The organism is Corynebacterium sp. 5QC2CO (assembly GCF_024580435.1).
GTDB lineage: Bacteria > Actinomycetota > Actinomycetes > Mycobacteriales > Mycobacteriaceae > Corynebacterium > Corynebacterium jeikeium_D.
In genome coordinates this window covers 1-56,476 of sequence record NZ_JANIKI010000003.1, presented here as the reverse complement: position 1 = coordinate 56,476, position 56,476 = coordinate 1, and the positions used below count along the sequence as shown (strand labels likewise).

58 protein-coding genes and 1 tRNA gene (1 of these 59 cut by a window edge) are annotated in these 56,476 nt (G+C 58.5%); 29 read left to right on the top strand and 30 right to left on the bottom strand.

What is annotated here, in order from left to right:
* The 4 genes from glpR to NQ014_RS03850 form a co-directional block, all read right to left on the bottom strand.
* Positions 1-1,146 carry the 5' portion of a gephyrin-like molybdotransferase receptor GlpR gene (glpR, locus tag NQ014_RS03865; protein ID WP_257073824.1) on the bottom strand. 126 nt of this gene lie to the left of the window's left edge, so the window shows 1,146 of its 1,272 coding nt (coding positions 1-1,146); the start codon lies at positions 1,144-1,146; its stop codon lies beyond the left edge, outside the window.
* A gap of 173 nt (positions 1,147-1,319) precedes the next feature.
* The gene (locus NQ014_RS03860) at positions 1,320-1,952 is read right to left on the bottom strand and encodes a GNAT family N-acetyltransferase (protein WP_257073823.1); all 633 of its coding nucleotides are present in this window, start codon (positions 1,950-1,952) and stop codon (positions 1,320-1,322) included.
* Between the two features lie 30 nt (positions 1,953-1,982).
* Positions 1,983-3,254, bottom strand: coding sequence for a gephyrin-like molybdotransferase Glp (glp, locus tag NQ014_RS03855; RefSeq protein ID WP_005511382.1), 1,272 nt, complete (start codon positions 3,252-3,254; stop codon positions 1,983-1,985).
* Between the two features lie 115 nt (positions 3,255-3,369).
* On the bottom strand, positions 3,370-4,344 hold the full coding sequence (locus NQ014_RS03850) for a UTP--glucose-1-phosphate uridylyltransferase (protein ID WP_257073822.1): 975 nt from the start codon (positions 4,342-4,344) through the stop codon (positions 3,370-3,372).
* Between the two features lie 132 nt (positions 4,345-4,476).
* Between NQ014_RS03850 and NQ014_RS03845 the strand changes: the two genes are divergently transcribed.
* The 3 genes from NQ014_RS03845 to mscL all read left to right on the top strand — a co-directional run bounded on the left by NQ014_RS03845 (position 4,477) and on the right by mscL (position 6,470).
* On the top strand, positions 4,477-5,151 hold the full coding sequence (locus NQ014_RS03845) for a 5-formyltetrahydrofolate cyclo-ligase (RefSeq protein WP_257073821.1): 675 nt from the start codon (positions 4,477-4,479) through the stop codon (positions 5,149-5,151).
* 189 nt (positions 5,152-5,340) lie between these two features.
* Entirely contained in the window at positions 5,341-5,802 is a 462-nt protein-coding gene (locus tag NQ014_RS03840; protein ID WP_257073820.1) for an SAF domain-containing protein, read from the top strand.
* Positions 5,803-6,053: 251 nt separating this feature from the next.
* Positions 6,054-6,470, top strand: a complete 417-nt coding sequence (gene mscL, locus NQ014_RS03835; protein WP_048733605.1) for a large-conductance mechanosensitive channel protein MscL — start codon at positions 6,054-6,056, stop codon at positions 6,468-6,470.
* Positions 6,471-6,529: 59 nt separating this feature from the next.
* On the opposite strand, the gene NQ014_RS03830 is transcribed toward mscL, so the two are convergent.
* The 7 genes from NQ014_RS03830 to NQ014_RS03800 all read right to left on the bottom strand — a co-directional run bounded on the left by NQ014_RS03830 (position 6,530) and on the right by NQ014_RS03800 (position 11,822).
* Positions 6,530-6,748: a hypothetical protein gene (locus NQ014_RS03830; RefSeq protein WP_257073819.1), complete on the bottom strand. Its 219-nt coding sequence runs from the start codon at positions 6,746-6,748 to the stop codon at positions 6,530-6,532.
* Positions 6,749-6,750: 2 nt separating this feature from the next.
* A complete protein-coding gene (locus tag NQ014_RS03825; RefSeq protein WP_005511427.1) occupies positions 6,751-7,320 on the bottom strand; it encodes a molybdenum cofactor biosynthesis protein B in 570 nt (189 codons plus the stop codon).
* Positions 7,321-7,392: 72 nt separating this feature from the next.
* On the bottom strand, positions 7,393-8,712 hold the full coding sequence (locus tag NQ014_RS03820; RefSeq protein ID WP_257073818.1) for a S1C family serine protease: 1,320 nt from the start codon (positions 8,710-8,712) through the stop codon (positions 7,393-7,395).
* Positions 8,713-8,870: 158 nt separating this feature from the next.
* Positions 8,871-10,427: a cell wall metabolism sensor histidine kinase WalK gene (locus tag NQ014_RS03815; RefSeq protein ID WP_257073981.1), complete on the bottom strand. Its 1,557-nt coding sequence runs from the start codon at positions 10,425-10,427 to the stop codon at positions 8,871-8,873.
* Positions 10,427-11,119: a response regulator transcription factor gene (locus NQ014_RS03810; protein ID WP_005511429.1), complete on the bottom strand. Its 693-nt coding sequence runs from the start codon at positions 11,117-11,119 to the stop codon at positions 10,427-10,429. Before NQ014_RS03810 ends, NQ014_RS03815 begins: the two co-directional genes overlap by 1 nt.
* 241 nt (positions 11,120-11,360) lie before the next feature.
* Complete coding sequence (rpmF, locus tag NQ014_RS03805) at positions 11,361-11,534, bottom strand: 50S ribosomal protein L32 (RefSeq protein ID WP_005511439.1); 174 nt, start codon at positions 11,532-11,534, stop codon at positions 11,361-11,363.
* Positions 11,535-11,555: 21 nt separating this feature from the next.
* Complete coding sequence (locus tag NQ014_RS03800; protein WP_005511390.1) at positions 11,556-11,822, bottom strand: type B 50S ribosomal protein L31; 267 nt, start codon at positions 11,820-11,822, stop codon at positions 11,556-11,558.
* Between the two features lie 456 nt (positions 11,823-12,278).
* Here NQ014_RS03800 and rpmB point away from each other — a divergent pair, with 456 nt between their 5' ends.
* The 7 genes from rpmB to NQ014_RS03765 all read left to right on the top strand — a co-directional run bounded on the left by rpmB (position 12,279) and on the right by NQ014_RS03765 (position 16,796).
* Complete coding sequence (gene rpmB, locus NQ014_RS03795) at positions 12,279-12,515, top strand: 50S ribosomal protein L28 (RefSeq protein ID WP_016423274.1); 237 nt, start codon at positions 12,279-12,281, stop codon at positions 12,513-12,515.
* A 3-nt stretch (positions 12,516-12,518) separates the two neighbouring features.
* The gene (gene rpmG, locus NQ014_RS03790) at positions 12,519-12,683 is read left to right on the top strand and encodes a 50S ribosomal protein L33 (RefSeq protein ID WP_005511413.1); all 165 of its coding nucleotides are present in this window, start codon (positions 12,519-12,521) and stop codon (positions 12,681-12,683) included.
* Between the two features lie 3 nt (positions 12,684-12,686).
* On the top strand, positions 12,687-12,992 hold the full coding sequence (gene rpsN, locus NQ014_RS03785; RefSeq protein ID WP_005511414.1) for a 30S ribosomal protein S14: 306 nt from the start codon (positions 12,687-12,689) through the stop codon (positions 12,990-12,992).
* 14 nt (positions 12,993-13,006) lie between these two features.
* Positions 13,007-13,258 (top strand): 30S ribosomal protein S18, encoded by a 252-nt coding sequence (gene rpsR / locus NQ014_RS03780; RefSeq protein ID WP_005511410.1) that lies wholly within the window; start codon positions 13,007-13,009, stop codon positions 13,256-13,258.
* A 165-nt stretch (positions 13,259-13,423) separates the two neighbouring features.
* Complete coding sequence (locus NQ014_RS03775; RefSeq protein WP_257073814.1) at positions 13,424-14,359, top strand: AEC family transporter; 936 nt, start codon at positions 13,424-13,426, stop codon at positions 14,357-14,359.
* A gap of 47 nt (positions 14,360-14,406) precedes the next feature.
* The gene (locus NQ014_RS03770) at positions 14,407-15,132 is read left to right on the top strand and encodes a TIGR03089 family protein (RefSeq protein ID WP_257073813.1); all 726 of its coding nucleotides are present in this window, start codon (positions 14,407-14,409) and stop codon (positions 15,130-15,132) included.
* A 53-nt stretch (positions 15,133-15,185) separates the two neighbouring features.
* Entirely contained in the window at positions 15,186-16,796 is a 1,611-nt protein-coding gene (locus NQ014_RS03765) for an FMN-binding glutamate synthase family protein (RefSeq protein WP_257073812.1), read from the top strand.
* 20 nt (positions 16,797-16,816) lie between these two features.
* Here the strand turns inward: NQ014_RS03765 and purE are convergent, their stop codons facing one another.
* From purE to NQ014_RS03745, 4 genes are all read right to left on the bottom strand, one after another.
* Positions 16,817-17,293 (bottom strand): 5-(carboxyamino)imidazole ribonucleotide mutase, encoded by a 477-nt coding sequence (gene purE, locus NQ014_RS03760; protein WP_257073979.1) that lies wholly within the window; start codon positions 17,291-17,293, stop codon positions 16,817-16,819.
* 114 nt (positions 17,294-17,407) lie between these two features.
* Positions 17,408-18,658 carry a 5-(carboxyamino)imidazole ribonucleotide synthase gene (locus tag NQ014_RS03755; protein ID WP_257073977.1) on the bottom strand — a complete coding sequence of 417 codons (1,251 nt, stop codon included), beginning with the start codon at positions 18,656-18,658 and terminating at the stop codon, positions 17,408-17,410.
* A 69-nt stretch (positions 18,659-18,727) separates the two neighbouring features.
* Positions 18,728-19,189, bottom strand: coding sequence for a PH domain-containing protein (locus tag NQ014_RS03750; RefSeq protein WP_257073811.1), 462 nt, complete (start codon positions 19,187-19,189; stop codon positions 18,728-18,730).
* Positions 19,190-19,195: 6 nt separating this feature from the next.
* The gene (locus NQ014_RS03745) at positions 19,196-20,053 is read right to left on the bottom strand and encodes a biotin--[acetyl-CoA-carboxylase] ligase (protein WP_257073810.1); all 858 of its coding nucleotides are present in this window, start codon (positions 20,051-20,053) and stop codon (positions 19,196-19,198) included.
* A 126-nt stretch (positions 20,054-20,179) separates the two neighbouring features.
* On the opposite strand from NQ014_RS03745, the gene NQ014_RS03740 reads away from it, so the two are divergent.
* The 6 genes from NQ014_RS03740 (at position 20,180) to NQ014_RS03715 (ending at position 26,667) form a co-directional block, all read left to right on the top strand.
* Positions 20,180-21,820, top strand: coding sequence for an acyl-CoA carboxylase subunit beta (locus NQ014_RS03740; RefSeq protein ID WP_257073809.1), 1,641 nt, complete (start codon positions 20,180-20,182; stop codon positions 21,818-21,820).
* A 105-nt stretch (positions 21,821-21,925) separates the two neighbouring features.
* Entirely contained in the window at positions 21,926-23,554 is a 1,629-nt protein-coding gene (locus NQ014_RS03735) for an acyl-CoA carboxylase subunit beta (protein ID WP_257073808.1), read from the top strand.
* Positions 23,551-23,811 carry an acyl-CoA carboxylase epsilon subunit gene (locus tag NQ014_RS03730; protein WP_257073807.1) on the top strand — a complete coding sequence of 87 codons (261 nt, stop codon included), beginning with the start codon at positions 23,551-23,553 and terminating at the stop codon, positions 23,809-23,811. The genes NQ014_RS03735 and NQ014_RS03730 overlap by 4 nt, the downstream gene beginning before the upstream one ends.
* 123 nt (positions 23,812-23,934) lie before the next feature.
* On the top strand, positions 23,935-24,840 hold the full coding sequence (locus NQ014_RS03725) for an ABC transporter substrate-binding protein (protein ID WP_257073806.1): 906 nt from the start codon (positions 23,935-23,937) through the stop codon (positions 24,838-24,840).
* A 67-nt stretch (positions 24,841-24,907) separates the two neighbouring features.
* Positions 24,908-25,909 (top strand): iron ABC transporter permease, encoded by a 1,002-nt coding sequence (locus tag NQ014_RS03720; RefSeq protein WP_257073805.1) that lies wholly within the window; start codon positions 24,908-24,910, stop codon positions 25,907-25,909.
* Complete coding sequence (locus NQ014_RS03715; protein WP_257073804.1) at positions 25,906-26,667, top strand: ABC transporter ATP-binding protein; 762 nt, start codon at positions 25,906-25,908, stop codon at positions 26,665-26,667. The genes NQ014_RS03720 and NQ014_RS03715 overlap by 4 nt, the downstream gene beginning before the upstream one ends.
* Positions 26,668-26,709: 42 nt before the next feature.
* Here NQ014_RS03715 and NQ014_RS03710 read toward each other — a convergent pair whose 3' ends face one another.
* Positions 26,710-27,252: a hypothetical protein gene (locus NQ014_RS03710; RefSeq protein ID WP_257073802.1), complete on the bottom strand. Its 543-nt coding sequence runs from the start codon at positions 27,250-27,252 to the stop codon at positions 26,710-26,712.
* 2 nt (positions 27,253-27,254) lie between these two features.
* Positions 27,255-27,467: a helix-turn-helix transcriptional regulator gene (locus NQ014_RS03705; RefSeq protein ID WP_038626363.1), complete on the bottom strand. Its 213-nt coding sequence runs from the start codon at positions 27,465-27,467 to the stop codon at positions 27,255-27,257.
* A gap of 157 nt (positions 27,468-27,624) precedes the next feature.
* Here NQ014_RS03705 and NQ014_RS03700 point away from each other — a divergent pair, with 157 nt between their 5' ends.
* Positions 27,625-28,227, top strand: coding sequence for a nucleoside triphosphate pyrophosphatase (locus NQ014_RS03700; RefSeq protein ID WP_038626365.1), 603 nt, complete (start codon positions 27,625-27,627; stop codon positions 28,225-28,227).
* A 66-nt stretch (positions 28,228-28,293) separates the two neighbouring features.
* On the opposite strand, the gene NQ014_RS03695 is transcribed toward NQ014_RS03700, so the two are convergent.
* Positions 28,294-29,352, bottom strand: coding sequence for a Cj0069 family protein (locus tag NQ014_RS03695; RefSeq protein WP_049189713.1), 1,059 nt, complete (start codon positions 29,350-29,352; stop codon positions 28,294-28,296).
* Positions 29,353-29,717: 365 nt separating this feature from the next.
* Here NQ014_RS03695 and NQ014_RS03690 point away from each other — a divergent pair, with 365 nt between their 5' ends.
* The 3 genes from NQ014_RS03690 (at position 29,718) to NQ014_RS03680 (ending at position 33,328) form a co-directional block, all read left to right on the top strand.
* Positions 29,718-30,602, top strand: coding sequence for a sulfurtransferase (locus NQ014_RS03690; protein WP_049189714.1), 885 nt, complete (start codon positions 29,718-29,720; stop codon positions 30,600-30,602).
* A gap of 420 nt (positions 30,603-31,022) precedes the next feature.
* The gene (locus tag NQ014_RS03685) at positions 31,023-32,810 is read left to right on the top strand and encodes an acetyl/propionyl/methylcrotonyl-CoA carboxylase subunit alpha (protein ID WP_101688056.1); all 1,788 of its coding nucleotides are present in this window, start codon (positions 31,023-31,025) and stop codon (positions 32,808-32,810) included.
* Between the two features lie 116 nt (positions 32,811-32,926).
* Positions 32,927-33,328 (top strand): hypothetical protein, encoded by a 402-nt coding sequence (locus tag NQ014_RS03680; RefSeq protein WP_257073801.1) that lies wholly within the window; start codon positions 32,927-32,929, stop codon positions 33,326-33,328.
* A 30-nt stretch (positions 33,329-33,358) separates the two neighbouring features.
* Here NQ014_RS03680 and cobF read toward each other — a convergent pair whose 3' ends face one another.
* Positions 33,359-34,207 (bottom strand): precorrin-6A synthase (deacetylating), encoded by an 849-nt coding sequence (cobF, locus tag NQ014_RS03675; protein ID WP_257073800.1) that lies wholly within the window; start codon positions 34,205-34,207, stop codon positions 33,359-33,361.
* Complete coding sequence (locus NQ014_RS03670) at positions 34,158-34,439, bottom strand: hypothetical protein (RefSeq protein WP_069359670.1); 282 nt, start codon at positions 34,437-34,439, stop codon at positions 34,158-34,160. The genes cobF and NQ014_RS03670 overlap by 50 nt, the downstream gene beginning before the upstream one ends.
* A gap of 275 nt (positions 34,440-34,714) precedes the next feature.
* On the opposite strand from NQ014_RS03670, the gene NQ014_RS03665 reads away from it, so the two are divergent.
* A tRNA-Arg gene (locus tag NQ014_RS03665) sits at positions 34,715-34,787 on the top strand.
* 29 nt (positions 34,788-34,816) lie between these two features.
* Here the strand turns inward: NQ014_RS03665 and NQ014_RS03660 are convergent.
* The gene (locus tag NQ014_RS03660) at positions 34,817-36,034 is read right to left on the bottom strand and encodes an IS481 family transposase (RefSeq protein ID WP_257073799.1); all 1,218 of its coding nucleotides are present in this window, start codon (positions 36,032-36,034) and stop codon (positions 34,817-34,819) included.
* A 381-nt stretch (positions 36,035-36,415) separates the two neighbouring features.
* Here NQ014_RS03660 and NQ014_RS03655 point away from each other — a divergent pair, with 381 nt between their 5' ends.
* From NQ014_RS03655 to NQ014_RS03645, 3 genes are all read left to right on the top strand, one after another.
* Positions 36,416-37,273, top strand: a complete 858-nt coding sequence (locus tag NQ014_RS03655; RefSeq protein ID WP_257073798.1) for a siderophore-interacting protein — start codon at positions 36,416-36,418, stop codon at positions 37,271-37,273.
* A 658-nt stretch (positions 37,274-37,931) separates the two neighbouring features.
* Positions 37,932-39,020: an alkene reductase gene (locus NQ014_RS03650; RefSeq protein WP_257073797.1), complete on the top strand. Its 1,089-nt coding sequence runs from the start codon at positions 37,932-37,934 to the stop codon at positions 39,018-39,020.
* A 258-nt stretch (positions 39,021-39,278) separates the two neighbouring features.
* Positions 39,279-39,920, top strand: a complete 642-nt coding sequence (locus NQ014_RS03645; RefSeq protein ID WP_257073796.1) for a hypothetical protein — start codon at positions 39,279-39,281, stop codon at positions 39,918-39,920.
* A 200-nt stretch (positions 39,921-40,120) separates the two neighbouring features.
* Here the strand turns inward: NQ014_RS03645 and gcvT are convergent, their stop codons facing one another.
* The 6 genes from gcvT to NQ014_RS03615 all read right to left on the bottom strand — a co-directional run bounded on the left by gcvT (position 40,121) and on the right by NQ014_RS03615 (position 48,007).
* On the bottom strand, positions 40,121-41,293 hold the full coding sequence (gene gcvT, locus NQ014_RS03640; protein WP_257073795.1) for a glycine cleavage system aminomethyltransferase GcvT: 1,173 nt from the start codon (positions 41,291-41,293) through the stop codon (positions 40,121-40,123).
* 279 nt (positions 41,294-41,572) lie between these two features.
* Positions 41,573-43,225 (bottom strand): cation acetate symporter, encoded by a 1,653-nt coding sequence (locus NQ014_RS03635; RefSeq protein ID WP_038626384.1) that lies wholly within the window; start codon positions 43,223-43,225, stop codon positions 41,573-41,575.
* 2 nt (positions 43,226-43,227) lie between these two features.
* Positions 43,228-43,605, bottom strand: a complete 378-nt coding sequence (locus NQ014_RS03630; RefSeq protein WP_070437585.1) for a DUF485 domain-containing protein — start codon at positions 43,603-43,605, stop codon at positions 43,228-43,230.
* A gap of 226 nt (positions 43,606-43,831) precedes the next feature.
* The gene (locus tag NQ014_RS03625) at positions 43,832-46,285 is read right to left on the bottom strand and encodes an HAD-IC family P-type ATPase (RefSeq protein WP_257073794.1); all 2,454 of its coding nucleotides are present in this window, start codon (positions 46,283-46,285) and stop codon (positions 43,832-43,834) included.
* A 41-nt stretch (positions 46,286-46,326) separates the two neighbouring features.
* Positions 46,327-47,079, bottom strand: a complete 753-nt coding sequence (locus tag NQ014_RS03620) for an enoyl-CoA hydratase (RefSeq protein WP_257073793.1) — start codon at positions 47,077-47,079, stop codon at positions 46,327-46,329.
* Between the two features lie 61 nt (positions 47,080-47,140).
* The gene (locus tag NQ014_RS03615; RefSeq protein ID WP_257073792.1) at positions 47,141-48,007 is read right to left on the bottom strand and encodes an aldo/keto reductase; all 867 of its coding nucleotides are present in this window, start codon (positions 48,005-48,007) and stop codon (positions 47,141-47,143) included.
* A 133-nt stretch (positions 48,008-48,140) separates the two neighbouring features.
* Between NQ014_RS03615 and NQ014_RS03610 the strand changes: the two genes are divergently transcribed.
* The 4 genes from NQ014_RS03610 (at position 48,141) to NQ014_RS03595 (ending at position 51,207) form a co-directional block, all read left to right on the top strand.
* On the top strand, positions 48,141-48,404 hold the full coding sequence (locus tag NQ014_RS03610; RefSeq protein WP_042388879.1) for a helix-turn-helix transcriptional regulator: 264 nt from the start codon (positions 48,141-48,143) through the stop codon (positions 48,402-48,404).
* Between the two features lie 2 nt (positions 48,405-48,406).
* Entirely contained in the window at positions 48,407-48,976 is a 570-nt protein-coding gene (locus NQ014_RS03605; protein ID WP_257073791.1) for a hypothetical protein, read from the top strand.
* A gap of 63 nt (positions 48,977-49,039) precedes the next feature.
* Positions 49,040-49,945, top strand: a complete 906-nt coding sequence (locus NQ014_RS03600) for an ABC transporter ATP-binding protein (protein ID WP_257073790.1) — start codon at positions 49,040-49,042, stop codon at positions 49,943-49,945.
* Entirely contained in the window at positions 49,942-51,207 is a 1,266-nt protein-coding gene (locus tag NQ014_RS03595) for an ABC transporter permease (protein ID WP_257073789.1), read from the top strand. Before NQ014_RS03600 ends, NQ014_RS03595 begins: the two co-directional genes overlap by 4 nt.
* Before the next feature lie 91 nt (positions 51,208-51,298).
* Here NQ014_RS03595 and NQ014_RS03590 read toward each other — a convergent pair whose 3' ends face one another.
* On the bottom strand, positions 51,299-52,285 hold the full coding sequence (locus tag NQ014_RS03590; RefSeq protein ID WP_257073788.1) for a ribokinase: 987 nt from the start codon (positions 52,283-52,285) through the stop codon (positions 51,299-51,301).
* A 108-nt stretch (positions 52,286-52,393) separates the two neighbouring features.
* On the opposite strand from NQ014_RS03590, the gene NQ014_RS03585 reads away from it, so the two are divergent.
* Positions 52,394-53,875: an acetyl-CoA carboxylase carboxyltransferase subunit alpha/beta gene (locus tag NQ014_RS03585; RefSeq protein WP_257073787.1), complete on the top strand. Its 1,482-nt coding sequence runs from the start codon at positions 52,394-52,396 to the stop codon at positions 53,873-53,875.
* Positions 53,876-54,113: 238 nt separating this feature from the next.
* Here NQ014_RS03585 and NQ014_RS03580 read toward each other — a convergent pair whose 3' ends face one another.
* A complete protein-coding gene (locus NQ014_RS03580; protein WP_005511805.1) occupies positions 54,114-54,473 on the bottom strand; it encodes an FKBP-type peptidyl-prolyl cis-trans isomerase in 360 nt (119 codons plus the stop codon).
* A gap of 215 nt (positions 54,474-54,688) precedes the next feature.
* Positions 54,689-55,984: a citrate synthase gene (locus NQ014_RS03575; RefSeq protein ID WP_016423307.1), complete on the bottom strand. Its 1,296-nt coding sequence runs from the start codon at positions 55,982-55,984 to the stop codon at positions 54,689-54,691.
* Between the last annotated feature and the right edge of the window lie 492 nt (positions 55,985-56,476).

Sequence of the window (56,476 nt, the reverse complement as noted above, 5' to 3'; positions counted from 1 at the left end):
CAGACGCTGTGGAATTCCCAGCTCATCATCCTCGCGGTTACGCACGCCGAGGCGGGCCATCTTCATACGGCGAATTCGGCGAGCCCGCAGTTCCTGCTCTGCACGCACGGTGCGGCGCAGGTTGACCAGATACAGGGTCATCAAGCCGACACCGACCAGTGGAATCCACCAGGTCCAACCACCCGCGAAAGCAGCGATGATAACCGTGACTGCGATGAACGCTGCCAGCCCAGCAACCGAACGGCGGCGGCGGGCAAAGCGAGTCTCAGCGTACTGGGCATCCGAAATCGGATCGAACCCACCACGACCACGGCGCTTCTCAGCGAACGCGTAATCATCTTCGGTCAAGGTGTCATCGACAGCGACTGCGTCATCGTTGGACTCGACACTGTGGTCGCTGTCGTCCTCGACGGTCTCGTCGAGTTCCGCCTGCTCGTCTACGGTGTCTGCTGCCTCTTCAGTCTCAGAGAGAGCCTCAGCGTCGGCGTGCTCAGCGTCAGCCGCGGCACCGGAATCAGCGTCAGATTCAACGGCATCTTCGAACATCAAGTCATCGGCGTCGGCAAACTGACGGCGAACGTCAACGCTCACATCGGAAGAGGACTCATCTGCACGAACCACGTCACCTTCGGCGGAGGCGACGGCGGAGTCAGATTCAGCATCCTCGTCATCAACGACAGCCTGCAGCGGCTGGTCTGCAGACTCATCATCGGATACGTCCATGTCAGAGCGGTCAGAGGACTCAGCAGTGGCTTCCTCGGTAGCGGAATCATCCGCCTGCGGGGTCTCCTCCTCTGCATCTGCTGCTTCCAGCTCGTAGACGATATCGCCGTCTACGACGGCCGGGTCGGCCGCCTCGTCCACGGTATCGTCGATAAGCACGTCGCTGACATCGAAGTCATCGTCAACCTGCGCGTCGACGGTTTCGAGAGAATCGTCAACTTCCTCGGTCACGCGCACGTCCGACTCCTTAAAAGACGGACGACGACGCGTCGTGGCCAGCTCCTCGCCACCTCGATGCAGCACCCGGGTCTTACCCAGCGCATCAGAGGTACGACGGATCGGCTTGCGCGTATTGACCACCAGCGGGGCCAGCACAAACAGCCACAGTACAACGATGAGTATCAGCAACAGTGAAGTTGACATATTTTGCGTCTCCTTGCGACTTCGCCCGGGGTTTCGCCGTCTCTCCCCGGTCCAAATACGCCACCCACATGCCTTTCCACAGAGGCTTTTACGAAGGTAGTCAGCGTATCTAGAGCGAACTCGCCCAATAGTAGAGTTGTCATCACCCTATCGGCGTGCGTTACTCAGACTACTCAGGCGCGCCGTTGCGGTGGGTATTTCTCCGCCTCTTCATATTGTGCGCGACCACTCGCCACGATGAGGTCCACTGCACTGTCCTCCCCCACCCGTGCATAGGTCAGATGATCGCGCCACGCACCATCCATATGGAAGGCTTCCCGCGCCACGCCCTCGTACTCGAACCCACAGTTTTCCAGCACGCGTATCGACGGGACATTGCTGTCCAACACAGTCGCTTCAATTCGGTGGACGCCAACTTTCTTGGCATAATCCGATGCCAACGCCACTGCAGCAGTGGCGACTCCTCCGCATGTAAAGCCGCTGCCGACCCAGTAACCGATCCAGGCGTGAGCGACGGGGAAAGGCGTAATACCGCCGAGTGTGAGCATGCCGGCGAACTGGCCATCCACCTCAATGGTGGAGACAATCATGTCTCCCGCAGCCTCTGACCGACGCCAACTGCGCAGGTTACGACGGAAAACGGAAACCCTGTGAGCGTTATCCCAGTTATCGTCGAGGGTTGGCTCCACAGGTCGCAAAATGGGCTCGTCGCGGAGCCGCAATGCCCGCCATGCAGGGGCATCAGATCGCTCTGGCACACGCAGGCGGACGCGGCCACCACTGGTTATTAGACGAGAAGTTCGCACGGCAACAATACTCGCGGTAGTGGGGCGCGGTTAGGCCTGGCGCGCCATGAACAGCACGTCAACTACATCTCCCGGACGAACGTGCAGCACGTCTTCCGGAATCACGATGAGGCTGTTGGCTTCCGACATACCGGCCAAAAGGTGGGCTTGCGCACCGCCGGAACCTCCCAGCGGCTGCACCATGTATTCGCCGGTCTCACGGTCACGCATGAGCTGACCACGGATGTACCCGCGGCGCTTCTCCGCCGACTCGATCGGGCCGACAGCACGAGCGGTGACAGCGCGGCGGCGGGGATTGCGCTTACCCAACGCCAGTCGAATGAGGGGGCGGACCATGACCTCAAAAACAACCAACGCACCAACCGGATTCGACGGCAGGAGGAAGGTTGGAATCTTGTCATCTCCCAACAGACCGAAGCCCTGGACCGAACCAGGATGCATAGCGATGCGGGAGACATCAACCTCGCCCAATTCAGCTAGGACACGGCGAATCTGCTCACCCGCGGCACCGCCGACAGCCCCCGTGATGACCAAGAGCTCACTGCGAATGAGCTGGCCCTCGATGATTTCTCGGATGCGACGAGGCTCACCGGTGGCAATACCCACTCTGTGCACCTCGGCCCCGGCATCGCGGCCGGCTGCTGCCAACGCGTAGGAGTTGACGTCGTAAACCTGACCGAGCCCCGGCGTGCGGTCAACATCGACTAACTCATTACCAATGGAAATCACGGACATTCGCGGCTTGGGGTGCACCAAAACCTTCGAACGCCCCACTGCTGCCAACAATCCGACCTGCGACGGCGAAATTACCGAGTCCAAGGACACCGCCACGTCACCCGGCTGCACGTCGTCGCCGACCTTACGCACAAAGTCACCGGAGTAGACCGGATGGAGAACATTAACTCGACGGCCGCCACGGTCGGTCCAGTTCAGGGGAACGACGGCGTCGGCAAGCGATGGCAGCGGCGCGCCAGTTTGTACGCGCACGGCCTGCTTCGGCTGGAGACGCATCGGGTGATGCGAACCCGCTGTCACCTCACCGACAACAGGTAGCTCAACCTCGCGAAAATCAACATCACTCTGACGCGCATCCGGAGGTAAAGAACCAGATTCGCCGACGATATCGACAGCGCGCACCGCATAACCATCGATTGCTGACTGCACGAATCCCGGTAACGGCTGCTCAGCGATGACATCCTCAGCGCACAGCATGCCGAGGGATTCCGAAATAGCAACGCGCACAGGATCAGGCATCACAGCGTGTGCGGTGATTGCCGCCAACTGTTCTTCCACAGAACGCATGTTTTACCTTCCTCGGCACCAACCCGCGGTGCGCTTTATGGCTATTCAGCTTCTCAGTACAAGCCTCTAGATAAGTACAAGCCTCTAGATAAGTACAAGCCTCTAGAAAAAGGCTTTAAGCCTGTTCATCCTGTGCCAGACGCTGCTGCATGTAGTCGCGCAGCCCCTCGCCGTAGTCCGGATGCCTGAGTCCAAAGTCTACGCAAGCGCGAATGAAGCCACCAGGGTTTCCCAGGTCATGGCGGAACCCCTTGTGGACAACCACATGAACCGGATGCCCCTCTTGAATCAGCAGCTCAATTGCATCGGTGAGCTGGTATTCGCCGCCCTTACCGCGCGGAATGCGGCGCAGCGCATCAAAGATGGCACGATCGAGCAAGTAACGTCCGACTGCAACGAAGTTGGATGGAGCATCCGCAGGGTCCGGCTTTTCCACCATGCCCTTGACTCGCTTCACATCGTCCCAGGCATCAGCGTCGGCCGCGTCCGCACCGAGCTCACCAGCCTCCGCCGGGGTGGCGTCCTCGATATCGAAGACACCGTAGTTGTAGACCTCTTCGTGAGGAATTTCCAGCGCACACAGCACCGAACCACCAAAGCGCTCGCGCACTTCCGTCATGCGATCCATCACGCCCACTGGGAGCACGAGATCGTCGGGAAGCATGACAGCAACGCTGTCCTCATCGTCTTCGAGCAGCGGCTCTGCGACCAGCACCGCATGCCCCAGGCCCAGCGGGCGATCCTGGACAACGGATTCCACGCGAATGACCTCGGTGGCGCGGCGTACCTTCGCTGCAATTTTGTCCTTGCCGCGCTCGGCGAGAGTCTGCTCAAGGTCCGGGCGCGGGTCGAAGTGCCCAAGCACGCCATCCTTACTCGGCGCTGTGACAATAGCCAGGCGTTGCGCACCAGTGGCGGCGGCCTCTTCAGCAATCATCTCGATGCCCGGCGTATCAACCACGGGCAGCAATTCTTTCGGCACTGTCTTGGTGGCAGGCAAGAATCGCGTACCCATGCCCGCGGCAGGAACGATGACAGTTCGAACCGGAGTAGTCATGTCCGAACCAGACTCTTTAGACGATGAGACCATAATGGCAACGATACCTATATAACTTCCATTTGCTCGGAGGCTGACCCCGCTTTTTCAACGCATTAATCAGAAATTTCCTCCTGCGCTGACGACAGCGGTCGCGCCCCTGCCTGACAGAGTAGGTTTGCAGGTATGGCTCCGCTTCCCGAAACCACGTCCGATTTCAAACCCCGCACACGGCACGAGGCACTCGCCGCACGCGCCGCCAAGGGGCAGCGTGAGCGCATGCTTGACGACGAAGCACTGGTACAGCGGTTGCAAGAATGGTTATCCAATACCGTCGGCGACCTCGCAAAACCCGTCATTGCCGCGTATGTCCCCGCTGGTGACGAACCCGGCGCAAGCGTTTCTAGTTCGACTGGTGGTGAACCCGGCCAGGGCTTTGTGGAGGCTCTGGCCAATGCGGTTCCCGGAGCACGAATTCTGCTTCCTGTCTGCCCGCCCGGTCCACCACAGCCGCTGCACTGGGGTTACTACAACGGCAGCTTCAGCAAGGGTCGATTTGGACTCTTGGAACCTGTTCCGGTGGAAAGCGCCGCCGGCCCGGAGGAGCTAGTTGCCGCCGACGCCATTATTCTGCCGGCAGTTGCGGCCGACCCCGCAACCGGGATGCGGTTAGGGCGTGGCGCTGGTTATTACGATCGCAGCTTGGTTTTCGCTCGACGCGACGGTGATACGGATGGAGCGAGAGCTGCGGCCATCGCTGTTGCGGTTTTCGACACCGAGTTGCGCACGGAGCTTGCCTACGATGAGCACGACGTTCCCGCCGATTATGTGATCACGCCAGCGAGGATTTCACAGATTTAGTGGAACCAAATTCGGGGTTTTCGCGCCTAACTTAATATGAGCCCAAAATATTCGTCCCGGTTTCCGCATCCATTCCGAAAGCTCCGCCCCACAACTATTCGACGGATAGTTGCCCTCACTGTTTTCCTATGCGCGGTTGGCCTGGCGGCGGTGGAGTCATTAACGCCCCGCAGCGGCCATATTCGGGTAGTGATTAGCGCCAAATCCATTGCCGCTGGCGCATCGGTGGCAGAACAAGATGTGGCTTTCAAGGACATTCCTCGGGATCTCGTTCCCGGCGAGGCCGTAACGGACATCGCTGCTGTGCGGGGACGCACCCTGGCCACCGGCATGTCACCGGGAGAGATACTTACAGAGCAGCGAATGGTTGGCCCGTCACTTGCGAAGTCGCTGACGGGGACGTCGGAAAGCAAAATTATTGCCATCACGTTGAACGATGCGGGCATTGTGTCCGCTCTTCGCACTGGTGACAGCGTGGATATTGTCTCGACAGCGGATGAGCGCGGGGTGGCGGCTCCGCTCGCACACGGGGCAAGGGTGGTCAACATCGTCGACGATGAGGTGGTCTTGGTCGCTCTGCCCACTGGCGCCGCGGAGGTGGTGGCTGCAACATCGCTAGCATCTCCGCTCACACTGTTACTCGCGGGTTAGTGGCCAAAATCTCACTGATTCAAAGAATTTACGACCCTGAACAGTGTTTTTCATAGAAAGTTGACTTGTCCCACAACTTAGTGCAGGGATAGAATGGCTAGGCAATTCAAAACTACGATTAGCGCTGAGAAGAGTGGCGCTGCCAGATATCGCACTGCCCCGTTTCTGAAATCGTATGGGCCTGCCATGAGCAACACGATGACTCACAGGTCTCGTTTGGTTTGTTCCGTTTCTACAGAAGGAAATTTCCTATGCTTAAGGGTTTTAAAGAGTTCATCATGCGCGGCAACGTCATCGACCTGGCGGTCGGTGTTGTCATCGGTGCTGCGTTCACCGCAATCGTCACTGCTTTCACCGACAGCCTGCTCGAGCCGCTGCTGAACACCATCGGTGGCGCTGAGGTCACTGGCCTTGGCTTCGAAATCATCAGCGGCAACCCGTCGACCTACCTTGACTTCGCAGCTGTCATCACCGCAGTCATCAACTTCCTGCTGGTCGCAGCGGTTGTCTACTTCGTCATCGTTGCTCCGATGAACAAGTTCAACGAGATGCGGGAGGCTCGTCTGGAGACCTCCGCTGAGCCGGAGGTCACCGAGGCTGACCTGCTGACTGAGATTCGTGACCTGCTGGCAGAGCAGAACGGCAAGCCGAAGACGGAGCTGAACTAGCTTCTAGCTGCTAGTTGCGGGCTTCCGATGAGAAGCTAACGAACGCATTTACACAGCGCTCATCCCCAATGGGGTGGGCGCTGTTTTGTCCAGTAGTCCGCATCAAAATCACGAGCATCCTCCGGGGATTCATCGTGGTAGTGCACTGTGCGCGCAGTTTTCGCACTGCGCGACTGGGCAAAGTTTTTCGCCGGTGCACCTGCGCGACGACGCTGCCTACGGCTGCCACTGCGCGACGCGGCTTGCTCGGGCTGATTGGGCTGCTTAGCGTCGCCCATTCCTAGACGCTCCAGCGGCAGAGATCATCAAGCACATGAGAGACCAGCGGGAGAATTGTCGCCATGCCATCGCGCACTGCAGCGCGAGACTCCGCGAGATTGATAATCACAGTCTGACCGGACACGCCGGCCAAACCCCGGGACAGCCCCGCATCCAAGGCACCAGCTCCCATACCGGAGTTACGAATAGCCTGCTCGATGCCCTGCAGTCGTACATCGAGAACCTTGCGAGTGGCATCCGGAGTCTTCGCACGAGGACCAACTCCAACACCGCCCACCGTGACGACCAAATCTGCGCCACCGACAACAGCGGTATCTAGAGCCTTCCGAATCTCACGCTTCACTGCGCCCGTGCTGACCACGGCATCGACCGAGTAGCCGTCTTCTTCCAACAGCTCAACCATGAGCGAAGCCGCACCATCCGGGTTCTCAAAATGGTCGCCCACGAGGACAACGAACGCATTTCGAACCTGGCCGTCGTCGTTGATAAGACGCTCCATCTCAGCGAGGTTGACGTCACTTGGCTCAGTACTCACGGTTTCACTCATCTGCTCTATCTCGCTTTCTCCCACAGCTTTTCACTCGAAGTTTCACTCGAAAACTCTTCTACAGATGGTGAGGTACTCACTCCACCACGCTGCCTATCAATCCTGGGCTTCTGCCAAGGTGACATCGACCGTTCGCTCGTTGCCGCCTTGCTCATCTGTAACTGTAAGTGTGACAGAATCCCCGATCCGATGCGACCGAATAGCCGCAATTAGGGCAACGCCGTTGTCAAGTGTGCGGTCATCAACCTTGGTAATCAGGTCACCATCTTTCAGCCCCGCTTTATCAGCTGGACCACCTGGCGTTACCTCTCGCACCAGTGCACCACGTGCAATCGGACGCGAATCGATCTGGGCACCAATGACAGGCATCCGCGCCTTACCAGAGTCAATCAGGTCTTCCGCTATGCGACGAGCCTGATTAACCGGAATTGCGAAACCAAGGCCAATGCTGCCCGCCTGCTCCGACGCCTCACTGTTAGAGGCAATCACGCTGGGCACACCGATGAGGTTGCCTTCCATATCCACAAGCGCTCCGCCGGAGTTACCCGGATTAATCGCCGCATCGGTCTGGATTGCATCAATGACCGAGGACTGACCGTCTTCACCAGCGGCGGTGACCGGACGGTTCTTAGCGGAGACAATGCCCTGCGTAACAGTGGAGGTCAGTCCCAGTGGTGAGCCAACGGCCACCACTTCCTGGCCAACCTGAACCTGCGAGGAGTTGCCCAGCGAGATTGGGCGCAGCCCGTTAACACCTTCAATTCGAATAACGGCAATATCCGTAGCCGCATCCCCTGCAACCAGAGTTGCCGGGTGCGTGGTGCCGTCGGAAAGCAGGACTTCCATTTGAGCGTCCGGACCCGCGCCTGCGACGACGTGATTATTCGTCAGCACCAGACCGTCGGAGGACAGAATGGAACCTGACCCCGACGCCGTACCTCGCTCCGAGGCGGTGGTGATAGAGACGACACTGGGAAGGACCTTCTGCGCGACCTTCTCCACGGACCCCTCAGCTGCTGCTACCTGGCGGGTTTCCGCAGGCTTATCCAGCGCGTTGTCCGCGGGGGCCGACGACTGCGAGTTGTGAACTACCCATGCGCCGACACCGCCACCAATACCGGCCGAGCACAGCATCAGGGCAGCGACTGCGAGTGCCCCCATGCCCTTAGCCCCCTGGGCACCCTTGGTCTTTTGCTGATTGGCCGCAACGTCCCACTCTGAACCGCCTCCGTAAGCGCCGTTCGGCTGAGACGGGATGGTGTTGTAGTGGGAATTCTCCCAGCCGCGCTCATTGACAGAAAACTGGCTTGTCTCACCAGCATCCCCCATGGCACGGTTCTCGCTGAAGTTTTGAGATCGCGAGGAGTAGTGTCCCCGCTCATCTCCTCGCGAGGAATCGTTGAAAGAGTTGCTCATACGTAATACCTTGCACTGTCTGTCTAACAATTGGCTGAGAGCAGTCTGCGGTCTCGCCGATAATTCCCCGAATGAAACACCGAATCCCCACCACGCACTTCCTTAAAAGGCCGCGCACAGCGGGGATTACATCGACTTTGACGTGGGGTTATGCGTTTCTAGCTAGGCTCTTGAGCTGAATCGGAGTCTTCATCTTTTCCGCTGTGCGGACTGCCCGGCAGAGTCACTCGCATCAAAGCACCGCCATCATCGGACTCATCGGCAGTAATCGTGCCCCCGTGGCGGACGATGACCGACTTCACAATGGCCAAGCCCAGGCCGGATCCCGGCATCGACCGTGACTGAATGGAACGGTAGAAACGCTCGAAGACCTTGTCTCGATCTTCCTTCGGGATACCTGGTCCCGAGTCCGCCACCGTGAATTCAGCGACAACCTCGCTGAGCGGCGTCAGACGAACCCGCACGGTGCCATTTTCTGGCGACCACTTTGCAGCATTGTCCATTAAGTTCAAAACTGCGCGACCAAGACCCGCCGAATCCCCGTAGACATACCACGGAGCTGTCTGCACATCGAAAGTAATATCCGGACGACGACGCTCAACACGCGCCAACGACGTGGAAATGATTTCGTCGACATCGACATGCTCAATAACCTGTTGCGGGCCATCTTCGCGTGCCAGATCAACCAGGTCACCGACCAACGTCGACAGCTCTTCCAGCTGTGCGATGACGTCAGCTTCCAGATCCGCGCGATCCTCATCCGAGATTGCCGCTCCCGAGCGGGAGGCCATCATCAGCAGTTCAATATTTGTGCGTAACGACGTCAGCGGAGTCTTCAACTCATGACCAGCATCTGCAACCAGCTCCGCCTGCTTAATGCGCGACGCTTGAAGTGCAGCCAACATCTCATTGAAGCTGCGGGTAAAGCGCGCAAGCTCATCGTCGCCCTCCACAGGGATTGGGCGCAGCTCGTCGGTCTCCGTCACTCGCTCCGCGGCAATGCGCAGCCGCGTGACCGGACGCAGACCCGTTGTTGCCACCGTAATACCTGAGCCGATTGCGAAGAGGATTCCGATAGCGGAGATACTCAGCAGCACTGCACTGAGCGCTTTCAAGACCGACTGCGTCGAGCTCAAGTCCTGCGAGAGGATCAGCGTCGCACCGTCTTCGGCGCGGACGGCGTATACACGACGGCCGTTGTACTCATCGGTGCGAATCGATTCCTGTCGATTCCCTCGCAACACCGCCAGTTCGGGGCCACCAATAGAGATTGAGCCACCGCCCTTACCCGCCACACTGCCGTGGGCAAAGTACACCGCGTCCAAATCGGGGTTCAGAATCCTGTTTGAGTCGGCCTCAAAGGAGGGGCCAATGGCAAACTCCGAAGCGTACGGTGACATCAGCAGCTTTTCCGCCTGGCTACGGAGGTTACTGTCCACCTCGCGGTATAGCGCTGCCTGCACAGTAAAAAACGCAGCCAGCGTCATCAGCCCCACCGACATCGCCACAATGAGCGCCGTCAGAATAGTCAGCCGCCAACGCAGCGAAGGGATACGCGAGCTCCGTGGCAAGCCGGGATGCGATTCCCCTGCCATCGTCTCAGCATTCGCGGACTTCTCTTGCTTACCGACGGTACCTTGCCCCGGATTAGCCTCCGTGGCAGAACGCTGATTTGATTGCACGCCACCGCCGGTCGAACGACGACGGCGCAACATCACGGTGCGGTCTCCCGCATCACATAACCGACACCACGAACGGTGTGAATCAGACGCGGCTCTCCCTCTGCCTCCGTCTTGCGACGCAGGTAGCCAATGTAGACCTCCAGCGCATTGCCGGACGTCGGGAAATCATAGCCCCAGACATCCTCCAAAATGGCGGTACGGGAGAGCACCCGCCGCGGGTTGCTCATCAGCAATTCCAACAGCGCAAATTCTGTACGAGTGAGACTAATGCGACGTTCACCGCGGAAGACCTCACGAGTTTCCGGGTCCAGGGAGAGATCCTCAAATTGCAGAGTTGCGGCATCCTCCATCGCAGGTACTTCCAGAGCAGAACGACGAAGTAGCGAACGGACACGAGCGAGCAGCTCTTCCAATGCGAACGGCTTGGGCAGGTAGTCATCTGCGCCGGCATCAAGACCAGCTACGCGCTCGGAGACCGAATCACGTGCAGTCAACATCATGACCGGCAGATCATCGCCTTCGCTGCGCAGCCGACGGCAAACATCCAGGCCGTCGAGCTTCGGCATCATGACATCCAAAATGGCCAAATCCGGACGATCCTTGGCAATCTTTTCCAAGGCCTCTGCGCCATCCTCGGCGAGCTCGACCGTGTAGCCATTAAAAGTCAACGATCGCCGCAACGCTTCGCGTACCGCTTGATCGTCATCAACTACCAAAATCTTCATACTGCCCATTGTGCCTTGAAAATATAAGGCGAGTGTAAATGTGACACAGATTCTTCGTGAGAGTGCTCCCATAAAACCCGGCCATACAACTGAAAAACCTCACCCCATCGCCAAGTACAGGCGATGGGGTGAGGTTTAACAGCTCTTTATCAACTGTCCCTTACGCACTGAACACACTCTGGGCGCTTGAAGCGCTCTGCGGTTCAGCGAGGAACGTTGTCAGCATCCTAAAAGATGCGCGTTAGAACTTCTCGACGTCAACCAGGCCGAGCTGAACAGCCTTGGCGATGCGACGAGGAACGTTGTAGACGCGGCCGTTTACCTTGACTTCCTGGAGAGCGACGTTGTTGCTCTTCCACTGGGAACGGCGAGCGCGGGTGTTAGCACGCGACATGCGACGCTTTGGTACTGCCATTTTCTTATTCCCCTCCTATTCTTAGTTCTTCTTCGCGCGGCGAATGCGGTTACCGTAACGGCGCTGGAACTTCTCGACGCGACCAGCGGTGTCCATGACACGCTGAGCACCGGTCCAGAACGGGTGCGACTCGCTGGTGACGTCAACGACGATCAGCGGGTACTCGTTACCGTCTTCCCACTCGACAGTGCGGTCGGAGGTGGCGGTGGAACGGGTAAGGAAAGAGTGACCCGTGCCTGCGTCCTTGAAAACCACCGGGTGGTAATCAGGATGGATGTCCTTCTTCATTAAATCTCGTTTCCCTCAGGATTGAACTTCAGGTCGCTTTCACCCGGCTAGCAGCGGGAGAATCGTGCCTGAGTTGGGTACGAACACGACTTACAATGACACGTACCAGGTCAATACTTCTATAAACCGGCATGTGACACTCGATGGAATATTACAGGCTTGAGCCCGAAAATTAAAAAAGGGCCCTATACTAACGCCCGTCGACAAGCATGAACTCTATGATGGCACTCGAGAGTCGCGCCGAGAAAACCACAGTGGAACAGCGATTAGGTTATCCCGCAACTCGTGTGTAAACTGTTCTCTCGCTGTTGTCTAGTTATTCGTTTACGCGCTCAGCGTCGAGTGTCAGTGGGCAGCGCCCCGGAAAAGGCCAGGTGGATTCCTCGGTTATTCAATAATCCGGCGTGGCGCACCAGTGATGTCGGCATTGGGCGGCAAGGAAGCAAAGGAATCCCTATGTCGGCGATTTGCCAGGTTACGGGACGCAAGCCGTCTTTCGGCAAGACCGTGTCCCACTCCCACCGGCGCACGTCGCGCCGTTGGAACCCCAACGTGCAGCGTAAGAAGTTCTACCTCGCCTCTGAGGGGCGTCACATCACTCTGAATGTGTCCCCGAAGGGTCTGAAGACCATCGACAAGTACGGTATCGAGGCTGTTGTTGCTCAGATTCGTGCACGTGGGGAGAAGATCTAAAAAATGGCACGTAATGACATTCGTCCAATCATCAAGCTGAAGTCCACTGCGGGCACCGGTTACACCTACGTGACCCGTAAGAACAAGCGCAATACCCCGGACCGTATCACCATTAAGAAGTACGATCCGGTTGTCCGCAAGCACGTCGAATTCCGCGAGGAGCGCTAATTCATGGCTAAGAAGTCCAAGATTGCCAAGAACGAGCAGCGCAAGGAAATCGTCGCTCGTTATGCAGAACGTCGCGCTGAACTGAAGCGCATCATCAAGTCCCCGCACTCCACTGACGAAGAGCGCATGGACGCACAGTACGAGCTGAACCGTCAGCCGCGTGACGCGTCCCCGATTCGCGTCCGCAACCGTGACGCTGCAGATGGTCGCCCGCGCGGCTACCTCCGCAAGTTCGGTCTGTCCCGTGTCCGCGTTCGTGAGATGGCCCACCGTGGCGAACTCCCGGGCGTCCGTAAGTCCAGCTGGTAAGTCGAGGAGCACCAATGAAGCGCAATCACTCTAACAAGAAGGCGCGGATGGAGCAGTCCCGCCGCCCGAAGAAGAACCCGCTCAAGGCCGCAGGCGTTGAGAAGGTTGATTACAAGGACATTAACCTGCTCCGCCAGTTCATCTCTGACCGTGGCAAGATTCGTTCCCGCCGCGTCACCGGTCTGACTCCGCAGCAGCAGCGCCAGGTCGCTACCGCTGTGAAGAACGCCCGAGAGATGGCACTCCTGCCGTTCACCAGCCGCTAAAGATGGCTGGTCGGCGGGAGCCGATCATTCGAACACCCGCCGAAAGGCCTTATTTACGCGCTGGCCGCATGACGATACATGCGATAACAGCGTAAAACGGACTCAGTCCTTCCCCACAGAGGGGATTGGATTGGGTCCGTTTTTTATTGTCTAAAATATGCACTTATGCCCGCTCTCACCGAAATATTCACCGGCTTTGGTTCCGTCGCAGTACTGATCATTGTTGGCTGGTTGTTTGGACGCAGTGAAATCGTCGATAAGCGGGCATCTTTTACCCTGAACATGGTCGTGTTCTGGATCGCGATGCCGTGCATGCTCACGCACACTCTCGCGACGGCGGATTCGGCGAGCATTTTCGGTTCGGCATTTGGTGTCGCGGCACTGTCGGCGCTTGGCACTGCCGCGGTCTACCGGATTTTTGTGGCGCCCATGTTCAAACAGCGCGGCGCCGATGCTGTGGTCGGCGCGATGTCGTCGAGTTACAACAACGTCGCTAATCTCGGCGTGCCCATCGCAGTCGCAGTGCTTCACGACGCTACCGCCGTCGTCCCAGCCCTTATCTTTCAGATTGCCTTCTATGCGCCCGCTTCCATGACCGTGCTGGAAATCCTCACTAACCGCGGTCATTTCCGACCGCACAATGTCATCATGGCTCCATTGAAGAACCCGATCTTTCTGGCGGCGATGGTGGGGCTTGCGGTTAATGCGTTTGCTATCGACGTGCCTCAGTTCGTAGCGCATCCAGTGGGGCTATTGGGGCAGGCCGCGGTGCCAATGGCACTTCTGGCCTTCGGTATCAGCCTGCATGGTATGCCGTTTATGGAAGCTGGCCGCTCCCCTCGTCGCGCCGTCGTGGTGGCGTCTACGCTGAAGCTTTTCCTCCACCCCGCGCTCGCTCTGCTGTTCGGCCATTTCGTCTTTGGTCTCAGCGGGCATGCGCTGCTGGCAGCTGTGATTATCGCCGGCCTGCCGACAGCCCAGAACGTCTACACCTTCGCCTCCCGCTTCGGCCGGAACCTTGAGCAGGCGCGCGATTGTGGCGTGATTACGACAATCGCCTGCTTGCCGACGGTCCTGTTGTTCACCCTGCTGTTGAGTTAGGTGACTCTTCCCGACGGCCTGAAGAGAATCTCGTTACCCTTGGAGGCGTGGAGATTCTGAAGACACTTCTCGAGGCCGACCCGTCCGTGCCTCGTTTGACCTGTTATGACGAAACTACCGGCGGTCGTACCGATTTGTCGGCTCAAACTCTGGACAACTGGGCCAGCAAGATCGCCAACATGCTGCACGATGAGTTCGACCTCGTCGCCGGAGACCAAGTATGGATTGACTTGCCGTTGATCTGGCAGTCCGCCTGCATCATACTGGGCTGCGAGCGTGCTGGCGTCACCGTTAGCGATGAGGAGCCGCTGGTCGTATTCACCACTGTCAGCAACGTCAGCACGTGGGAAGAGAAGTTCCCAGATGCCTACCTCGCAGTGCTTACCGACGATCCCTTTGGCCGCGGTGTCGTGGAATGCGGTGATGATATTCCACCGGGAGTCATTGACTTCGGTCCGGAAGTTCGTTTCCACCCAGACGCATATCTAGGCGCAGGCCCGGACTCCGACCAAACCCCCGTTATTGGGGAAAAGTCGGCTGCAGAACTGCTCTCATCAGCTGGCGACTACGCGGACGAGATGCAGCTCACGCCCAGTTCCCGCGTCGTTTCCGACGGCTGGCTGGTGCCTGATTCTTCACAGGTCACCGCAGAAAAATGGGCACGTAATGTGCTGTCGGCTTGGGTTCGTGGAGGTGCTGCCGTCGTCGTGCGCGGTGGCGATAGCGAGCGTGTCACTGCTATTTCTACGGCCGAGAAAGCCCGTGTGATTTAGTCGCGGCTGTCCCGTCGAGAAGCGCTCTAGGTAGTCGCGATAACCTGGAAACCGTGATTACCCGACCATATATTCTTGCGATTCTCGCCCTCATCAACGTCTTGGGTGCACTGGCTGTATGGGATCTGAGCCCATGGTGGTGGATTCTGATGGCCCTCATTCTCTTCCTGGATGTTGTGGCCATCTATGACATGCTTCAGAGGAAGCACTCCATCTTGCGGAACTTCCCGGTCATCGGCCATCTGCGCTACATGGGTGAGACCATTCGCCCTGAGATGCAGCAGTACTTCATCGAGCGCAACTTCGACGGTGCTCCGTTCGACCGCGATACTCGTACCGTGGTCTACGAGCGTGCGAAGGGGTTGTCCTCGAAGAAGTCATTCGGTACTGAGCGAAAGATTAACGCGCCCGGCTATGAGTACGTCCGCCACTCGATGGCGCCGAGCCAGCACGTCATCGAGGATCCGCGCGTAGATATCGGTGGCCCGGACTGCACCCAGCCATACTCAGCGTCTATCTTCAACATCTCAGCCATGAGTTTCGGCTCTCTGTCCCCTAACGCTGTCATGGCAATGAATAAGGGCGCGAAACTGGGCAACTTCGTACAGGATACTGGCGAGGGCGCTATCAGCCCTTACCACTTGAAGTATGGCGCAGACCTCTATTGGCAGCTGGGGTCCGGTTACTTCGGTGCACGTACTGAGGATGGCGGCTTCGACCCGGAACTCTTCCGCGAAAAGGCTAAGATTCCGCAGGTCAAGGCAACTTATCTGAAAGTTAGCCAGGGTGCAAAGCCAGGACTCGGCGGCATGCTGCCAGGGCACAAGGTCAATGAGGAGATCGCGGCTACTCGCCACGTACCAGTTGGCAAGGGCGTGATGAGCCCGTCGTACCACCGCGTCTACTCCACCCCGCGTGAACTTGTTCAGTTTATGGGCACCATGCGCGAGCTCAACGGTGGCAAGCCGGTCGGTTTCAAGCTGTGTGTTGGCTCCCAGCTTGAGTTCCTCGCCGTGTGCAAGGCCATGCTGGAAGAGAACATCACCCCGGACTTCATCATCGTCGACGGCGCTGAAGGCGGCACCGGCGCTGCACCGCTGGAATACTCCGACCGCGTTGGCCTGCCGCTTACCGACGGCCTGATTCTCGTCCATAACGCGCTCGTAGGTGCCGGTCTGCGAGATCGCATTAAGCTCGGTGCGTCCGGCAAGGTCATTACTGGCTTCGACATTGTGAAGCGCATGTGCATCGGCGCTGACTTTGTGAACTCGGCTCGCGGCATGATGATGGCCACCGGCTGTATTCAATCTCAGCTATGTCACACAAACACCTGCCCGGTGGGTGTGGCTACCCAGGATCCGAGCCTGTGGAAGGCCCTCGATGTCGATGACAAGGGTCAGCGTGTGGCCAACTATCACAATGCCACGGTCGCGGAAGCAGCCAGCCTATTGGCATCGATGGGCCTGAATAGCTTCTCTGAGCTGGGGCCGTCCCACCTGCTGCGGCGCACCAATGAGCAGGTCGGTGAGACCTACGCGGAGCTCTACAACTGGCTGCAGCCAGGCGAGCTGCTGAGCGGAACTCGCTTCCACAACTGGGCCGAAGCCTGGGAGACTGCCGACCCGGACACGTTCCATTACCCCGCAGTTCATATGCGTGGGTAGTTCGGGGCTGAATGGGCGACCTACTCGCCCATCAGCTTCTTGCGCAGGCGCTCGTCCTTTTCCAGGACCTGATCGCGCATATTGGCCTGGTAGTTCTCCATCGCCACAATGAGCTCCGGGTAACCAGCCGAGAGAATACGCGCAGCCAGCAGGCCAGCGTTCTTAGCGCCGCCCACACCGACGGTTGCCACCGGAACGCCGCCCGGCATCTGAACAATTGACAGCAGCGAGTCGACGCCCTCCAGGTTTTCCAGCGCGCGTGGCACGCCGATAACCGGCAGCGGAGTGGCAGACGCCACCATGCCCGGCAGGTGCGCCGCGCCACCGGCACCAGCGATAATGCAGCGCAGGCCCTTGTCAGCGGCCGACTTTGCGTAGTCGATCATGCGTTCCGGGGTACGGTGCGCAGAGACCACGCCTACCTCAAACGGAATTCCGAACTCAGCCAGTACCTCAGCTGCCGGCTCCATGGTCGGCCAATCCGAGTCCGACCCCATAATCAGGCCAACCAACGGACCGGTTGCGTTGGCCAGCTTCGGGCTTGCCACCTGGTTTGCTTCAGCCAATGTTGTCTCCTTGAGATAGCAATCTAGTTTTTAACAGCGCTGGTTTTATGCCGTGTAGCCGTCTGCCCACGCGCCATCGACGATGTAGTCGGCAGCCAAGTTGGCAATTCGACGGGTCTCCGCGATGCCTTCCGGGCTCGCGTCGTAACCACACAGGTTGACGTGGCCCAGCTTACGTCCTGGGCGCCAATCCTTGCCGTACCAGTGAATCTTCACCGATGGGAAGCGGCGCCAAACCTCAGCAAAGCGCTGCGAGATCGGCACATCCGAGGCCTCATCGCCACCGAGCGTATTGACCATCACTGTTACCGGCGCAGTCGGGCGAGTGGAACCCAGTGGCATGTCAGCAACTGCACGCAGGTGCTGCTCAAACTGGCTGGTCTCACAGCCGTCCTGCGACCAGTGACCAGTGTTGTGTGGCCGCATGGCCAACTCGTTGACAAAAATCTCCGGATTCCCGTCAGCATCGACGGTTTCGAACAGCTCAACTGCCAGCGCACCGGTTACTCCCAACTCGGAAGCGATGGTCACACTAAGCTTTTCGGCTGCGCTCGCAAGCTCGTCGGAAAGCCCCGGCGCCGGGCAGATTGCCTCAACACAGATGCCGTCACGCTGCACAGACTCGAGGACCGGCCAGGCCTTGACCTCACCCGAAGGCGTGCGCGCACACATGGCTGCCAGCTCGCGAACCAGCCCGACCTTCCGCTCGGCCATCAGCGGCACGTCCTTGCCCAACAGTTCGTCGACAAGCGTGCGCAGATCCTCGCGATCCTTCGGGAACCACACGCCGTGACCGTCGTAACCGCCCCGGCGGGCCTTCAGGCAGACGGCGCCGTCAACCCGGTCAAAGAAGGCCTCGGCATCCTGGACGGACTCAATAGCAGCGTAGGCAGGTACCGGAGCGCCCAGTTCCTCCAGGCGCTGGCGCATCAGCAGCTTATCCTGCGCGTACAGCAACGCCGACGGCTGAGGCTGAACCGAGTAGCCCATCTCGGTCAGCTTGTTGAGGAATTCGGTGGGAACGTGCTCATGGTCGAAAGTCACGGCCTGCGCACCAGCGACAGCGCGCTCAACGTCCTCCCAGACGTGGTAGTCGCCGATGATAACGTCCGCGCACACCTGCGCTGCGGAAGCATCCGGGGAACCGGCGAGCAAACGGATGGACTGTCCCAGCTCAATGGCCTCAGTCTGCATCATACGAGCCAGCTGACCGTCACCAATCACCGCCACAACCGGCACGCCATCAGCATGCGCGGGATGCTGCACAGCAGTTAGCGCTGCAGCGGAATCAGAAATGGAATTAGTGGAGTTTTCAGGGGTATCCGAAGCAATCACACCCCTGATTGTAGGTTATGACCCAAAATTCTAAGTCAACCGGGAGACCAACTTAGCCACCTTGCGGGAGCTGGGAATATCTTCCACAGCCAGCGGCGGGCCGAAACCGCGGGTCTGCAGATACAGCACGCCGCCCTTGCGATTGACCGCACGCACCGAACGCAGATCAATCGAGACCACCTGCGGGCGCAGAATTCCACGGCGCAGAATAATTCGCCTATCAGTCAGTACAAACCGCTCCCCCAGCCAACTTAGTACCGGACGAACAACGCGCCAGAGAATAAGCCCCAGCCACGCGAAGAGCAGCAGCTGACGCACACCTTGCAGATCTCCCGGAGCAATCGCAGGGCCGTCGATAAAACCGATCAGCAACCAGCAGACGCCCGTGATAACCATGAGCTCCAAGAGCGGCCACACCAGCCGACCAAAAGTTGGATTGGTGTCCAGCAGAATTGCCTCACGCGTGTCCAACTCATCATCGGGAAAGGCCATACAGCACTACCTCCGCTCCGAATCAGTCTGCGGGGACGCATAGCCGCCGTCAGTGGCGCGAACATGGAACACGTCACCGGCCGCAACAAAGTGACTTGTGCCAGCTTCGTCGGTGACGATCAATTCGCCGTCGGCACGCACACCAACCGCCTTACCCACCAGCACGCGATCCCCCGGCAACTCCACGCGCACGTTCGAACCGATGGTCGCGCACACCGCCTCGTAGTCCCGCAGCAGCTCAGCATCGCCCTTGCGCCACTGTGCTTGACGACGTCCCAGCGCCCGCAGCACACCAGCGGAAATATCGTCGCGGTCGAGGTTGTCTGCTCCCGCCAGGTATAGCGAAATGGCGTGTGGCACAGGCAACTCATCTTCCTGCAGGGAAACGTTGATGCCAATCCCCGGAATGAGCGTTGGTGGTGTCAGCGAAGCAGCCTCCACCAGAATTCCGCAGAGCTTACGACCGTCAACCAGGACATCGTTCGGCCACTTCAGGGAAACGCGCTCAGGCGCCAGCCCTGCAACTTCCACGACAGTATCGACGACTGCGAGGCCCGCGACTAACGGCAACAGCCCCAGCTGCTCGGGTGCGAGCCCTTCCGGGCGCAGCAGCGCGCTGAGTGCAATGGACGCACCCTTCGGGGCCGTCCAACTACGACTCAGTCGACCGCGACCTGCGGTCTGCTCCGAGGCGATGAGCGCACTGAGATCTGCCACCTGCCCCAGTGCCGCCTGTTTCCGAAGATCGGCATTGGTCGAACCAGTGGTTTCGACAACCTCAATGGAACTCCAGCCCGGCGCGGCTGCGCGCACACGCGTGGCGTCAAGAGGCTTGCGGGAAGCAACAATTCTGGGGTCGGTCATGCACAGCAGTCTAGCGCCATGGCCGGATTCACTGAGTCGTGGCCGTTCTCAAGGGCTCGACAGCGTGAGAATCATCACAGCTCGCCCGCTTTACTATTTTCCTTCCCAAACACTACATTCCATAACATGACTATTTCCTCACGTTTGGCGGCGGAGCAACACACCACCGCTTTTCTCAATGAAGACCTTCTACGCCGACGCACTGCTGCACTGACTCCAATGGGGTCACGAGGCTACGACAAGCTCAAACTGACTGAGCGTATGAATGCCCGCGAACGCATTGACTATCTGCTGGACGAAGGGTCTTTTGTCGAATTCGATGCGCTAGCCCGCCACCGCACTACCGCATTTGGAATGGAAGCCAAACGCCCCGTGACCGACGGAATTATCACCGGCTGGGGAACCATCGACGGCCGTGAGGTCTGTATCTTCTCCCAGGACGGCACAATCTTCGGTGGTGCACTCGGCGAGGTCTACGGCGAAAAGATGGTCAAGATTCAGGAGCTTGCCATCACTACCGGTCGCCCCCTTATTGGCATGTACGAAGGTGCCGGCGCCCGCATCCAAGATGGCGCAGTCTCACTGGACTTTATTGCCCAGACGTTCCACCACAACGTTCGCGCCAGCGGCGTCATTCCGCAGATTTCAGTCATTTTTGGCGCCTGTGCGGGCGGAAATGCCTACTCCCCAGCGCTGACGGACTTCGTTGTCATGGTGGAGGAAAACTCCCGTATGTTTGTCACCGGCCCTGACGTAATTGAAACAGTCACTGGCGAAAAAATCAGCCAGCACGAGCTTGGCGGCGCTGACACCCATATGGAGATTGCCGGAAACTCCCACTACACCGCCACTAGCGAGCAGGATGGACTCGACTGGGTCTGCGATCTGCTCGACTACCTCCCCAACAACACAACCGCCCCCGCGCCCAGCTGGGATTCCGATGCCAGTGACGAGATCACCGACACCGATCGCACCCTCGACAGTCTCATTCCCGACAGCCCATCCACGCCGTACGACGTGCATGAAGTCATCTACGCGCTTTGCGACGATGCGGAGTTCCTGGAAATCCAGGAAAACCGGGCAGCCAATGTCGTGATTGGCCTTGGCCGTCTCAATGGTCAATCTGTTGGGTTTGTCGCTAATCAGCCCATGGAATTCGCGGGCTGCCTGGATATCGATGCAGCGGAGAAGGCCGCGCGATTCGTCCGGACCTGCGATTGTTTCAACATTCCACTCGTCTTCCTCGTAGACGTACCCGGTTTTCTCCCCGGTTCAAATCAAGAACACCAGGGAATTCTGCGCCGTGGCGCCAAATTGCTCTATGCGTATGCAGAAGCAACCGTCCCTAAAATCACCGTCACCATGCGCAAAGCCTATGGTGGCGCGTATTGCGTGATGGGATCAAAGGGGCTCGGCGCGGATGTAAATCTGGCTTGGCCGACGGCACAGATCGCCGTGATGGGTGCCTCTGGCGCAGTACGCTTCCTCCATCGTGCCGAGATTCGAACCGCCACCGAAACAGCTCTCGCAGCAGACCCAGCGGCCGATAGATTTGGCACTCCCGAGAGTGTGAAAGAACTCATTGCTGAACTGGAAATGGGATACGAGCAACACATGCTCACGCCTTATCGTGCCGCCGAACGGGGGTTAATTGATGAAGTCATCCTCCCCTCCGAGACACGAACTCGGGTGATAAAAAATCTGCGCCTTCTAACTTCAAAGAAAGTACCGTGGCCTGCGCGCAAGCACGGCAATATTCCACTGTAAGAGCAGGCTTTTTGCTGTACAACGAGCTAGTCATTACCCCTACTTTTGTTAACAGCGATTGCCCCCAACTACCTCCCCCCGTTTTCGAAACGTAAACTAGTTGGCATGACGACTGCCGCAAATACACAAACCGGTGAAACGCCGGATTTGACCACTACTGCTGGAAAACTGGCCGATCTGCGAGCCCGCCTCGCAGAAACCCAGGCCCCCATGGGCCAGGCCGGTATTGACCGCGTCCACGACAAGGGCAAGATGACCGCTCGTGAGCGCATCGAGTTCCTCTTGGACGACGGCTCGTTCGTGGAGGTTGACGCTCTCGCACGTCACCGCTCCAAGAACTTCGGCCTCGACGCCAAGCGCCCTGTCACTGACGGTGTTGTAACAGGCTACGGCACCATCGATGGCCGCCAGGTCTGTGTCTTCTCGCAGGACGGCGCCATCTTCGGTGGCGCGCTCGGTGAAGTCTACGGTGAAAAGATTGTCAAGATCATGGATCTGGCCATCAAGACCGGTGTCCCAATTATCGGCATCAACGAGGGTGCTGGTGCCCGCATCCAGGAGGGCGTTGTTTCCCTCGGCCTCTACTCCCAGATCTTCTTCCGCAACACTCAGGCATCGGGCGTTATCCCACAGATTTCCCTGATCATGGGCGCCTGCGCTGGTGGCCACGTCTACTCCCCGGCTCTGACCGACTTCATTGTCATGGTCGATGGCACTTCCAAGATGTTCATCACCGGCCCGGACGTTATTAAGACCGTCACTGGCGAAGAGGTCACTCAGGACGAGCTGGGTGGCGCTGGTACTCACATGAGCACCTCCGGTACTTCGCACTACACCGCTGCTGATGACGAAGACGCTCTGACTTTCGTTCAGGAATTGGTCAGCTACCTGCCGTCCAACAACCGCGCTGAGGCTCCTCGAATGGAGGCTGAGCCGTTCGAGGGCTCCATCGCTGACAACATCACTGAGACTGACCTCGAGCTCGACACGCTGATTCCGGACTCCCCAAACCAGCCGTACGACATCAAGGACGTCATAACCCGTCTGGTCGACGACGAGGACTTCCTGGAGATTCAGGAGGACTACGCACAGAACGTGGTCATCGGCTTCGGTCGTGTGGAGGGGCGCTCGGTCGGTTTCGTCGCCAACCAGCCGATTCAGTTCGCTGGCTGCCTCGACATCAAGGCATCCGAGAAGGCGGCTCGCTTCGTCCGCACCTGTGACGCCTTCAACATTCCGATCATCATGCTGGTTGACGTCCCAGGCTTCCTGCCGGGCACCAACCAAGAGTTCGACGGCATCATCCGCCGTGGCGCCAAGCTGCTGTACGCGTACGCTGAGGCCACCGTTCCGAAGATTACGGTCATCACCCGTAAGGCTTACGGCGGAGCTTACTGTGTGATGGGCTCCAAGGACATGGGCGCTGACATCAACCTGGCATGGCCGACCGCTCAGATTGCGGTCATGGGTGCTTCCGGCGCTGTCGGCTTCATCTACCGCAAGGAGCTCAAGGCTGCTGCGGCCGAAGGCAAAGATGTCGTCGCACTGCAGAAGGAGTACGAGGCAGAGTACGAGGCCACTCTGGTCAACCCGTACATGGCTGCTGAGCGCGGCTTCATCGACGCCGTTATCCCGCCGAGCGAGACCCGCGGCCAGATCATCGAGGGTCTGCGTCTGCTGGATCGCAAGGTTGTTAACGTACCCGCCAAGAAGCATGGGAACATTCCGCTGTGACCGATTCCAAAAACACCCCAGCAACCGAAGACAAGGACACCGCTGCAGCCCCGGCTGCACCGTTCATGTCCGTCCTCAAGGGCAACCCGTCTGACGCTGAAACAGCCACGCTCGCGCTTTTGTTCGCGGGTATGGCAGCAGCTGGCGGCGCCCCAGAGGACCGCGGCCCGCGTAACAACTGGGGCCGGCTGGAAGAGGGTTTCCACCAGCCGCACCAGCACGTACCGGGTACGTTCCGCAACGTCCATTTCTACTAGTACAGCTACCGTTTACCGCGTAGTCGTTACCGCACGCTAGCTCTGTCGATTCGCTAGCACGAAGCGCCATCATCGGGTTTTCCGGCGGTGGCGCTTTAATCATTGACATTAAGATTTAAGGCCATGAAGATTAAGTCACTTTCCGCTGGACTATGCGCACTGATGCTATTCCTCGTCGGCTGCGCAACCTCCGACGATGCCACCGATACCCCCTCAGATAAATCGGCTGGGGGTTCGGGCAACGTCGCTAAGCGAATCGTCTCTTTATCCCCCACCGCTACTGAGACGCTCTATGAGTTAGGCGCCGGCGACCAGGTTGTTGCAGTCGACTCGCTTTCCGACGTCCCGGAGAACGCACCTCGGCGCGACTTCAGTGGCTTTAATCCCAACCCAGAGGCCGTGATTGCAGAAAACCCGGATTTGGTGATTGCTAGCGACGATGCCAACGGCCTTGGCACCGCACTAGATGCTGTCGACATTGAGTTGCTGCTCCTGCCCGCTGCCACAACTTTTGAGCAGGCATACGACCAGATTGAGCAGGTTGGTGAGCGCACCGGCCATGCTGATAATGCGCAAAAACTAGTTGGCAGGATGAAAAAAGAGATTGAGGCCACTGTCGACAGCGTTGATTCGGATATTCGCAATGCGGGACTAAGTTACTTCCACGAAGCGGATTCGACGCTGTACAGCGCTGGTGATGCCACCTTCATTGGTCAGGCCTACTCGATGTTTGGCCTGAAATCCGTCGCTGGAGCGGGCGATGATTACCCACAGTTAACAAATGAGGCGGTTATCCAGGCAAACCCGGATCTCATTTTCCTGGCCGACCATGGTGATGCCGGCGGCGTGACCGAGGAAGACGTTGCCTCCCGCCCCGGCTGGAACGAGATTGCTGCGGTAAAGAACAAGCAGATCATTCCGCTGGATCCGAATCTAGCCAGCCGTTGGGGGCCGCGACTCCCACAGCTCATTCAGGAGATTGCCGAGACGTTGAAGTCGTACCAGCAGGTGCCGGCCCCGGCTCAGTAGCGACACTTTAGAGTCACAGTAGCGACCCAGTAGCGAGAAATTGTTGTCATTTATCCCCAAAGGCACCGTGCCTATTGCTCTTGCCTCAATTGCCCTAGCGGCAACGCTTGTGGTGGGCGTGTTCATCGGTGCCGCGCCCCTGCCGATAGCGGGTGTCTTTCACGCGCTCTCTGGTGGCCTCATCGGCGGGGATGAGGCCACACTGACTGCTCGGCAGTCGGCAATCCTCTTTAATGTGCGACTTCCCCGCGTAGTGATGGCCGCACTGGTCGGCGCGGCACTGGCAACTGCAGGTGCGGCTTACCAAGCGGTGTTCCGGAATCCACTGGCGGATCCATACCTCCTCGGTATCTCTTCGGGAGCTTCCCTAGCCGTGACGGTTGCGATCCTCTTCGGAGCCGCCACCGCAGCGATTCCGCTAGTCGGCTTTCTCGGAGGCATTCTCGCCGTAGCGATCACCTACGTTGCAGGCACATCGCTCGGTGACCGTTCCTCCCCAGTTACCGTCATCTTGGCCGGCGTGGCGGTAGCTGCCTTTGCCAATGCTATGCAGCAGTTTCTGCTGCAGCGCAATGAGGATTCTCTCCGACAGGTCTACGGCTGGATGCTTGGTCAGCTCGGTACCGCGACGTGGAAATCCGTACTTACTGTGGCGCTACCGATTGCACTGGGGGTGTGCGTCATCGTCGCATCATCACGCAGCCTTGATGTGCTTAGCGTCGGGGATTCCGAAGCAGCGTCACTCGGGCTGAATGTGGAGCTTGTGCGCGTGGTGATGGTCTGCGCTGCCACTCTGATTACCGCCGCTGCAGTGAGCGTGTCCGGACTGATTGGGTTTGTGGGAATCATCGTGCCTCATACGTTGCGACTTCTTGTCGGGCCCGGGCATCGACTATTGCTGCCCCTGGCCGTTCTTGTCGGCGCAATGTTCCTACAGCTCGCGGACATCGTCGGCCGAACGGTACTGGCACCCGCTGAGGTTCCGGTGGGCGTAGTTACTGCAGCAATTGGCGGACCGTTTTTCCTCTTTCTGCTGCGCCGATATGGAAAGTCGAGGGGGCGCTCATGACGCTCTTTCTGAACTGTCAACACATCGAATTCCGCTACCCCGGCGCCGATGTCTCATCGTTGCGGGACATATCGCTGTCGGCCCACAAAGGCGAGTGGCTGAGCCTTATCGGTCCGAACGGTTGCGGCAAGTCCACTCTGTTGCACTGCATCGCCGGACTCAACCGTTGTCGCGGCGATGTTGAGATTGCTGGAATTCGTCCCCACAGTATTTCACGCCGCAAGCTCGCTCAAAGAGTCGCGCTCATGCCGCAACGCCCCATCATTCCGGAGGGCTTACGAATCCGCGACTACATCGCTCTCGGTCGTACTCCGTATCGCGGTCGCAACGACGGGGTTGTCGACGCAGTGATGTCTCGTCTGGATTTGGTCGCTTATGCGCAACGCACGCTTAACGACGTCTCGGGCGGCGAACTCCAACGAGTAGTGCTAGCACGCGCCCTGGCGCAGGAACCTGAGGTTCTGCTTCTCGATGAACCCACTTCCGCCCTGGATATCGGCATGGCACAACAGGTGATGGAATTGGTCGATGATATCCGCCACGAATCTGGGTTAACCGTTATTGCGGCCGTCCACGATCTGACTTTGGCGGGCCAGTACAGCGACCGTATTGCACTGCTGTCCGCCGGCCGGTTGGTGTGCTCTGGCACCCCTGGTGAGGTTTTGACAGAAGCCACAATCGAGGAGGTCTACGGGGCATCCGTGCAGATAGCAGAATTGGGCGCTCCGGCTGTGATTCCACAGCGCCCATCGTGGTAGTGGCCATTGCAAGGCCGTAATTGGACCTAGTACTGGCCAGCTCTAAACCTGGCCGCCTGTAGCATCTCCGTCAAACTCATCATCGAGCTCCCGGTCCAGACGACGCTGATCGCGGTTACGAGCTGCTGGCCACACCACCTTGAACAGGAAAAAGACAAAAGCCAAACCGACGACAGCACCTACCACAGTGCCAGCGATGGATTCCCACGAAACCGATGGCACCCCACCAGCGCTCGCCTCAGAGAGCATTTGCACTCTGATAAAACCAATCAGCCACAGCCCAATGACGACCACGACTGCTGCAATCTCCCCTTTTGTAAGACCATTAATCTTCGGCATTGGCACCTGACGTCGCAACCACCGCTGCGAGAACAGGAGTCCAACCAGTGGCATCAAGATGATTGCCACTGTCACGCCCACCATCTTCGGCTCTGGAATAAGCCAAATCAGTACCGTTGCAAGCACGTAGTTAGCCCACATCATCATTGTGAACCCGTACGTGTAGGACTTATGCAGCAACATCTGCTGATATTCATCGTCCACCGTGGCACTGTTGCGTTCAATCACGACATCCGCATAGGACATTGTCAGCATCCTTCCTCACCAAAAATTTCTTCGACTGTTTTTCCCAGGACCTTGCAGATACGCAACGCCAAATACACCGAAGGCGAGTAATTTCCCCGCTCGATATTTGCAATGGTTTGCCGCGAGACTTCCACCTGCGCAGCTAAATCCGCTTGGCTTAGCTCCAACCAGCGTCGGTATCTCCTGACCTGGTTCGAACGTTCTTCCCCACTCATTTGTGTACTTTCTTTACCTTAATGTCAACTTTACTTTACACCATTAGAGGAGAGCTGCCATTTAAGAATCTGCGCATTTTTACAATCGGGCCGACCCCACGCATGTTTGCCACAAAAATTAGGCTTTACGATTCCACCCTCACTAAAATCACTAATTATGAGCAGCCCCCGAATCGTCTTGGCCTCCACTTCCCCTTCGCGACTGCACATTCTGCGCTCTGCAGGCATCGAGCCCATCACAGTAGCGCCCAACGTCGACGAGGATGCCGTGGTCGCTGCCCTTCCGGACGCATCGCCGGTACGCATCGTCGAGGAACTCGCACAGGCCAAGGCACACGCTGCCTCTCCGGCCTATCCCAATGACATTGTCATTGGCGGGGATTCAATGCTGCTTCTCGACGGCAAGTTGCAGGGCAAGCCTCACACGGAAGAAAAGACCATTGAGCGCTGGCACCAACAGAGCGGCCGGACGGCTGAGCTGATTACCGGTCACTGTGTCGTGACACCAAAGGGCGAGCACCTTGAGGTGGCCATTACTTCCCTCGATTTCGCTGAAGTCCCAGAAGAGGACATCCGCGCCTATGCTGCGACGGGCGAGCCACTGAAGTGCGCTGGCGCGTTTACCTTGGAGGCTCTAGGCGGCTGGTTTGTCGATGGCATCAATGGCGACTCATCCAGTGTGATCGGACTGTCGCTACCTGTCGTGCGCCGAGCTCTGTATCGCTACGGCTATTCGGTCTCCCAGTTCTGGAATAGGTAGGCATCGCAACGACCGTCGGAAAGCAAAAACCGCACCAATTTGGTGCGGTTTTCTTAGCTGTCGGGACTACTTGTTAGCAGCCTCAACGCGCTTGATGGCTTCCTGAGCAACGAGCTCCTGGATACCCATATCCAGCTCGGAGGTGAAGCCAACACAGGAGCAGTTGATCTCGCCGAGAACGTAAGTGTCCTCGCCGTCCTCGCCGTCTGCCAGCATGAAATCAGCTGTCCAGATCAGCGGGATATTGTCGCCACCGAGGTTCTCGGCAATGACCGGGCGAGCCTCAGCAAACATGTCGATGAGGTCCTGCCATTCTTCCGGCTTGTTGTAGGTGTACTTCGCACCGGAGAACAGGGTTGCCGAGAAAGCATCGCCGCCCTCGGCCGGCTTCTTGTGAACCACGAAGACCGGGTGCGGACCGACCAGCAGAATGCGAATTTCGCCTTCGGTGATGCGCGGCATGAAGCGCATGTCCACGAGCATGCCGTTATCGCCGATGATGTACTGGTCACAGAAATCCATGAACTCTCCGAGCTCGCGAGTCTCGGTGTGATTGTCCACGGCCTCGGTGCACTTCAGCTTGGTATTCAACGGCAGCGGGGTGCCCGGCTCAACGTTCTTAGCAACCTCTTCGTCAGCGATGCGCACGCGCCAGATGCCGGACCCGGTGGAACCACGGTTCTGCTTGAGGACGCGCTCGCCGTAGGACAGGGAGGTCGGGAAAGTGCTGTGGAATGCCTCGACATCGTAGTAAGCAGCGGTGTCAGACGGAACCAGGTCGGTGTCCTTGAGCTTGACCAGTGCATCCTTTGCGCCGTAGGCCATCATCTCGCCCGGGGTGGACATACCAACCAAACCAGCGACCGAGAGGCTGGTCAGAAGCTCGAAGTAGCCCCTCTCACCACCCGGGATGTTGCCCGGGTTTACGCGGGAGATGTAGCCGTCGAAGTTCTGAGAGACGTAGTCGTACAGGTCGTCCTTCCACTCCGGTCGGTAGTAGACGACCTCAGCGGACCAACCGGCTTCGCGGATAGCGTTGACGATTGGCATGGTGTCCTTGCGGTGTCCGTCGAAGTACTTGTCCGAGCCGCCCTCGATCTCGAATACAACAATGTTCTTGTGCACAGGCACTCCTTTTAAGAAAACACATGGACTTCCGGCACTCAATTGTCTCCTTAACGCAGCGAATACCCAGGCAGATAGCCCATTTCAGCCCATTTTCCAGTGATACGAATCAACACAGTTTCTGCGCTAACTCTCAGCTAAATTTTAGGGCACTACCTGGACTCCAAGCGCGCCGAAAACACTTCTTTTACCCCCAACTGTGAGGCGTATCCCAGGGGTGGCCGCGGACGCAATTGTTGCCGTCGGAAAGCGCTCACACCGGGGACTATTCCGCCGTTCGCCACGCGACCCGTAAACTAGATATGCAATTGACGATAAATGTCAGAAAGTCCCACCCAACCCAACTTGCGCCAAGGGAGTATCCGATGGCTGTTCCGCACGACCCGCACCCCCAGTTCCAGCAGTACGCCCACCCTGAGCGCCTCGTCTCTAGCTCCTGGCTTGCTGCCCGACTGGGCTCTCCCGGTCTGCGCGTTGTTGAATCCGACGAGGACTCACTGCTCTACGACATTGGACACATTCCGGGCGCGGTTCGCATCGACTGGCATCACGACCTCAACGATCCCGTGCGTCGCGACTATATCGACGCCGAAGGCTTTGCCGAGCTCATGCGCGAAAAGGGCATCTCGCGGGACGACACCGTCGTGATTTACGGCGACAAGTCCAACTGGTGGGCCGCCTACACACTCTGGGTCTTCGAGCTTTTTGGGCATCCTGATGTGCGCTTGCTTAACGGTGGCCGCGATGCCTGGATGACTGAAGAACGAGACACGAGCTTCGAGGTCCCCAATTACCCACGCACTGACTACCCTGTCGTCGAGCGCGACGACAAGACACTTCGCGCCTACTTCAGCGATACACGTGAGCTCATTGGAAAGGCTCCGATTATCGACGTACGCACTCCGGAGGAGTATGCCGGTGCGCGAACCCACATGGTCGATTACCCACAGGAAGGCGTCCTGCGTGGTGGCCACATTCCAACCGCGGTAAACATTCCATGGAATCAATCCGTTCACCCGAACTCGCGTTTCCGCGACCGCGAAGAACTCGAGCAGATTTACGCACACGTCCAATTTGAAGATGAGGCGATTGTCTACTGCCGCATCGGCGAGCGCTCCGCGCACACCTGGTTTGTACTGCACCACCTGCTCGGCCACGAGAATGTTCGCAATTACGACGGCTCGTGGGTTGAGTGGGGCAATATGATTGGCATGCCCATTGCCCACGGTTCGGAACCGGGAAGCCTGTAGGCGATCGACGCAACCGGTAGGCGCTTCCCCCACCGTTTTTCCAGCGTCAACGACTGGCGCTATATCGGAGATTTAGTTTCCCCCTGCCGCCCCCAATCAAGGGGGCGGCAGTTGCACTCTTGGGCGATAATTTTAACCACAAACCTAGGTTTTTGGGCGGAAAATAGCCACTTCAGCTGCCCCCATGCTCACTTGAACGCTGCTCAAGACCACAATCCCTACCCCCTTATGTAGCGAGCAAAAAGAGGTTGCTTACCGCACCTGTGACACAATGGAGACATTGGGTCACACGCTGTTAGCTACCGCGTGGTTAACCGTATTGCGGTTCACCGCTCAGTTAACTGCAGTGCTGCTTGTGATTCCTACAAATGACTGTCGCAACCCTGCCCCGAGGGCCAATTCTCGGGGTGCCCACGAAAAATGGAGGATTTCGTGTCCGAGCAGACCACTGAAAAAATCACGAAGGTTCTCGTCGCCAACCGTGGCGAGATTGCCGTTCGCGTTATTCGCGCTGCGAAGGACGCCGGCATTCCTTCCGTCGCCGTTTACGCTGAGCCGGATGCGGACGCTCCTTTCGTGACCATGGCGGATGAGGCTTTTGCTCTCGGTGGCACTACTTCCGCTGAGTCATACCTAGTCTTCGACAAGATCCTGGACGCCGCAAAGAAGTCCGGCGCTAATGCCATCCACCCGGGCTACGGCTTCCTGTCGGAGAACGGCGACTTCGCTGAGGCTGTTGAGAACGCTGGCCTGATCTGGATTGGCCCGTCGCCAGAGTCCATCCGCGCCCTGGGCGACAAGGTCACCGCTCGTCACATCGCGCTGAAGGCTGACGCTCCGATGGCCCCAGGTACCAAGGAGCCGGTTAAGGATGCAGACGAGGTCGTCGCGTTCGCTAAGGAGCACGGTCTGCCAATCGCCATTAAGGCCGCTTTCGGTGGCGGTGGTCGCGGCATGAAGGTCGCACACAAGATGGAAGAGGTCGCTGACCTCTACGAGTCTGCTACTCGTGAGGCCGTTGCCGCCTTCGGTCGCGGTGAGTGCTTCGTAGAGCGCTACCTGGACAAGGCACGCCACGTCGAGTGCCAGGTTCTCGCTGATAAGCACGGCAACGTCGTTGTCGCCTCCACCCGTGACTGCTCTCTACAGCGTCGTTTCCAGAAGCTCGTCGAGGAAGCACCTGCTCCGTTCCTGACCCCGGAGCAGGATGACCGTCTGCGCCAGTCCGCTAAGGACATCTGCCGCGAGGCTGGCTACTACGGTGCTGGCACCGTTGAGTACCTGGTAGGCGCTGACGGCCTGATCAACTTCCTCGAGGTCAACACCCGTCTGCAGGTGGAGCACCCGGTCACCGAGGAAATTACAGGCCTCGACCTGGTCCGCGAGCAGTTCCGCATTGCCGAAGGCAAGGAACTGTCCATCAAGGAAGACCCGGAGATGCGCGGTCACGCTTTCGAATTCCGCATCAACGGCGAGGACGCCGGCAGCAACTTCATGCCAGCTCCGGGCACCATCACCAAGTACGTCGAACCGTCCGGTCCGGGTGTCCGCATGGACACCGGCATCAAGGAGGGCGACGTCATCGGCGGCCAGTTCGACTCCATGCTGGCCAAGCTGATTGTTTGGGGCGAGACTCGCGAAGAGGCTCTACGTCGCTCCGCTCGCGCCCTGTCCGAGTACCAGGTTGAGGGCTTGGCAACGGTAATTCCGTTCCACCGCCACATTGTGGAGAACCCGGCGTTTGTCGGCGATGGCGAGAAGTTTGACGTCTACACCAAGTGGATTGAAGAGGAATGGGATAACCCAATCGCTCCGTACGACGGTGACTCTGACGCTGACACCGACACCGTCCCAGCTCAGAAGGTTGTCGTCGAGATCGACGGTCGCCGCGTCGAGGTAGCCCTGCCGGGCGACCTGGCTCTGGGTGGCGGCAACGCTGGTGCCAAGAAGAAGAGCAAGAAGAAGCGCGCTGGCGGTTCCAAGAAGGCCGCTTCGGGTGACGCTGTGGTTGCTCCGATGCAGGGCACCGTCATTAAGGTCAACGTCGAAGAGGGCCAGGAAGTCTCCGAGGGTGACACCGTGGTTGTCCTTGAGGCTATGAAGATGGAAAACCCAGTCAAGGCTCACAAGGACGGCGTTGTCACTGGTCTGGCTACCGAGGCTGGCTCGGGTGTCGGCAAGGGCGATGTCCTGATGGAACTGAAGTAATTCTAAAGCACTAAGCGGGGCTGGTTGCGATGTATTCGCAGCCAGCCCCGCTTGAGTCTTTTCACCCCCTCCCCCGGCACCCTTAAACACTGTTCAGGACGTCTAGAGTGGACGGTATGGAACCCATGGAAGTAAATACCGGCCGCTTCTACTGCCGTCCGCTGCGCCACGATTCCCGCGTCGATGATGCCCCGGTCGCAACCCAATTACTCACAGAATTGGCCCCTGACTCCGTCGCCGAGTTCCTTCAGAACTCCACCACCGAGTGGGAAAACGACACCGCCTACCGCTTTGCGGTTGCCGAGCAGACGAACGTCGAGATGCTCGCACTAGCGACCGTCGAGGTCATCGATGCCGACCACGTCAGCATCACCGTCCGCCCCGCCGGCGATCCCACACGCGTGTTGCCTAACGACGATCAGGTCCTCACTAAAGTAACCGTCGCCGACGGCGTCGGAGCCGCCGAAAAAGCCCTCCACCGATGGGCAGAGGGCTTCCTGGGCAAGAAGGTCAGCTAGCCGAACTGGCACGGCTGTGACTGCTCAGTCCTAGGCGCCGGAGCGCAGCAGGTAGATATCCATAATCCAACCGTGCTCCGCGCGTAGCTTCTTCTTCAGCTCTGCAATCTCCTCGCCGACGTCGCCAACGCGGCCACTGCGGAGCGTCTCCAGCTCTGTTCCCAGGAATGCACCCCAGAGAATCTCTTCCTCCGGGTCGGCGTGCTCGAGCCAGGCTGCACCGCCATCGAGCATCACCACCGCATCCATGCCAGGTGCACGCTCCCCCAGGCGCCGACCAGTGGTAATCAATACCGGCTTACCAATCTGGTTCAGGCACTCTCCATGCGCTGCGGTCAGCGCGGAAATCGCTGTCACACTGGGGATAACTCGCGAGCGCACGTCCAGCCCAAGGTCGCGGACACGCTGCAAAATCCGCAATGTTGAGTCATACAAGGAGGGGTCCCCCCAGACCAAGAACGCACCGCGGCGCTTGCCCTCTCGTCCGAGGTGAGCGACGAAGGCGTCGGCAAGCAGCTCTGCACGGCGCTGATGCCAGTCACGGACGACTGCGCCGTAGTTGTCGGGTGTGCGGTCACGTGGCGGGTCGGGAACGGCAACGAGTTCGACATGCGGCGCATGCTTATCGACGATCGCCTGTCGCGCAGCCAACAAATCTGCTTTGGCATCGCCCTTGTCGAGAGCAAAAACTACGTCGACATCAGCAAGAGCGCCGATAGCCTCGAGCGTAATGTGGCTCGGACTACCGGCGCCGATTCCGATGACGTCTACATCGACATACCCGCTGTATACAGGGCTCTCAGCCTGAGTGCGGGCGGCGTCGTTTCGACTAGTGATTGGTCGGATCTCCCTCGTAACCGAACTGTTCAGCCATCTCATCCGGTGACAGGCCAGCCATCGAACCTGAAAGGTTAGCCGAAGCGGCCTGCTTCAGGTAGATTTCGCAAGCGTTGGCCATGTACTTGGAGTCGTACACGTTCATCTCCAGAATCGGAGTCAAAGAGCCATCATCTTCCATGCGCGAAACCAGAAGGTGCGGCTTGTCCGAGTCCGTGGTCATGGAGCACTTAATCTTGACACCATTGACATCCGTGAAAGTTGGCTTAATCATTTTGTCATCCTCCTCCAAAACAGCGACCGGAAAATAAGTAGCGCTGTTGCGACCGCAAGCGCAAGAAAGTCGCTCGTTATAAACCATGTTAGCCAGATTCCGGGCGGCACCGCCGAGCACAAAAGCACATGGGGGTAATAGCGGACTTCCTGCATGTTTGCGTGTCAGGTCGAGGACCCAATTGCCACTAGAGCTCGCAGATGCGTTAAAGTGATGAAGTAATTTTCCGGTCGCCGAGAATGTGTTTTCATGGCTGTTTTACCCGGAAGATGATTGCCCTAGTAGCTCAGTGGATAGAGCACGGCTCTCCTAAAGCCGGTGTCGGAGGTTCGATTCCTCTCTGGGGCACATTGTGAAGTCTCGAGACATCGTTCCGGTTATGTCTCGAGGCTTCCTTTGTTTTTGTTGCCCGGGGTGGGGTTTAGTTCGTTGTCTTTTTGGTTGTAGTAGATCTTGTCTGAGGTCAGTGTGTAGTGGGCTATGTGTTGCCCCGTGGCGGTGATTTTGATGTCTGCTGTGTTGTCTACGCACATGATGGTGATGGGCTCTCCGGCCCATCGGCGTCCGATATAGAGGCGTCTGAGTTGTCCGCCCCACCGCAGTGTCGTTTTGCCGTTTTTGGCGACTTTGTCGGTGCGCAGGCGGTAGTCATGAGTCTTGTTTCCTGGGCGGGGGTGCGCTTTGGGTAAAGCGTTGTAGGCCTCCGCAGGGGTACATCGGTTGAGTGCTCGGTGGGGGCGTTTGTTGTTGTAGTAGTCGATGATGTCATCGAGTTGTTCGTTGAGGTTGTCGATGTCTCTAGCTTGGGGTCTGTTACGTAGTGCCAGTTTGAGTGTGTAGTGGAATCGTTCAACTTTCCCTTGGGTTTGCGGGTGGTAGGGTTTGCCGTTTTTCTGTTCAATTCCTAGGTCTAGGAGGAGTTGTTCGAAGCCATTGCGTGCTGGGTTGGTGCGGTCGTTGTTGGTTGTGAATGCTCGTCCGTTGTCGGTCAGGGTTGATTGTGGGTAACCGTGGATGGTGGCTGTGTAGGTGAAGGCTTCGATGACGTGGGTGACGGTTGCGCTGTTAAAGGCTTGGCAGTGAAGTACATAGCGTGAGTGGTCGTCGAGGATTGTAAGGATGACGACGCGTTGGTGGCCGGCGATAGTCCAGTCGCTGTAGTCCATTTGCCATGTTTCGTTGGGTTGGTCTGCTTGGAATCGTCTCCATGAGCTGCGGGGACGTTTTTGTGGTTGGGGTGTGATGTGTCCGTTGTTTTTGAGGATGCGATGGATCGTTGCTGTTGCTGGCAGTGGGGTTGTGTCTTCTTGCTCGAGGTGCCAGCGGATGGTGTGGGCTCCCGCGTCGGTGCCGCGGTTGGTTAGTTCGTAGCGTAATCGGAGGATGCGGTCGACTACGTCAGGGGCGGTAGCGCGTGGATTTGTATGAGGGCGTTTTGATTTAGGGGTCAGTGCCTCGATGCCGCCTTCGGTGTAGCGCTTTTGTAATGTTCGGATCCAACGCGTTGTCACGCCGAAGTGTTGGGCTGCTTCGGTTTGGGTCATGCCGGTGGCGAGCATGGTTTCGATGATGATTTTCGGAGCTGGTTTCTCCATGGTTTCAGCATGGAGGAACGATGTCGCGAGACATCAGTTTCGGCGTGTTTGGGGCAACTGTGGCGTGTTGCCGGGCACATCGTTTCTCGCCGGAACGATGTGACGAGACATGATGGTTCTCGGCACCGGAACAATCTCATGAGACATGCGGAACGATGTCACCGAACCAGACACTCTCTGGGGCGCAAATACCCTCGTGACCTTTTACAAATAGGGCGCGAGGGTTCTTTGTTTTTCTCGCGACCGGCCGCTACGCCCCTCCTGAAAACAAATCACCCAGCAATTTCTAGCAGCACTTGTGTTAGGCTTACCTAATCGTATGGCGTGTAGACTTCCGCCAGTACAAAACAGCCCAAGACTTGTTAAAGGACAGTGACAACCATGGCTGACCTAGCTAAAGCAGCACCGAAGCGTAAGCCCCGCAAGGCACACGAGGCAATAGTTACTGGACGTCGCCAGATTTCCCCAGACCTTGTTCGTCTGAGCATGAACTCGCCTGCATTTGTGGGCAAGGAGCTGGAGTTTACCGACCATTACATCAAGTTACTGTTTGTGCCAGAGGATGCTGATTACTCCTGGCCATTCGATATTGCGCAAATTCGCGCCGAACAACCGCGAGATAAACTGCCCATCACCCGCACCTACACTCTGATTAATCTAGACTCCGAAACCGGCGACTTCGATGTCGACTTCGTCACCCACGGCGATTCCGGCCTGGCTGGACCGTGGGCACGCGTAGCTAAAATCGGAGACAAGCTTGGCTTCTTGGGGCCAGGTGGCGCATGGGGGCCTACGGCAGAATATGGACACTTTGTACTCGCCGGCGATGAGTCCGCAGCACCAGCTATCAGCGCCGGACTGAAGCACCTTCCAGAAGGCACGACTGCAACCGCATACATCGAAATCGAAGCCGAAGATCGCAAGTTTGAGCTCCCAACCCGAGAGGGCGTGGAAGTTCATTGGGTTCTCCGCAACGGCGCAACCCACGGCACAGAGCTATCCCGCGCAGTGCGCGAGGCGGGCATTCCAGAGGGTAAGAAAACTAACTGGTTCATCCACGGTGTCGCCGAGATGATTAAGGAACTGCGCCGCTTCCTCTTCGTTGAATCTGAGATCCCGAAGAAGGACGTTTCAATCTCTGGCTACTGGCGTATCGGTATGACCGAAGACCAGTGGCAGTCCTCTAAACGAGAATTCAACGCTGAGGTTGAGGCCGAGGAGGAAAAAGCCAGGGCCTGACGTCTGCCCGCACGCTAAAACTCGCCAACTTTGCTGGGGAGGGCGAGCGGGCTTCGAATTTATACAGAGGCTCGCTCGACACTATAACGGCGGTGACAGCTTATGTATTGTCGCCTGCCAACCTCCACACCAAGAATCGTCTCCAGGCTCAACAGTGCTCGACTGGCACGATGGCGAGGTGTGAGGACATGCGATATGTGAAGCGACGTTAGCCGAATAGAACACCCACTGGCCCCGCACCAGGTCACAGACCCGAAGCCCCGCACTAGGTTTCGTGGTGCACTCTCGGCGCGCTTTCCGCTGCAGGTTTTCCGAAACGGTGGACGTGGCGTGTAAGGAAACGGTGGAAAAAGTGTAAGCCGCCCTGTCAGCGGCGGCAATGCTAGAGGTCGGAGAGCTAACTGAAAGCTCCCCCTTCGCGACCTACATTTATGGGGCGCAGGGGTTCTTTGTTTTTCTCGCAGATTCGTAGAAATACGAACTCTTCTCTGAGCGCTGTAGAAATAGCGAGGAGAGAGAAAGGTCTAGAAACCACGGAGTCTGGTTCGCGTTCATTAAGTACGTCGCTCACTGCGAGAGTAACAGCGTCAACGCCACCGATACACTGATGAAGATACAAATGCGGAATAGTTGTTGACACCTCCGCGTTATTGCGAACATGTCATCACTTTTTGATTCCCTCCAACTGGGTCGTCTGACCCTGCCGAACCGCATAATCATGGCTCCACTGACGCGCTCGCGGGCGGGGCGCGACGGCGTTCCCACCTCATTACACGAGACTTACTACACTCAGCGCTCCTCGTTGGGTCTCATTGTCACCGAAGGCGTCTTCCCCAAGGTAAGCCGCCGCGCCTTCCCCGGTCAGCCCGGAATTGACACCGCGGAACAGATAGCCGGGTGGCGTCGCGTCGCCGACTCCGTTCATGAAGCCGGCGGGCACATCTTCATGCAGGTGATGAATGCTGGACGTTTATCTCACGCCAGCCTGCAGGAGGGCACAGAGCCGGTCGCGCCCTCTACTGTGGCATCGGGCACCGCGGTCCGAGACTTAGAATCACGCAAGGACTGCCCGGTTCCACGAGCCCTCGACGCCACGGAGCTGCCAGGCATTATTGACGAATTCCGTCACGCCGCTCGCAACGCCATCGACACGGGAATGGATGGTGTGGAGATCCACGGTGCGAATGGTTACCTGCTGCACCAGTTCCTCTCGCCGAACTCGAACCTGCGTGAGGATTCCTATGGCGGATCACCGGAGAAGCGGTTCCGACTCATCGAGGAGATTCTGCGCGCGGTGGCGGATGAAATCGGTGCAGACCGCGTAGCTATCCGACTCTCCCCGCAAAACAACATTCAGGGTATAGAGGAAGTGGATGCGGCCGACGTTCTCGCTACCTATGGCGGGCTTCTCGATGCCACCGCGGACCTCGGCCTTGCCTATGTCTCTTTCATGCACGCAGATCCTGCGGGTGAGCTGATGACCGAGCTGATTTCTCGTGCCCGCGCGAACGGTCGCACGCGCGTCATCCTCAACCACGGCTTCGGCCAGCTGCCCGACCGTGATGCGGCCGAACGGCTGATCCAACAGGCGGACGCCGCCGTGGTGGGTCGGCTGGCCATTTCCAACCCGGACTTGGTGCGCCGCTGGCAGGAGGGGCTACCGGTGACGACACCGGACGAGTCCACGTTCTACACCGGCGGAGAGAAGGGCTACACTGATTACCCCTTTTTCACGGTGAGCTCGTAAACGCCAGCTGGCATAAAAATGTGGGCGTCGAAGCGCGAGAAGAAACCTCCGGTTTGTCACTTCCAGTATGCAAATCGAAAAGTCGACTGTATAGTTTCCGGTTGAATCAACCTATCTATTGGATGCCAGCTCCTTTCATGCCAGTAACTCGGCAAGTTCCCCTATAGCTGGCGCCCCCAGTGGTTTTTCAGGAGACGCCGACCCAGAAAGCCGAGAATTAAACCACGCGACACAGGCCCGAGAAGCCCAGAAAGTGAGATGGATGTGAATACGCGAACTCAGCTGTCAGCCGTACAGCACCCTAAACTCACTGCCGTCCGGCGCAAGAACCGCCGGCAGCTGGCGCTGGCCTGCTGCTTCCTCACCTTCGCAGCCACGGCCACCAGCTGCGCCAACAGCGAAAGCGAGGAGGTTGCCGCGACGCAAACCTCGTCGTCAAGCTTGCTTACTACGGTGTCGACAACAAGCTCGCCGACGACGACCGGGCCAAAGGTTCGAGAAGGCGGCACGCCGCGCATCGGGCAGCTGTGCCCGAACCAGACCGGCGAAATACGAATGAGCGCCAACGGCCAGAATCTTGAATGCGCACAAGTCGGCGAGCAGGAAGTGTGGACGGTGCTGCAGCAAACCCCCGCGAACCCGACATCGCAGCAAATGTGGATCTCCACTACTCCGACGACCACTGAGCCACAGCCTCAGGAACCTGAGCCGACGACTCCGAGCGAGAGCACAACGGAGACGAGTGAGACGGAGAGCTCGACGACCTCTGATTCTTCCACGCCGCCCGATACTTCAACGACTCCGACTACCTCCGGCGAGCCGACGGAGCCGGAGTCGGAATCGGAGCATGAAGAGCAGCCAAGCGAAGATAATCATGGGCTCACCGGCCTGTTCCGCTAGGTTCGTCTCGGGCGGCGAGGTTCGTCGGCTCGGGGCTCCGTTAGGCAAGGTGCGCTAGCTCGCCCTCAAACACCAAAATCCGCTGCAACAATACTGCAGCGGATTTTTTTATTTACCCAACAGATACAAAGAGACGAGCCTGAACAAATCTGAGCCCGCCACAATGCGGCGGAGCACCCGGGCGGAGCACCCGGGCTCCCCTACTTGCGGTGACGGCGGTTGTAGAACGGCGTCGGCACGACGGTGGCGGTAATGTCGACGCCTTCGACGGTCAGCTCAGTGCCAGTGGAGGACTGCCAACGCTGAACGTATGCAAAACCGATGGGGTGACCCAAAGTCGGTGATACCTTGGCGGAAGTCAGCACACCAACCTCGTTACCTTCCGCATCAATGAGCTTGGTGCCACGCTTCGGAGCTTCATCACCGGAGAAACGCAGACCAACCAGCAGCTCCTTCGACTGCGGACGATTAATCAGTGCATTGCGACCAATAAACTGCCCCTTGGTCGGTCCCATGATGGACTTCAGGCCGGCCTCCAGCGGAGTGCGGTCTCGAGTCAGCTCGTAGCCATAGAGCGGCATACCGGCCTCAAGACGTAGGGTGTCGCGGCAGGCCAGACCACACGGCAGCAGGCCGAGGTCAGCGCCGTTGTCAGCCGGATCCTCCGGATTTTCCACCTTGCCACCTGCTGCAATGATTGCACGCCAGACTTCGACGGCGCGGTCAGCCGGCGGGAAGATCTCGAAGCCGTCCTCACCGGTGTAGCCGGTTCGGGCGACAATCATTTCCACACCTGCGACCTCGAGCAGGGTGCAAGAGTAGTAGTTCATGCCATCGAGAGTCGCGTGCAGATCCTGCGGCAGCAGACGGCGCAGAAGCTTCGCGGCCTTCGGCCCCTGAATGGCCAGGAGCACATTCTTGTCATTCATGTGCTCAACCTGGACGTTGTAGCCACCAACGCGCTCGCGCAGCGTCGAGTACACATCTTCAGCGGCTGCGGCATTCTGCACCAGCATGAATTCGTGACTACCGAGGCGGTAAATGATGAGGTCATCAATAATGCCGCCGTCTTCCTGCACAATCATGGTGTACTTGGCACGACCTAACGCCAGCGGCTTGATTGCCGAAATCAGGGAGTGTGCAAGGAACGCCGCCGCATCCTCACCAGTGACGCGGATGATACCCATTAGCGACAGGTCGAAAACACCAACGGCCTCACGCACTGCGTTGTGCTCTGCAATTTCCGAAGAGTAGCGGAACGGCACTTCGTAGCCACCAACATTGCGCATTTCTGCGCCAAGGCTTACGTGCTCATCATGCAGGGCGCTACGGAAAGAATTGTTGTTCTCAGAAGCGCCAGAATTGTCAGTCATACACACTCCAATTATTGCGGTGGGGCAAACCAGATTGTTACCTTCCCACCTTATATCTAAGACTCCGCGCTCGCTTCCGCGAGCCCCTGCGGAGCTGGGGCAACAGGCCCGTCCATTAACTATCATGCACTGATTCGCACATGCTTGACGACGACCCCGCGCCCACCACAAAGGCCCCGCTACCAGTGACGATAACGGGGCCTTTGCATTTGTCTATTCAGTTAATTGAGATTGGCTGAGCTGTTCGGGCAGCGTTGCCAGCCAAGGACTCAGTGGTTATTAGTGATCAACCGCAGCCTCGGTACCGACACCGGTCAGGGAGCGAACTTCCATCTCAGCTGCCAGGTCATCGAAGTTATCCGGCTTGCCCATGTAGGTGGCGATGATGCCAGCCAAGAACGCCAGCGGGATTGCGAGCAGACCCGGCGAGGTCAGCGGGAACCAGGAGAAGTCAACGGACGGAATCATCGAGGACTCGCTGCCAGAAACTGCCGGGGAGAAGATAATCAGAACCAGCGAGGCGATGACACCGGTGTACATGGAGGCAACTGCGCCTGCGGTGTTGAAGCGCTTCCAGAACAGGGACATCAGGATGGTTGGAACGTTTGCGGATGCGGCCACTGCGAAGGCCAGTGACACCAGGAAGGCGACGTTCTGCCCCATGGCCAGGATGCCGAGGATAATGGAGACAACACCCAGCACGATAACGGTGATGCGGGAGACGCGAACCTGCTCGGCTTCCGTTGCCTGTCCCTTGCGGATCACGGCCTGGTAGAGGTCCTGGCCGACAGATGCGGAAGCGGTAATTGCCAGACCAGCGACCACGGCCAGCACGGTAGCGAACGCCACTGCGGAGACCACTGCCATGAAGATGGAGCCACCGATTTCGAAGGCCAGCAGCGGAGCGGCAGCGTTGGCTCCGCCCGGTGCGGCCGTGATGCGGTCCGGACCGACGAGTGCAGCTGCCCCGTAGCCGAGCACCAGGGTCAACAGGTAGAAGCCACCGATGAGGATGATTGCCCAAGTCACGGACTTACGAGCTTCCTTTGCGGTCGGCACCGTGTAGAAGCGCATGAGCACGTGTGGCAGACCAGCAACACCGAGAACCAGTGCCAGGCCTAGCGAGATGAAGTCCAGCTGCTGGACGAAGGAGCCGCCGTACTTCAGACCCGGCTCAAGAATGGCGGAGGCTTCGTAGCCCTTCTCGGCGATGTAGTCCGAGCTCGCGTGCATGTCCACTGCGTCCTGCAGGAGCTGGGAGAAGTTGCCCTTAACGCCAACCAGGATGATCAGGGTCATGATGATGACAGCACCGACCAGCAGGACGGCCTTAATCATCTGCACGTAAGTGGTGCCCTTCATGCCACCGATGAGAACGTAGGCAACCATGATGATGCCGACGACTGCGACAACGATGGACTGCTGAGTGGAGTCGTGAATGTTGAGCAGCACGGCGACCAGGGAACCTGCACCGGCCATCTGCGCGATGAGGTAGAACAGGGTCACTGCGAGAGTGGAGATAGCAGCTGCGGTACGGACCGGACGCTGCTTAAGACGGAAGGACAGCACGTCGGCCATGGTGAACTTACCGACGTTACGCAGCGGCTCTGCAACCAACAGCAGCGCGACCAGCCAGGCTACGAAGAAGCCGATGGAGTAAAGGAATCCGTCGTAACCAGTCAGCGCGATGGCGCCGACGATACCGAGGAAGGAAGCCGCCGAGAGGTAGTCACCTGCAATGGCGAGACCGTTTTGGGTACCGGAGAACTGTGCGCCACCGGTGTAGAAGTCAGATGCTCCCTTGTTTCCGCCCTTGCCCACTCGAGTAACGATGAACATGGTCGCAACAATGAAGGCAACGAAGACCGCGATGTTGAGAATCGGGTTACCTGCTGCTGCAGTGTCATCTGCAGCAAAGAAACTGGTCAGCATGTCTATGCCTCCTTCTTTGCGACGATTTCAGCGATTTCTCCGCTTTCCAGTGCCTCGCGCAGCTCTGCCTGCATCGGCTCAAGCTTCTTGTTGGCGAAGTTGATGTACACCCAGGTGATGGCGAAGGTGGTCACGAACTGGAGCAGACCAAGGACGATGCCCAGGTTGATATTGCCCAGTACGGGAGTCGCCATGAGGTCCGGCGCGAACGTCGCAAGCAAAACGAATGCGATGTACCACACCAGACCTGCGACGGTCATCGGGATGGCGAAAGAACGGAATGTAGAGCGGAGCTCTTGGAACTGCGCTGAGTTTTGCACGTAGCGGTACTCGGCCGCCTGTGGCTTATGCCGGTCTGTCGGCAAGGGAGTTGCGGACACGGGCTAATCCTTTCCAGGAAGTTATGCAGGTGTTCGTAATGAGGTTCAGCACAGCCACCCCAAAGGTGTGCCATGCACCACATTTTTAATTATGTGTGGGGACAAAGTTACCCGGAACACAGTTAGCAAAGAAGTTAAATGCGGCTAACTACTTCTCAGCGAGCCTTAAGGCACCCCCAAAAACGCCCTTACCTGCATAGTTAGGCGCGGTTTTTACTACCCCCATTTACGCCGTTGTACTCGTGTTCTCCGCTTCTTCCGGCAATGGCTTAGTCTGACGCCACCACCACAGCACCTCGATAATGACCGCACCGATGGCGCCCACAATCAGCGCGGGAATCAACAGCTCCCGCCCTACCCAGTACAAATTAAGCACCGAAGCCACTGAACGAACCGAGAAGATGAACAGGTAGGCTCCCGCCGATACCGCCAGCAACAGAACCTTCCACCAGGTGTATGGCCTAGCCACGACCACCAAAACCCAAAATGCCGAAACGATCAGCACAATGAGAGTCGCAGTAGACGCCTCCCCTCGTGCCGCATCGCTGGCGTCGACTCCCGGGTTTGCCCACAACCAAAACATGAAGGTCAACAACCCCACCGTGATGCCCGCCGGTATCGCTAAGCGCAACACGCGCCGCACGAAACCATCGCGCGCACGCTCCAGGTTAGGAGCCAACGACAGCACGAAGGCCGGGATTCCAATCGTGAACCAGCCCGTAATGGTCACGTGGATTGGCTCGAATGGATAATCCATCCCCCACAGCCCCACAGCCAGCGCCAGCACCACCGAGTAGATGGTCTTCGTCAAAAAGAGGTTGGCCACACGCTCGATATTGCCAATGACTCGCCGGCCCTCGGCCACAATCATCGGCATCACGGCGAAGCGATTATCCAACAGCACCAACTGCGCAACCGAGCGTGTCGCCGGCGCCCCATCACCCATGGCCACACCCAGGTTCGCCGCTTTCAGCGCCAGCACATCATTGACACCATCACCGGTCATCGCCACATGATGCCCCCGCGACTGCAGTGCATGAACCATATCGCGCTTATTCTCCGCCGTGACACGGCCGAAAATCTGCCGCGACTCGACAATGTCTGCAAACTCGTCGCGGATCTCGGTGGGCTTGGCTTCGCTATTCTCATCGCGGCTGACCGGAAGCTCAGACGCATCGACAGGATTGTTAGCCCCCTCCATTTCCAGCTCACGTGCAACAGCCCCCACAGAGCGGTCATTGTCACCAGAAATGACCTTGACCTCAACACCTTCTTCATAGAAGTAGGCCACTGTGTCCGCCGCATCTGAACGCACCTTCTGCCCCAGCACGACAAGTGCGACCGGTTCCAGCTCCACCTCGCCACTCTTCCGCAGCGCACCGCCGGGCAGTCCATCTGCCCCAACTGGGGTCCGCGCGAGCAGGAGTACACGAAGTCCTTCCTCCATAAGCTGCCGAGCTTTCTGCATGCCGACCGCGGAGTCGTCGACAAGCACATCGGGCGCGCCGAAAACCCACGTCGCACCGCCGTGATACGTCAGCGCTGACCACTTATTCGCCGAGGTAAAGGGGCGGGTTTTGGTTTGCTCATGCTTTACGACGTCCGCTGCGTCCGCAAGCCCCTCGAGCAGTGCACGAGCCGTTGCGTTGGGGCGATCGTCGAGCTTGCACAGATCGATGAGTGCGGAGTCGACCTCCTCGCGGGAGGTACCGTCACCCGATACGATGTCGACTTCCACTAGCTGCATCGCGTTTTCAGTGAGCGTGCCAGTTTTGTCGACGCACACGGTGTCGACACGCGCGAGACCTTCGATCGCGGGCAACTCATTGACCAGCACTCGATGTCGCCCCAAGCGCACCACCCCAAGGGCAAATGCGATGGTGGTCATGAGGACAAGCCCCTCAGGAACCATGGGCACCAGCGTGGCGACCATCCCCAGCAGCGCATCGTTGAAATCATCGCCGGCGACAAAGAGCTGCGTATAGATTGCCAGGGCGCCGACGGGAATGAGAATCCAGGAAATGTAGGTCAGGATCTTGTTGATGCCGCGGAAGAGCTGAGAGTCAGTCAGCGTGAATTTGTTGGCCTCAGCTGCGAGCTTGGCGGCGTAAGCCTCCTTGCCCACTTTGGTGGCCTGATATCGCGCCGACCCCACCACGACCGAGGAACCCGAGTAGACCATGTCCCCAACGCTCTTATCGACGGCATCGGATTCACCGGTGAGAGAGGACTCATCGACAGCCACGTCTGAGGCGTAGCGGAGAATACCGTCAACGACGATTTGGTCACCGGGACCGACCTCGATGAGATCGTCGAGGACGACGGACTCGCGGTCAATCTCGCGAGCCGGCTCCCCGTCGCGAATGACCATGGGCTTTGCACGGCCGACAATGGAGAGCTTGTCCAGCGTGCGCTTGGCACGCAGCTCTTGGATGATGCCGACAATAGAGTTGGCGATAATCAGCAGACCAAAGGCACCGTTGACGATTGAGCCGGTATAGAGCACGACGGCGAATAACACAGCGAGAATACCGTTAATCCGGGTAAACACATTGGCACGGATGATGTCCCACACACTGCGCCCGGATGTTGGCGGCAGCTCGTTGACGTGCCCCAACTCGATGCGTTGCTGGACCTGCTGTTGAGTAAGACCGCTGTCGGGAGTTTTCCACGAGCCCATGACTGCCTACCCTATTCGCCTAATTGCTGAACCCACTCGACCTATTTGCCGATGAAATTCGGTTCGCGCTTTTCGGCTCGCGCCTTCGATGCCTCCGCAGCATCCTCGGAAGCCCACACCGTGTCGTAGAGCTCTTGCTGGTAGTCCTTCAACGGGCTATGTGTCTCATCGTCGTTGAGCACGGCCTTGTGGTAGGCCAGTGACAGTGGCGCGTAGGTGGCGATACGGAGCGCTACCTCCTCCGCCTTGTCCGGCCCACCGAGGTAGGAAGCCAGACCGCAACCGCGGGCGGCTTCCTGATCCATGCGCTCGGCCGCCAACAAAATAGTGCGGGCACGGGCACCGCCGACGAGTACGCGTACGCGGCGAATTGTCCAGGCATCGACAGCGATACCGAGCTTGACCGGCGGAATCATAAACCAACCGCGCTCACCCACGACGCGCAAATCAGCCGCCATCGCCAGCTGCATACCAGCTCCGACGGCCGGCCCCTGCACATCTGCAATAACCACCAGACGGCTGGCCTCGATTGTGCGCAGCATTCGACGGAGCTGTTCATGGAAGGAATCTTCATGGTGCTGGCCGCTCAGGTCTGCACCCGCACAGAAAGCGCGGCCTTCGCCGCGCAGTAGGATAACGCGCTGCTCTCGAACCTCAGCAGCAGCTTCCACCGCATCGGCGATGTCACGACACACGTCGGCAGTCAGGGAGTTGCGCTTATAATCTCGGTCGATGGTGATAGTGACAATTGCGCCGTCGGCTTCGACGCGGATTTCAGATGCTGGGTTCGTCATAGCCTTTAGGCTACCCGCGAAACACCAATAGTGATGGGGCTATAAGCAAATCTAAATTCGCTTATTCGTTGCCGAATACCCGCGGGTCGCCGCTCAGGCGCCCGTCGGCACGCGCCATCGACGCAATCGTCTCCATGTCCTCGTCGGTGAGCTCAAAGTCGGTGACCTGAAAGTTCTCCTTGATGCGCGACGGCGTGCCCGACTTCGGGATGGCCACGATGCCACGCTGAAGGTGCCAGCGGATAGCAACTTGGGCGGGAGTTTTGCCCAGACGATCTGCGATTTCAGCAATCGACGAGCCCTCAAAGTACTTCGCGCGCCCCAGCGGCGACCAAGCCTGCGTGACGATACCGCGACGGCGATCGTCTTCAACCTGCTCATTCTGCGGGAACTGCGGATGCAGCTCAATCTGGTTGACCACCGGAGTCTCCGAGAGCTGGTCGAGCACCTCTGGGTAGAAATTCGCCACACCAACCGAGCGAATTAGCCCCTCCCGCTTGAGCTCCAGCAGCGTATCGAAGCACTGCCCAAATGTTCCCTGCTTCTCCACCGGCCAGTGCACAAGCACCAGGTCAACATACTCGAGGCCGAGCCGCTCCAAAGACGCCTGCACGGACTCGCGTGTCGCCGCCGACTCCTGCGCATCATTCCAGACCTTCGTGGTCACGAAGATATCTTCACGCTTTACGACGTTCGCAGCGACCGCATCGGCAATACCCTGCCCCACCCCTCGCTCATTGCCATAGAGCGATGCGGTGTCGATGTGGCGGTAGCCGATTTCCAGGGCGTAGCGCACGGATTCGCGGGCCTGCTCATCGTCGAGCTTGTAGGTGCCAAACCCCAGAATCGGGATGGCGTTGCCATCGACCATTTCCACGTTGGCAATTCCAGTTGTCGCTGCATCGTACTTCAGATCGAGTGTGGTCATGCCAACCGAGTGTACGGACTGAAAATTTTTTAGATTTTTTCTGCCCCGCTGACCTGTGATTTAGAAAGGTGAGTGTACTTCATTTTGTTGTGAACGGTTGACGGAGTGTTGTGTTTATACAACACTTTGGGGTGTGTCCCCAAAGATTAAACCCAAAGAACCGATATTCAACAGAATTTCAGTGCTGCGGGCAGAACACGGACTCAGCCGAGCCGAACTAGCCAAACAAGTAGAGGTCAATCCTCAAACGATTGGCGCGTTGGAGCGAGGTGACCACTACCCCAGCTTAGATCTGGCATTTCGCATCTGCGCGGTGTTCGATCTCCCCGTTGAGGCGGTGTTCTCTCGCGAGGAATTCAAGCCCATGTCCTCTGCCCTATACCGAAAGGAAAGCTAACGATGCCAGCTATTCGGACTGAAAACGCAACACTGAACTTTTTCGAGAAGCTAGAAGCCCGGCGCGAAGCGAAGTACACAAAGCGTGTCGAGCAGATGTCGAGCTGGTTGCCCAAGTGGCGCAACCAGGCGGCGCGGCGGAAGCTGGTCATCGCATTCGAGGTATGCCTTGTGCTGATGCTGCTGAGCGGCATCGCGCTTCTCGGTAGCCTGACCGATATTTTCCCGGGCTGGCTTTCTCTACTCTGGCCAGTGATTTCCCTCATCATGGTCGTTGTCTGGACCAGCCTCAACATCACAGTCGACATGGTTGACAGCGCGCCCATCTCACTACTGGACGAATACCAGCAGGAACAGATCCTGAACCTGCAGGGACTGACATACCGCTGCTACACCTACTTCGGCTTGGTGGCCTTCCTCGCTCTAGTTCTGGTGGGCACTTATGTTCTGAACGAACAACCTGGCTGGGGACACTACATTCCGTACAGCTTCGGAATCTTCGGGATTATCGCTTTCCTCTACATTTCCACGCTGCCCACCGTCGTCTACGCCTGGAATCTGCGCGACGACTAGTACGGGCTCAAAACTCACGCCCCTCCCCCCCCCTGCCCTTCACTCCTCAATTTAAGGATCACCATGAACAGCCTCATTATTGACGGGCTTGAGAAGTCCTACGGAGAACTGCAGGTTCTCCGTGGCATGAGCTTCCAAGTTCACCCTGGAGAAATCTACGGCTTCGTCGGCTCCAACGGTGCCGGCAAGACCACCACCATGCGCATTGCCCTCGGCGTGCTGGCCACCGATAAAGGCGAAGTGCGCATCGGCGATACCCCGATGAATGACTCGCTACGCCGCACGATTGGCTACATGCCAGAAGAACGCGGTCTCTACCCCAAGGCAGAGGTCCGCAAACAGCTGATTTACTTTGCTCGCCTGCACGGTGTGCCCACCAAACGCGCAGAGTCCAACGCCGACAACTTGTTGGCGCGCCTCGGACTCACCGAGCGAGCCAACGATAAAGTTGACACCCTATCGCTCGGTAATCAGCAGCGCGTGCAGCTGGCAGCCTCCCTCGTCCACGACCCAGAAATACTCGTCCTCGACGAGCCCTTCTCTGGTCTCGACCCAGTTGCGGTCAAGGTGATGAGCTCCGTACTCAAGGAGTACGCCGACCGCGGCACCCCGATTGTCTTCTCTTCCCACCAGCTCGACCTCGTTGAGCGTATGTGTGACCGCGTCGGGATTATCCGCGACGGCCGCATGCTCGTCGAGGGCACAGTCGATGAGCTGCGAGCACGTGGCCCACGGGCATTCGTCGTCAAACTCGATGGTGCGTCCCAGGATTGGGCGACCTCCGTCGAGGGCGTGACAAGCGTGGAGCGTGATGCCCACGGCGCCGCCGTCGTTCACCTCGATTCCAATGCCCCCGCCGACACCGATCAGAAGCTGCTGCACAGCGCAATGGCAGCGGGAACGGTCCGTTCGTTTGGACCTCTGCAAATTCCACTTACCGAGCTCTACCAGGAGGCCGTACAGCAATGAGCACCAACACATACAACGCCTCAACGGCCGTTAAGACTGTTTTCGTCCGCGAACTCCGCGAGCATCTGCTGAAAAAGAGCTCGCTAATCACGCTCATCATCATGGCGGTGGCTGCAGTCGGCGGTATCTTCGTTGCCGACTACATGACCTCCAAGTCCGATAATGACACCGTAAAGATCGCGGTCGTCGGAGAAGCGCCATTCGCGGACTCTCTCGCCGACGCCACCGTCGAAATGAAGGATGCTGAAGGCGCGGATGCCGCAGCCGGCGCATTTGCCACAGCATCGCTGTCACCGTTGGAGATCACGTCCGCGGCAGACGACAAGGCCGCTCGTGCTGCCGTCACCGACGGCGATGCCGACGCCGCTCTCGTCCCCGACACCGCAGCTGGCAAGGAAGGCTCGTGGAAGCTGCTTGCCGACGACGCCCCATCCTGGCTGGCCCCAATGCTGCAGGAGTCGCTGCAGAAGCAGAACGAGGCGATGCTGCTCAGCGAGAACGGAATCAACCCCGGCGAGTTTTTCTCCAAGACTCAAAGCGCAGCCGTGTCGGTGGAGTCCCTGGATGAAGCTAAAGACGAAAAGATGCCCGCGATGCTCATCACGCTGATTGGTGTGATGGTTATGATGACCGCCATCCTCGTCTTCGGTGGCGCAGTTGCCACCAGTGTCATCGAGGAGAAGTCCTCCCGCGTCATTGAGATCATTCTCTCGACAGTTCGCCCGGCGCACCTGCTGGCCGGCAAGATCCTCGGCGCCGGTCTGGCCGGCATCATCATGATGAGCGTGCTGACCGCCAGCGCCGCAGTTGCCCTCATGATTACCGGATTGGCGGAAAACTTCGACGTTCCGTGGTCCGCAGTCTGGCTGCTGGTGCCGTGCTTCATCCTCGGTTACTTCTTCTTCGCCGCGCTGTATGCAGCTTCCGCATCGCTGGTCAGCCGTATGGAAGATTTCCAGGGCGCACAGATGCCGGTACTGGTGTTCTCGCTGATTACGATGTATGTTCCGCTGTTTGGCTGGAGCAAGCTGGACTCTACCGTCATGCAGATTGCCTCGTGGATTCCGCCAGTTTCCATCACTACCGCCCCGTTGCAGTACGCCGTTGGCAACTTCTCCGCACTCCAGTTGGCGGCTTCGCTGCTAATCATGGTTGTAGGAGTCGCCGCAGTCATCGCCCTCGCCGCCTGGATCTACCCGCGCAATGTCCTGCGCACCGGTGCCGCGGTCAGCTGGAAGAAGGCCCTGACGGCCAAGAGCTAGCCCCCAGCCCTGCCCAAAAGGAGCGTGGCTCCTTCAGCCACGGTCACCTAGAACCGAATAATCGTCAATCGCGTAGTTTGCTCAGCGCACCTTATAGACCATGGTCCGCCGCAAACTGCGCGATTTTTCCTGTCTCGCCATAGGAGGTCTGCGCCCCCACGCCTGTCGCCGCATGCGCCGAGACCACCGCCGCAAGACGAGCTGCCGTCACCACATCATCGCCCGCGGCCAACGCGGTGAGGACCGTGCCCATGTACGCGTCACCGCAGCCCGTGGTGTCCACGACCTCGATAGTCAGCGCCGGAATGCGCGTGACTGCCACCTCGCTTTCCGACGTCCTCAGGACCGCAGACCCCCCTCCGCCAAGTGTGACAATGGCGGTGGTAATCCCGTGTTCGTCGGCAAGCGCGCGCCCAACCGCATCCCACTGTCCGTGCTCGCAACCAGCGACCGCGCGCTCAGCGCCGATGATGGCTGCGAGTTCGTGCTCATTGACAATGAGGACATCGACCAGCGCGAGCAGATCCTCGCTGACCGCCCGAATCGGCGACAGGTTGAACACCACCGGCACACCCGCATCGTGGGCAATCTGTGCGGCGGCCAAGACTGCCTCATCACAAATCTCCAGACACAGACCGAGGCACCCCGCCCGCTGAATCTTGTCCGCATGACCGCGCACCGTCTCAGCATCGACTTCACCATTGGCGCCAGCGGAGATGACAATGAAATTCTCCGCTGCATCATCAACGACAATCATGGCTGTACCAGTGGCAGCGTCGACGGTCTCAACTGCAGAGATGTCCACGTGAGCGTCGGTAAGCGCGTCGCGCAGCAACTGTGCGTTCGGATCCGAACCGACCGCACCGACCAGTTCCACGGCCGCGCCCAGCCTGCCAGCCGTCGCCGCCTGATTCGCCGACTTACCGCCCGGCAGAATGCGCAGAGGACTGCCCTCGATAGTCTCACCACCATGCGGCAGGCGCTTCACGGTGACAGTCAGGTCTGCGTTGATGGAACCGACGACACATACGTTTGGCCTCTGCTCAGCCAGCTCGGTGAGGCGCTCAGTAATCGGCATTGGTTCGACTCCTCGGTAGTGCGGACACGTTTTGTCCGACAATAGCGCTACCCCTTTCCGCCCACCATCAACTAAGCCGGTTTACCCCTTGTTTACTACCGTGGAGGTATGGCTAGAATCAGCGCCCAACAAGTAATAGATACCGTCCTCGACCACGGAAGTTTCACATCCTGGGACGGCGCGCCCGAGCACGGCGACATCGACGAGGCCTACCGCGGCACACTGTCCCGCGCCTCTGATAAAACAGGTCTCGATGAGGCCGTTATCACTGGCGAAGGCACCGTCGGCGGCAAACGCGTCGCCGTCATCTGTTCTGAGTTCGGCTTCCTCGGCGGTTCTATCGGCGGCGCTACCGCTCGTCGTATTATCCGCAGCATCGAGCGCGCGACCGCGGAGCAGCTGCCGTTGTTGCTCTCCCCGACCTCGGGCGGCACTCGCATGCAGGAGGGCACTGCTGCGTTCGCGCTCATGATCTCTATCACCACCGCAGTGGCGCGCCACAAGGATTCTCACTTGCCATTCCTGGTGTACCTGCGCAATCCCACTACCGGTGGTGTCATGGCGTCCTGGGGGTCGGCAGGCCACTTCACCTTCGCAGAGCCCGGCGCGCTTCTTGGCTTCCTCGGCCCGCGCGTCGTCGAGCTCGCTACCGGCGAACCCATGCCCGAAGGCGTTCAGACCTCCGAGAATCTGTTCAAGCAGGGCATTATCGACGGCATCATTCCGCTCGAAGGTCTGCGCGGCGCTGTCCGCCGCACCATCGACGTGCTTGCCGACGGAGACCCCAGCGAACCCACCCCACCGCCAGCAGCAGCCATTGATGGTCGCGATACCTGGGAAGCTATCCGTCGCACCCGCGATACTTCTCGTCCAGGTGGCGGCGATATTATCGATGCCCTTGTGGACTGCTCCGTGCCAATTTCCGGCACTGGCGATGGCCACAAGTCGCTGTCGGTCCGGGCTCGCCTGGCGCGGATTGGTGAGCGGCCGGTGATTCTGGTCGCACAGGATCGCCATAACCAACCGCCCCTGGGCACGCATCCAATGGGTCCGGGGTCGCTGCGTTTTGCCCGCCGCGCGATGCGCATCGCGGAAAGCCTGAACATTCCGCTGGTCACGGTCATTGACACCCCAGGCGCTGAGTTGACCAAGGACGCCGAGGAAAATGCCATGGCCGGCGAGATTGCCCGCACCTTGACCACGCTGGTGAACTTGAAGGTTCCGACCGTGTCACTCATTCTCGGCCAGGGCTGCGGTGGTGGTGCGCTGGCCATGCTGCCCTCTGACCGCGTGCTGGCGATGCATGATGCCTGGATGTCTCCGTTGCCGCCGGAGGGTGCTTCGGCGATTATCTACCGAGACACCGAGCATGCCCCGGAAATGATGGAGGAGCAGGGCGTTGGCGCCGAGGCCATGCTGAAGACCGGGGTCATCGACGAGATTGTGGCCGAACCTGAGAATCCGGCCGAGCTGCCCCGCCGTGCTCTGAGTGCTATCGAGCACGCCCTCTGGGCGCTGGAGAAGAATCCGGCTCGCGTTGGCCGTGAGCAGCGTTTCGACCATTACCGTCGCTTCGCGCTGGGCGAGTAAGGGGTCTGGGCCTGGTTTGGGGCTGGTGTGGGCCTGGTGTGGGCCTTCAGCCCCCACCCCAACCTCAGAAAGCAAGAAAGTGACTGGGTTTATGACACTTTTGGGCAATTTCTCACGCCTGAAGTGTCATAAACGCAGTCACTTTCTTCGCCGGAAATCCTGCAAACCGCCGACAGGGGGATGGCGCAGGAACCGCGAAGCGAAGCTCAGCCGGCCAACGGAGCCAGCGTGTGCACTTCTACTTAACGTCCAACAGGTCGATGACGAAGACCAGGGTCTTACCAGACAGGAAGTGTCCTGCACCAGCCGGGCCGTAAGCCTTCTCCGGCGGGCAAATCAGCTCGCGGCGACCGCCGACCTTCATGCCCGGAATGCCTTCCTGCCAACCGGCAATCAGGCCGTTCAGCGGGAACTCGATGGACTGGCCACGGTTCCAGGAAGAGTCGAACTCTTCACCGGTTTCGTAGTCAACACCCACGTAGTGGACCTCGACACGAGCACCCGGGGTAGCCTCCTTGCCGTCACCGACAGTGAGGTCGTTGATGACGAGTTCCGTCGGAGCCGGACCGGACTTAGCAGTGAGTTCTGGCTTGGACAAGACAATCTCCTATCACAGTTGGCTTTTCACAGTTGGTATTCAGCCCAACGTAAATGGACCCAACTTAAATGGGGTTTCTTAAAATTCTAGGAAAAATAAAAGGCGCGTACCAACCTTTCGAAGGCTAGTACGCGCCTTTTCGCGTTTTCAACGCTGAACTTTTCTATGCTGAGTTACCTGCGAGGAACCCCTACGCGGTAATCGCTAGAAAATCTTTAGCGCTGGTCGCGCGGAACGAAGTCACGCTCGGTCTCGCCGGTGTAAATCTGGCGAGGACGGTTGATCTTCGATGCCGGGTCAGTGACCTGCTCGTTGAACTGAGCGATCCAGCCCGGGAGGCGGCCGATGGCGAACAGGACGGTGAAGAAGTCCGTCGGGAAGCCCATGGCGCGGTAAATCAGACCGGTGTAGAAGTCAACGTTCGGGTAGAGCTTGCGGGAGACGAAGTAGTCATCAGCCAGTGCAATTTCTTCCAGCTTCATGGCCAGATCCAGCAGCTCGTCGCCGCCGAGGTGCTGGAGCACCTCGTGAGCGGTCTTCTTAGCGATAGCTGCACGCGGGTCGTAGGACTTGTAGACGCGGTGACCGAAGCCCATAAGGCGGACGCCCGGCTCCTTGTTCTTCACGCGGTTCATGAACTCGGTTGCGTCGCCACCGTGGTTCTGCTGGATGTCCTCGAGCATCTCCAGAACAGCCTGGTTAGCGCCACCGTGCAGCGGGCCGGACAGAGCGTTGATACCAGCAGCGATGGAGACGAACATGGAAGCGCCGGAGGAAGCGACCATGCGGACGGTGGAGGTGGAGCAGTTCTGCTCGTGGTCAGCGTGCAGGATGAGCAGCTTGTCCAGAGCGTCTACCACTACCGGGTCTACCTCGTAGTCAGCGGTCGGGTAACCGAACATCATGCGCAGGAAGTTCTCGCGAGCGTTCAGGTTGTTGTCCGGGTACATGTACGGCTCACCCTTGGATGCGCGGTAAGCGTATGCAGCCAGCATCGGGACCTTAGCCATGAGGCGAACCGCAGCCAGGTTGCGCTGCTCTTCGTTCAGCGGATCCAGCTCGTCCTGGTAGTAGGAAGCCAGAATGTTGACCGAGGAAGCCAGGGTCTGCATCGGGTGTGCGCCACGCGGGAAGATGCTGAATGCGCGACGGAAGTCCTCGTCCAGCAGGGTGTGGTGACGAATGTCGTGGTTGAACTGCGCAAGCTCTTCCTCAGACGGAAGGTGGCCGTGAATCAGCAGGTAGGAAACCTCGTTGAAGGTAGCCTTCTCAGCCAGCTGCTCAATCGGGTAACCGCGGTAGCGCAGGATGCCGTTACCGCCGTCGATGTAAGTGATCTTGGACTCGGTAGAACCGGTGGCGGTGTAGCCCGGGTCAAAGGTGGTCAGTCCAGTTTCCTGGAGCATCTTGCCCAGTGCAATACCGTCGTTACCCTCGGTTGCCTTGACGATGTCCATCTCGAACTCGCCGCCCGGGTAGTGGAGTACAGCCTTGCCGTCTTTAGTAGCCACAACTTCCCTTTCACAGAAAAATTCTTCTTAACGACTCCAGAGTGCGGGGGAAGCAGGCACAGCGGAAAACAGCATGCTGCCTCCCAACTCCACGCCACCCCTTCGGGGTCGCATTGTTTCCAATGATTCAATTATGCGCGACATTTGCGTTCCATTGCATCTTGCCCAGTGAAAAAAGTTTGCTTAGTTCACATCGACCGTGTCGTAACCATAAAGAACCGACACCTGCAGTGGATTAGAACACACAATATCAAAGAGTGTGAGCAGTGCAACACCCTCTACCCCATTCGGGCAGTCTGGGCTACCCAATCTTGACCCCTCTTCACCCCGAAATGCAAATGGAAAAACGGGTTTATTACGTCGTCACTGCTCATTTACTAATCAGGAGGTCAGGAGCCCATTCAACAGCCAATGTCTTTAAAAGTTCAAAAGTCATCGAGCCAGTACCCGAAAACACATCGCCTAAATCCACAATAATTCACCCCTCCCCGC

Bases quoted from the DNA above. Each gene is read 5' to 3' on its own strand.
- glp (WP_005511382.1), bottom strand. From the start codon at position 3,254: ATGCGTTCTGTGGAAGAACAGTTGGCGGCAATCACCGCACACGCTGTG.
- NQ014_RS03850 (WP_257073822.1), bottom strand. From the start codon at position 4,344: ATGGTCTCATCGTCTAAAGAGTCTGGTTCGGACATGACTACTCCGGTT.
- NQ014_RS03845 (WP_257073821.1), top strand. From the start codon at position 4,477: ATGGCTCCGCTTCCCGAAACCACGTCCGATTTCAAACCCCGCACACGG.
- mscL (WP_048733605.1), top strand. From the start codon at position 6,054: ATGCTTAAGGGTTTTAAAGAGTTCATCATGCGCGGCAACGTCATCGAC.
- NQ014_RS03830 (WP_257073819.1), bottom strand. From the start codon at position 6,748: ATGGGCGACGCTAAGCAGCCCAATCAGCCCGAGCAAGCCGCGTCGCGC.
- NQ014_RS03820 (WP_257073818.1), bottom strand. From the start codon at position 8,712: ATGAGCAACTCTTTCAACGATTCCTCGCGAGGAGATGAGCGGGGACAC.
- NQ014_RS03815 (WP_257073981.1), bottom strand. From the start codon at position 10,427: ATGTTGCGCCGTCGTCGTTCGACCGGCGGTGGCGTGCAATCAAATCAG.
- NQ014_RS03810 (WP_005511429.1), bottom strand. From the start codon at position 11,119: ATGAAGATTTTGGTAGTTGATGACGATCAAGCGGTACGCGAAGCGTTG.
- rpmF (WP_005511439.1), bottom strand. From the start codon at position 11,534: ATGGCAGTACCAAAGCGTCGCATGTCGCGTGCTAACACCCGCGCTCGC.
- NQ014_RS03800 (WP_005511390.1), bottom strand. From the start codon at position 11,822: ATGAAGAAGGACATCCATCCTGATTACCACCCGGTGGTTTTCAAGGAC.
- rpmB (WP_016423274.1), top strand. From the start codon at position 12,279: ATGTCGGCGATTTGCCAGGTTACGGGACGCAAGCCGTCTTTCGGCAAG.
- rpmG (WP_005511413.1), top strand. From the start codon at position 12,519: ATGGCACGTAATGACATTCGTCCAATCATCAAGCTGAAGTCCACTGCG.
- rpsN (WP_005511414.1), top strand. From the start codon at position 12,687: ATGGCTAAGAAGTCCAAGATTGCCAAGAACGAGCAGCGCAAGGAAATC.
- rpsR (WP_005511410.1), top strand. From the start codon at position 13,007: ATGAAGCGCAATCACTCTAACAAGAAGGCGCGGATGGAGCAGTCCCGC.
- NQ014_RS03775 (WP_257073814.1), top strand. From the start codon at position 13,424: ATGCCCGCTCTCACCGAAATATTCACCGGCTTTGGTTCCGTCGCAGTA.
- purE (WP_257073979.1), bottom strand. From the start codon at position 17,293: ATGGGGTCGGACTCGGATTGGCCGACCATGGAGCCGGCAGCTGAGGTA.
- NQ014_RS03750 (WP_257073811.1), bottom strand. From the start codon at position 19,189: ATGGCCTTTCCCGATGATGAGTTGGACACGCGTGAGGCAATTCTGCTG.
- NQ014_RS03745 (WP_257073810.1), bottom strand. From the start codon at position 20,053: ATGACCGACCCCAGAATTGTTGCTTCCCGCAAGCCTCTTGACGCCACG.
- NQ014_RS03740 (WP_257073809.1), top strand. From the start codon at position 20,180: ATGACTATTTCCTCACGTTTGGCGGCGGAGCAACACACCACCGCTTTT.
- NQ014_RS03735 (WP_257073808.1), top strand. From the start codon at position 21,926: ATGACGACTGCCGCAAATACACAAACCGGTGAAACGCCGGATTTGACC.
- NQ014_RS03725 (WP_257073806.1), top strand. From the start codon at position 23,935: ATGAAGATTAAGTCACTTTCCGCTGGACTATGCGCACTGATGCTATTC.
- NQ014_RS03715 (WP_257073804.1), top strand. From the start codon at position 25,906: ATGACGCTCTTTCTGAACTGTCAACACATCGAATTCCGCTACCCCGGC.
- NQ014_RS03710 (WP_257073802.1), bottom strand. From the start codon at position 27,252: ATGTCCTATGCGGATGTCGTGATTGAACGCAACAGTGCCACGGTGGAC.
- NQ014_RS03705 (WP_038626363.1), bottom strand. From the start codon at position 27,467: ATGAGTGGGGAAGAACGTTCGAACCAGGTCAGGAGATACCGACGCTGG.
- NQ014_RS03700 (WP_038626365.1), top strand. From the start codon at position 27,625: ATGAGCAGCCCCCGAATCGTCTTGGCCTCCACTTCCCCTTCGCGACTG.
- NQ014_RS03690 (WP_049189714.1), top strand. From the start codon at position 29,718: ATGGCTGTTCCGCACGACCCGCACCCCCAGTTCCAGCAGTACGCCCAC.
- NQ014_RS03685 (WP_101688056.1), top strand. From the start codon at position 31,023: ATGGAGGATTTCGTGTCCGAGCAGACCACTGAAAAAATCACGAAGGTT.
- NQ014_RS03680 (WP_257073801.1), top strand. From the start codon at position 32,927: ATGGAACCCATGGAAGTAAATACCGGCCGCTTCTACTGCCGTCCGCTG.
- cobF (WP_257073800.1), bottom strand. From the start codon at position 34,207: ATGAGATGGCTGAACAGTTCGGTTACGAGGGAGATCCGACCAATCACT.
- NQ014_RS03670 (WP_069359670.1), bottom strand. From the start codon at position 34,439: ATGATTAAGCCAACTTTCACGGATGTCAATGGTGTCAAGATTAAGTGC.
- NQ014_RS03660 (WP_257073799.1), bottom strand. From the start codon at position 36,034: ATGGAGAAACCAGCTCCGAAAATCATCATCGAAACCATGCTCGCCACC.
- NQ014_RS03655 (WP_257073798.1), top strand. From the start codon at position 36,416: ATGGCTGACCTAGCTAAAGCAGCACCGAAGCGTAAGCCCCGCAAGGCA.
- NQ014_RS03650 (WP_257073797.1), top strand. From the start codon at position 37,932: ATGTCATCACTTTTTGATTCCCTCCAACTGGGTCGTCTGACCCTGCCG.
- NQ014_RS03645 (WP_257073796.1), top strand. From the start codon at position 39,279: ATGGATGTGAATACGCGAACTCAGCTGTCAGCCGTACAGCACCCTAAA.
- gcvT (WP_257073795.1), bottom strand. From the start codon at position 41,293: ATGACTGACAATTCTGGCGCTTCTGAGAACAACAATTCTTTCCGTAGC.
- NQ014_RS03635 (WP_038626384.1), bottom strand. From the start codon at position 43,225: ATGCTGACCAGTTTCTTTGCTGCAGATGACACTGCAGCAGCAGGTAAC.
- NQ014_RS03625 (WP_257073794.1), bottom strand. From the start codon at position 46,285: ATGGGCTCGTGGAAAACTCCCGACAGCGGTCTTACTCAACAGCAGGTC.
- NQ014_RS03620 (WP_257073793.1), bottom strand. From the start codon at position 47,079: ATGACGAACCCAGCATCTGAAATCCGCGTCGAAGCCGACGGCGCAATT.
- NQ014_RS03615 (WP_257073792.1), bottom strand. From the start codon at position 48,007: ATGACCACACTCGATCTGAAGTACGATGCAGCGACAACTGGAATTGCC.
- NQ014_RS03605 (WP_257073791.1), top strand. From the start codon at position 48,407: ATGCCAGCTATTCGGACTGAAAACGCAACACTGAACTTTTTCGAGAAG.
- NQ014_RS03600 (WP_257073790.1), top strand. From the start codon at position 49,040: ATGAACAGCCTCATTATTGACGGGCTTGAGAAGTCCTACGGAGAACTG.
- NQ014_RS03595 (WP_257073789.1), top strand. From the start codon at position 49,942: ATGAGCACCAACACATACAACGCCTCAACGGCCGTTAAGACTGTTTTC.
- NQ014_RS03590 (WP_257073788.1), bottom strand. From the start codon at position 52,285: ATGCCGATTACTGAGCGCCTCACCGAGCTGGCTGAGCAGAGGCCAAAC.
- NQ014_RS03585 (WP_257073787.1), top strand. From the start codon at position 52,394: ATGGCTAGAATCAGCGCCCAACAAGTAATAGATACCGTCCTCGACCAC.